Origin of the sequence: Paenibacillus sp. TCA20 (assembly GCF_000732325.1) — a bacterium.
Taxonomy (GTDB): Bacteria; Bacillota; Bacilli; order Paenibacillales; family Paenibacillaceae; genus Paenibacillus; species Paenibacillus urinalis.
The window spans coordinates 1-57,671 of record NZ_BBIW01000019.1 but is presented as its reverse complement, the minus strand read 5'-3'; the positions used below and the strand labels follow the sequence as shown (position 1 = coordinate 57,671).

Annotated in this window: 56 protein-coding genes, 1 pseudogene and 1 riboswitch (1 of these 58 running past the window's edge); of the genes and pseudogenes, 54 read left to right on the top strand and 3 right to left on the bottom strand. The window is 46.5% G+C overall.

Features of this window, described 5'->3' with window-relative positions; all coding sequences use genetic code 11:
* The 4 genes from TCA2_RS24210 to rsmI all read left to right on the top strand — a co-directional run.
* On the top strand, nucleotides 1–731 hold the 3' portion of the coding sequence (locus TCA2_RS24210; protein WP_047914176.1) for a stage 0 sporulation family protein. It extends 70 nt beyond the left edge of the window; the window shows 731 of its 801 coding nt (coding positions 71–801); the start codon falls outside the window, past its left edge; its stop codon occupies nucleotides 729–731.
* 28 nt (nucleotides 732–759) lie between these two features.
* On the top strand, nucleotides 760–1,128 hold the full coding sequence (gene yabA / locus TCA2_RS24205; protein WP_047914186.1) for a DNA replication initiation control protein YabA: 369 nt from the start codon (nucleotides 760–762) through the stop codon (nucleotides 1,126–1,128).
* A 120-nt stretch (nucleotides 1,129–1,248) separates the two neighbouring features.
* Entirely contained in the window at nucleotides 1,249–1,998 is a 750-nt protein-coding gene (locus tag TCA2_RS24200; RefSeq protein WP_047914175.1) for a tRNA1(Val) (adenine(37)-N6)-methyltransferase, read from the top strand.
* 60 nt (nucleotides 1,999–2,058) lie between these two features.
* Nucleotides 2,059–2,949, top strand: coding sequence for a 16S rRNA (cytidine(1402)-2'-O)-methyltransferase (gene rsmI, locus TCA2_RS24195; protein ID WP_047914174.1), 891 nt, complete (start codon nucleotides 2,059–2,061; stop codon nucleotides 2,947–2,949).
* A 202-nt stretch (nucleotides 2,950–3,151) separates the two neighbouring features.
* Here the strand turns inward: rsmI and TCA2_RS24190 are convergent, their stop codons facing one another.
* Entirely contained in the window at nucleotides 3,152–3,406 is a 255-nt protein-coding gene (locus TCA2_RS24190; protein ID WP_047914173.1) for an AbrB/MazE/SpoVT family DNA-binding domain-containing protein, read from the bottom strand.
* A gap of 359 nt (nucleotides 3,407–3,765) precedes the next feature.
* Here TCA2_RS24190 and TCA2_RS24185 point away from each other — a divergent pair, with 359 nt between their 5' ends.
* From TCA2_RS24185 to TCA2_RS24125, 13 genes are all read left to right on the top strand, one after another.
* Nucleotides 3,766–5,046: an HD domain-containing protein gene (locus TCA2_RS24185; RefSeq protein ID WP_047914172.1), complete on the top strand. Its 1,281-nt coding sequence runs from the start codon at nucleotides 3,766–3,768 to the stop codon at nucleotides 5,044–5,046.
* A gap of 38 nt (nucleotides 5,047–5,084) precedes the next feature.
* Complete coding sequence (locus TCA2_RS24180) at nucleotides 5,085–5,855, top strand: TatD family hydrolase (protein ID WP_193746115.1); 771 nt, start codon at nucleotides 5,085–5,087, stop codon at nucleotides 5,853–5,855.
* A gap of 227 nt (nucleotides 5,856–6,082) precedes the next feature.
* Nucleotides 6,083–6,329: riboswitch (cyclic di-AMP (ydaO/yuaA leader) on the top strand.
* Nucleotides 6,330–6,606: 277 nt separating this feature from the next.
* Entirely contained in the window at nucleotides 6,607–7,833 is a 1,227-nt protein-coding gene (locus tag TCA2_RS24175) for a 3D domain-containing protein (RefSeq protein ID WP_047914171.1), read from the top strand.
* A gap of 166 nt (nucleotides 7,834–7,999) precedes the next feature.
* The gene (gene rnmV, locus TCA2_RS24170) at nucleotides 8,000–8,545 is read left to right on the top strand and encodes a ribonuclease M5 (protein WP_047914170.1); all 546 of its coding nucleotides are present in this window, start codon (nucleotides 8,000–8,002) and stop codon (nucleotides 8,543–8,545) included.
* A gap of 4 nt (nucleotides 8,546–8,549) precedes the next feature.
* On the top strand, nucleotides 8,550–9,437 hold the full coding sequence (gene rsmA, locus TCA2_RS24165; protein ID WP_047914184.1) for a 16S rRNA (adenine(1518)-N(6)/adenine(1519)-N(6))-dimethyltransferase RsmA: 888 nt from the start codon (nucleotides 8,550–8,552) through the stop codon (nucleotides 9,435–9,437).
* Nucleotides 9,438–9,542: 105 nt separating this feature from the next.
* A complete protein-coding gene (gene yabG, locus TCA2_RS24160; protein WP_047914169.1) occupies nucleotides 9,543–10,448 on the top strand; it encodes a sporulation peptidase YabG in 906 nt (301 codons plus the stop codon).
* A 259-nt stretch (nucleotides 10,449–10,707) separates the two neighbouring features.
* Nucleotides 10,708–10,986 (top strand): biofilm formation stimulator Veg, encoded by a 279-nt coding sequence (gene veg, locus TCA2_RS24155; RefSeq protein ID WP_047914168.1) that lies wholly within the window; start codon nucleotides 10,708–10,710, stop codon nucleotides 10,984–10,986.
* Between the two features lie 230 nt (nucleotides 10,987–11,216).
* Nucleotides 11,217–11,399: a small, acid-soluble spore protein, alpha/beta type gene (locus TCA2_RS24150; protein WP_047914167.1), complete on the top strand. Its 183-nt coding sequence runs from the start codon at nucleotides 11,217–11,219 to the stop codon at nucleotides 11,397–11,399.
* A 140-nt stretch (nucleotides 11,400–11,539) separates the two neighbouring features.
* Nucleotides 11,540–12,394: a 4-(cytidine 5'-diphospho)-2-C-methyl-D-erythritol kinase gene (gene ispE / locus TCA2_RS24145; protein WP_047914166.1), complete on the top strand. Its 855-nt coding sequence runs from the start codon at nucleotides 11,540–11,542 to the stop codon at nucleotides 12,392–12,394.
* 116 nt (nucleotides 12,395–12,510) lie between these two features.
* Nucleotides 12,511–13,344, top strand: coding sequence for a pur operon repressor (gene purR, locus TCA2_RS24140; protein WP_047914165.1), 834 nt, complete (start codon nucleotides 12,511–12,513; stop codon nucleotides 13,342–13,344).
* Nucleotides 13,345–13,533: 189 nt separating this feature from the next.
* Nucleotides 13,534–13,818 carry a septation regulator SpoVG gene (gene spoVG / locus TCA2_RS24135; protein ID WP_047914164.1) on the top strand — a complete coding sequence of 95 codons (285 nt, stop codon included), beginning with the start codon at nucleotides 13,534–13,536 and terminating at the stop codon, nucleotides 13,816–13,818.
* A gap of 261 nt (nucleotides 13,819–14,079) precedes the next feature.
* Nucleotides 14,080–15,480 (top strand): bifunctional UDP-N-acetylglucosamine diphosphorylase/glucosamine-1-phosphate N-acetyltransferase GlmU, encoded by a 1,401-nt coding sequence (gene glmU, locus TCA2_RS24130; RefSeq protein ID WP_047914163.1) that lies wholly within the window; start codon nucleotides 14,080–14,082, stop codon nucleotides 15,478–15,480.
* 96 nt (nucleotides 15,481–15,576) lie between these two features.
* Entirely contained in the window at nucleotides 15,577–16,530 is a 954-nt protein-coding gene (locus tag TCA2_RS24125; RefSeq protein ID WP_047914162.1) for a ribose-phosphate diphosphokinase, read from the top strand.
* Between the two features lie 83 nt (nucleotides 16,531–16,613).
* Here the strand turns inward: TCA2_RS24125 and TCA2_RS24120 are convergent, their stop codons facing one another.
* A complete protein-coding gene (locus TCA2_RS24120; protein ID WP_047914161.1) occupies nucleotides 16,614–16,814 on the bottom strand; it encodes a hypothetical protein in 201 nt (66 codons plus the stop codon).
* A 150-nt stretch (nucleotides 16,815–16,964) separates the two neighbouring features.
* Between TCA2_RS24120 and pth the strand changes: the two genes are divergently transcribed.
* From pth to TCA2_RS23935, 37 genes and pseudogenes are all read left to right on the top strand, one after another.
* On the top strand, nucleotides 16,965–17,525 hold the full coding sequence (pth, locus tag TCA2_RS24115; RefSeq protein ID WP_047914160.1) for an aminoacyl-tRNA hydrolase: 561 nt from the start codon (nucleotides 16,965–16,967) through the stop codon (nucleotides 17,523–17,525).
* A 164-nt stretch (nucleotides 17,526–17,689) separates the two neighbouring features.
* Nucleotides 17,690–17,920, top strand: a complete 231-nt coding sequence (locus TCA2_RS24110) for an anti-sigma-F factor Fin family protein (protein ID WP_047914159.1) — start codon at nucleotides 17,690–17,692, stop codon at nucleotides 17,918–17,920.
* Between the two features lie 252 nt (nucleotides 17,921–18,172).
* The gene (mfd, locus tag TCA2_RS24100; protein WP_047914157.1) at nucleotides 18,173–21,697 is read left to right on the top strand and encodes a transcription-repair coupling factor; all 3,525 of its coding nucleotides are present in this window, start codon (nucleotides 18,173–18,175) and stop codon (nucleotides 21,695–21,697) included.
* Nucleotides 21,684–22,856, top strand: a complete 1,173-nt coding sequence (locus TCA2_RS24095) for a peptidylprolyl isomerase (RefSeq protein WP_047914156.1) — start codon at nucleotides 21,684–21,686, stop codon at nucleotides 22,854–22,856. Before mfd ends, TCA2_RS24095 begins: the two co-directional genes overlap by 14 nt.
* Nucleotides 22,857–23,216: 360 nt before the next feature.
* Nucleotides 23,217–23,759: a stage V sporulation protein T gene (gene spoVT, locus TCA2_RS24090; RefSeq protein WP_047914155.1), complete on the top strand. Its 543-nt coding sequence runs from the start codon at nucleotides 23,217–23,219 to the stop codon at nucleotides 23,757–23,759.
* 139 nt (nucleotides 23,760–23,898) lie between these two features.
* A complete protein-coding gene (locus TCA2_RS24085) occupies nucleotides 23,899–25,554 on the top strand; it encodes a polysaccharide biosynthesis protein (RefSeq protein ID WP_047914154.1) in 1,656 nt (551 codons plus the stop codon).
* Nucleotides 25,555–25,638: 84 nt separating this feature from the next.
* A complete protein-coding gene (gene mazG, locus TCA2_RS24080) occupies nucleotides 25,639–27,138 on the top strand; it encodes a nucleoside triphosphate pyrophosphohydrolase (RefSeq protein ID WP_047914153.1) in 1,500 nt (499 codons plus the stop codon).
* A 298-nt stretch (nucleotides 27,139–27,436) separates the two neighbouring features.
* A complete protein-coding gene (locus tag TCA2_RS24075; RefSeq protein WP_047914152.1) occupies nucleotides 27,437–27,709 on the top strand; it encodes an HU family DNA-binding protein in 273 nt (90 codons plus the stop codon).
* Nucleotides 27,710–27,985, top strand: coding sequence for an RNA-binding S4 domain-containing protein (locus TCA2_RS24070; protein ID WP_047914151.1), 276 nt, complete (start codon nucleotides 27,710–27,712; stop codon nucleotides 27,983–27,985).
* Between the two features lie 127 nt (nucleotides 27,986–28,112).
* Nucleotides 28,113–28,397, top strand: a complete 285-nt coding sequence (yabP, locus tag TCA2_RS24065; RefSeq protein ID WP_047914150.1) for a sporulation protein YabP — start codon at nucleotides 28,113–28,115, stop codon at nucleotides 28,395–28,397.
* On the top strand, nucleotides 28,394–28,963 hold the full coding sequence (yabQ, locus tag TCA2_RS24060) for a spore cortex biosynthesis protein YabQ (RefSeq protein ID WP_047914149.1): 570 nt from the start codon (nucleotides 28,394–28,396) through the stop codon (nucleotides 28,961–28,963). Before yabP ends, yabQ begins: the two co-directional genes overlap by 4 nt.
* Before the next feature lie 33 nt (nucleotides 28,964–28,996).
* Nucleotides 28,997–29,341, top strand: coding sequence for a septum formation initiator family protein (locus tag TCA2_RS24055; protein ID WP_047914148.1), 345 nt, complete (start codon nucleotides 28,997–28,999; stop codon nucleotides 29,339–29,341).
* Nucleotides 29,342–29,529: 188 nt separating this feature from the next.
* On the top strand, nucleotides 29,530–30,060 hold the full coding sequence (locus tag TCA2_RS24050) for a S1 domain-containing RNA-binding protein (RefSeq protein WP_047914147.1): 531 nt from the start codon (nucleotides 29,530–29,532) through the stop codon (nucleotides 30,058–30,060).
* A gap of 364 nt (nucleotides 30,061–30,424) precedes the next feature.
* Complete coding sequence (gene spoIIE, locus TCA2_RS24045) at nucleotides 30,425–32,929, top strand: stage II sporulation protein E (protein ID WP_047914146.1); 2,505 nt, start codon at nucleotides 30,425–30,427, stop codon at nucleotides 32,927–32,929.
* A 105-nt stretch (nucleotides 32,930–33,034) separates the two neighbouring features.
* Nucleotides 33,035–33,781 carry a VWA domain-containing protein gene (locus TCA2_RS24040; protein ID WP_047914145.1) on the top strand — a complete coding sequence of 249 codons (747 nt, stop codon included), beginning with the start codon at nucleotides 33,035–33,037 and terminating at the stop codon, nucleotides 33,779–33,781.
* Complete coding sequence (locus TCA2_RS24035) at nucleotides 33,765–34,697, top strand: serine/threonine protein kinase (protein WP_337999940.1); 933 nt, start codon at nucleotides 33,765–33,767, stop codon at nucleotides 34,695–34,697. The genes TCA2_RS24040 and TCA2_RS24035 overlap by 17 nt, the downstream gene beginning before the upstream one ends.
* Before the next feature lie 50 nt (nucleotides 34,698–34,747).
* Nucleotides 34,748–36,170: pseudogene (gene tilS / locus TCA2_RS28105) on the top strand (tRNA lysidine(34) synthetase TilS).
* Nucleotides 36,171–36,235: 65 nt separating this feature from the next.
* Nucleotides 36,236–36,775, top strand: a complete 540-nt coding sequence (gene hpt, locus TCA2_RS24025) for a hypoxanthine phosphoribosyltransferase (RefSeq protein ID WP_047914143.1) — start codon at nucleotides 36,236–36,238, stop codon at nucleotides 36,773–36,775.
* A gap of 98 nt (nucleotides 36,776–36,873) precedes the next feature.
* Nucleotides 36,874–38,928 carry an ATP-dependent zinc metalloprotease FtsH gene (ftsH, locus tag TCA2_RS24020; RefSeq protein WP_047914142.1) on the top strand — a complete coding sequence of 685 codons (2,055 nt, stop codon included), beginning with the start codon at nucleotides 36,874–36,876 and terminating at the stop codon, nucleotides 38,926–38,928.
* Between the two features lie 301 nt (nucleotides 38,929–39,229).
* On the top strand, nucleotides 39,230–40,168 hold the full coding sequence (nadA, locus tag TCA2_RS24015; protein WP_047914141.1) for a quinolinate synthase NadA: 939 nt from the start codon (nucleotides 39,230–39,232) through the stop codon (nucleotides 40,166–40,168).
* A gap of 54 nt (nucleotides 40,169–40,222) precedes the next feature.
* A complete protein-coding gene (gene nadB, locus TCA2_RS24010; RefSeq protein ID WP_047914140.1) occupies nucleotides 40,223–41,836 on the top strand; it encodes an L-aspartate oxidase in 1,614 nt (537 codons plus the stop codon).
* Nucleotides 41,829–42,692 carry a carboxylating nicotinate-nucleotide diphosphorylase gene (nadC, locus tag TCA2_RS24005; protein ID WP_047914139.1) on the top strand — a complete coding sequence of 288 codons (864 nt, stop codon included), beginning with the start codon at nucleotides 41,829–41,831 and terminating at the stop codon, nucleotides 42,690–42,692. Before nadB ends, nadC begins: the two co-directional genes overlap by 8 nt.
* Nucleotides 42,693–42,698: 6 nt before the next feature.
* Complete coding sequence (locus TCA2_RS24000) at nucleotides 42,699–43,466, top strand: type III pantothenate kinase (RefSeq protein WP_047914138.1); 768 nt, start codon at nucleotides 42,699–42,701, stop codon at nucleotides 43,464–43,466.
* Nucleotides 43,467–43,752: 286 nt separating this feature from the next.
* On the top strand, nucleotides 43,753–44,637 hold the full coding sequence (gene hslO, locus TCA2_RS23995) for an Hsp33 family molecular chaperone HslO (protein ID WP_047914137.1): 885 nt from the start codon (nucleotides 43,753–43,755) through the stop codon (nucleotides 44,635–44,637).
* Between the two features lie 25 nt (nucleotides 44,638–44,662).
* Nucleotides 44,663–45,604: a peptidyl-prolyl cis-trans isomerase gene (locus TCA2_RS23990; RefSeq protein ID WP_047914136.1), complete on the top strand. Its 942-nt coding sequence runs from the start codon at nucleotides 44,663–44,665 to the stop codon at nucleotides 45,602–45,604.
* Between the two features lie 316 nt (nucleotides 45,605–45,920).
* Nucleotides 45,921–46,859, top strand: coding sequence for a cysteine synthase A (gene cysK / locus TCA2_RS23985; RefSeq protein WP_047914135.1), 939 nt, complete (start codon nucleotides 45,921–45,923; stop codon nucleotides 46,857–46,859).
* Nucleotides 46,860–47,099: 240 nt separating this feature from the next.
* Nucleotides 47,100–48,674, top strand: a complete 1,575-nt coding sequence (locus TCA2_RS23980) for an anthranilate synthase component I family protein (RefSeq protein WP_047914134.1) — start codon at nucleotides 47,100–47,102, stop codon at nucleotides 48,672–48,674.
* Nucleotides 48,675–48,801: 127 nt separating this feature from the next.
* Entirely contained in the window at nucleotides 48,802–49,377 is a 576-nt protein-coding gene (pabA, locus tag TCA2_RS23975; protein WP_047914133.1) for an aminodeoxychorismate/anthranilate synthase component II, read from the top strand.
* 1 nt (nucleotide 49,378) lies between these two features.
* Complete coding sequence (locus tag TCA2_RS23970; RefSeq protein WP_047914132.1) at nucleotides 49,379–50,284, top strand: aminotransferase class IV; 906 nt, start codon at nucleotides 49,379–49,381, stop codon at nucleotides 50,282–50,284.
* Entirely contained in the window at nucleotides 50,271–51,128 is an 858-nt protein-coding gene (folP, locus tag TCA2_RS23965; RefSeq protein ID WP_047914131.1) for a dihydropteroate synthase, read from the top strand. Before TCA2_RS23970 ends, folP begins: the two co-directional genes overlap by 14 nt.
* Nucleotides 51,128–51,496: a dihydroneopterin aldolase gene (gene folB / locus TCA2_RS23960; protein WP_047914130.1), complete on the top strand. Its 369-nt coding sequence runs from the start codon at nucleotides 51,128–51,130 to the stop codon at nucleotides 51,494–51,496. The genes folP and folB overlap by 1 nt, the downstream gene beginning before the upstream one ends.
* A 6-nt stretch (nucleotides 51,497–51,502) precedes the next feature.
* Nucleotides 51,503–52,048, top strand: coding sequence for a 2-amino-4-hydroxy-6-hydroxymethyldihydropteridine diphosphokinase (gene folK, locus TCA2_RS23955; protein WP_047914129.1), 546 nt, complete (start codon nucleotides 51,503–51,505; stop codon nucleotides 52,046–52,048).
* Nucleotides 52,009–52,200 carry a helix-turn-helix domain-containing protein gene (locus TCA2_RS26820; protein WP_337999941.1) on the top strand — a complete coding sequence of 64 codons (192 nt, stop codon included), beginning with the start codon at nucleotides 52,009–52,011 and terminating at the stop codon, nucleotides 52,198–52,200. The genes folK and TCA2_RS26820 overlap by 40 nt, the downstream gene beginning before the upstream one ends.
* A gap of 95 nt (nucleotides 52,201–52,295) precedes the next feature.
* The gene (gene dusB / locus TCA2_RS23950) at nucleotides 52,296–53,327 is read left to right on the top strand and encodes a tRNA dihydrouridine synthase DusB (RefSeq protein ID WP_047914128.1); all 1,032 of its coding nucleotides are present in this window, start codon (nucleotides 52,296–52,298) and stop codon (nucleotides 53,325–53,327) included.
* A gap of 224 nt (nucleotides 53,328–53,551) precedes the next feature.
* Nucleotides 53,552–54,028: a transcription elongation factor GreA gene (gene greA / locus TCA2_RS23945; RefSeq protein ID WP_047914127.1), complete on the top strand. Its 477-nt coding sequence runs from the start codon at nucleotides 53,552–53,554 to the stop codon at nucleotides 54,026–54,028.
* 113 nt (nucleotides 54,029–54,141) lie between these two features.
* The gene (gene lysS, locus TCA2_RS23940) at nucleotides 54,142–55,653 is read left to right on the top strand and encodes a lysine--tRNA ligase (protein WP_047914126.1); all 1,512 of its coding nucleotides are present in this window, start codon (nucleotides 54,142–54,144) and stop codon (nucleotides 55,651–55,653) included.
* A gap of 164 nt (nucleotides 55,654–55,817) precedes the next feature.
* Nucleotides 55,818–57,155 carry a TrkH family potassium uptake protein gene (locus TCA2_RS23935; RefSeq protein ID WP_047914125.1) on the top strand — a complete coding sequence of 446 codons (1,338 nt, stop codon included), beginning with the start codon at nucleotides 55,818–55,820 and terminating at the stop codon, nucleotides 57,153–57,155.
* Between the two features lie 150 nt (nucleotides 57,156–57,305).
* Here the strand turns inward: TCA2_RS23935 and TCA2_RS27760 are convergent.
* On the bottom strand, nucleotides 57,306–57,671 hold a 366-nt coding region (locus tag TCA2_RS27760), incomplete at its 5' end, for a hypothetical protein (RefSeq protein WP_238546504.1).

Sequence of the window (57,671 nt, the reverse complement as noted above, 5' to 3'; positions counted from 1 at the left end):
CTATTGAAAAAGATTCTAGCGTCATCGTAGAGACAGCGAGAGGGATTGAGTACGGCAAAGTCGTTATAGGAAAGAAAGTTGTTGGTGAATCTGACGTTGTATTACCTCTGAAGAAGGTAATTCGCATTGCAGGTGACTCGGACGCCAAAGTGGTGGAAGAGAACAAGCTTGCTGCAAAAGACGCATTTGGCACCTGTTTAAATAAAATCAAAGAGCACGGACTTAAGATGAAGCTTGTCGATGTGGAATTCACATTCGATCGAAATAAAATCATATTTTATTTTACGGCTGAAGGACGTGTCGATTTTAGAGAGTTAGTTAAAGATTTGGCCAGTATTTTTCGGACACGGATTGAGCTTCGCCAAATTGGCGTTCGTGATGAAGCGAAGATGCTGGGAGGGATCGGTCCATGTGGACGGATACTCTGCTGTTCATCTTGGCTGGGTGATTTCGAACCGGTATCCATTAAGATGGCCAAGGATCAGAGTCTGTCCCTGAATCCAACCAAAATATCCGGACTTTGCGGCAGACTTATGTGCTGCTTGAAATTTGAGCATGATAATTATGAGAGCGTCAAGGAAGAGCTGCCGGCTGTCGGTAAGCTTGTCGTAACCTCGTTAGGTGAAGGCAAGGTTGTTGGCATTCACGCAGGCAACCGCAAGGTACATGTTCAATTGTTTGAAATCAACAAAGTAAAAGAGCTTTCTATGGATGACGTCGTCATCAAGTAACCATTATGTTTGCTTTCGGGGTGGGATCTTGGAGAAAAAATCGATTTTTGCGCACATTCTTGAAATGGAAACACAAATGGGACAAATGCATAATGATCTTGGCGAGTTAAAAATGATTGTAAAGGAACTGCTCGAAGAGAATCAACGTTTGACGCTGGAAAATGAACAGTTGCGCAAGGTCCTAAAGCGGGAGTCCTCTTCGGAGACACCTGCACCAGCTCCCAAAAATCCTGTACAATTAGTACCCGCAGCCGAGACTACCGAAGAGGTGGTTGGAGAGGGTTACGATAATTTGGCAAGATTGTATTACGAAGGTTTCCATATTTGTAACGTTTATTATGGGCATTTACGTACAGAGGGCGATTGTTTGTTCTGTCTGTCATTTTTGAATAAGTAACGAGCCGTAGGGATACCCTACGGCTTTTCTATTAACAATACAAACATGAATCATTTCATAATACCTTTAGTTGCTTCAATCAAGGGTATATCCATTAATATAAATCAGGCAGGTATCAAAATGAGCATAAACAAGATTAAGCTACAGCCATCTGAACGATTGGATGATCTGTTAACTCATGATTTGCGTATTATTCAAAGCGACGAGGTATTCAGCTTCTCAATGGACGCTGTGTTGCTGGCCAGATTTGCAGGCCTTCCCAAGCGGGGAAAGGTCCTGGATCTCTGTACAGGGAATGGGGTCATTCCACTCCTCGTGTCCACAAGAACAAAAGCATCGATCGAAGGAATTGAGATTCAGCCTAGAATTGCCGATATGGCCAGACGAAGTGTCATGCTGAATGAGCTCGGAGACCAGATCATGATTCGGGAAGGGGACCTGAGAGCACTCTCTGGCATTACAGGTTATGGAGTCTATGATGCCATTACTGTTAATCCACCCTATATGCCGTTAAACGGCAGTGATATTACACTGAATGAGCATCAGGCGATCGCCAGGCATGAGATCCATTGTACTTTGGAGGAGGTGCTGAAGGCTTGTATGCATTTAGTACGTACAGGCGGAAAAGTATCCATGGTACACAAACCCCAGAGAATCGGTGAGATCATCACCTTAATGCGTAAATATCGGTTGGAGCCGAAACGAATTCGCATGGTTCATCCACGAATCGATAAAGAAGCGAATATGGTGCTCATTGAGGCTTTAAGAGATGGCAAACCGGATGTCAGAATGCTGCCGCCGCTGATCGTGTATAACGAAAATGGGGAATACTGCAAAGAAATTATGGATATTTACTATCCGAGTACATGACTAGCGCTGGATTGGATAGAAGCAGCATCCATGAAACGTGGAACTGGAGAGGAGTTAGCAATGAGTATTCAAGTACAGAAGAGCTTTGAACAAAAAGAAGGGACAGGTACATTGTATCTTGTAGGTACGCCCATCGGTAATTTGGAAGATATCACATATCGGGCGGTAAACACCTTGAAGTCATGTGATATCATTGCCGCGGAAGACACAAGACAAACCCGTAAGCTATTAACTCATTATGAGATTAGCCCTGAGCTGTTGTTTAGTTATCATGAGCATAACAAGGAAGCCAGTGGACCTGAATTAATTCGATATATAATAGAAGGAAAAAATTTAGCCCTCGTCAGCGATGCTGGTATGCCAGCCATTTCTGACCCTGGTTCAGACCTGGTCCGTCTTGCCATTCATGCAGACATTCCCGTGGTGACGGTGCCAGGAGCGAATGCTGCTCTGTCCGGACTAATTGCGTCTGGTCTTGGAACCGAGAGATTTACCTTTGTCGGATTTCTTCCCCGTGAGAAAAAGGACATTACGGCTATTCTGAAAAGTTTCGGCGCATCGCAGGGCACCCTGCTGTTTTATGAGTCGCCGCATCGGGTACAAAAAACGTTGACCGTCATGCAGGAGTTATGGGGTAACCGCAGAGCAGTGCTCGCCAGAGAGCTGACCAAGCGTCACGAGGAATATGTGCGAGGGAATCTACAGGAGTGTATAGAGTGGCTTGAGGAGCATCCGCCCCTAGGTGAATATTGTTTGATTGTAGAGGGAAGAAGTCAGGACGAAGAGAAAGAGCTGCAGAACGAGTGGTGGCAGCATTTAAGTCTTACAGCGCATGTGGAGCACTATGAGAAGGAAGGCCTCTCTCGCAAGGATGCGATGAAGAGTACGGCTGCAGACCGCGAGCTATCCAAAAGGGATGTATATAATGCTTTATTAAAAGAGGGACGATAGACCTTATGCGGATTACAAAGAAAAAACACCTTCTTCGGCAGATTGGATCTGACGAGGAAGGTGTCTAAGGAGATATGAAAAAGGTTAGAAATAACAATTATATATTCACAAGAAAAGCGAGCATCTATATTAAAGGAATCGTAATGATTACTGATTGAAAGTATGCTTTTCTCTATCCAAAATTGATTATAACCTATTTTACTTAATTTGTCACAGGTGCCGGAATTTCAGAAATACATTCGTGACAAACAATTTTACCCTTGAAGTAAGTTACGTTCTCAGCGTTGCCGCAGAAAATACAAGCAGGCTCATATTTCTTAAGCATGATGCGCTCACCGTCTACGTAGATTTCAAGAGCATCTTTTTCACCAATACCGAGTGTACGGCGCAATTCGATAGGAATAACAACCCGGCCCAGTTCATCAACTTTTCTTACAATACCTGTAGATTTCATCATTTTATACTAACTCCTCTCGCCATCGCTTATTACTGTCATGATTCGACATTATTTTATCTTTTATGCTAATCATCATACCAACCATTCCCAAATCAGTCAACATTGAAAATGAAGAATTAAGTTAACATTGTATGAAGAAAGGGAATGAGTACTGGTATTAACGATGATTTTCTAGTATCTATCTATTATTATAACGCGTGTCGATTTGGAAATCAAAACTGCATCATCATTCGACAAACTTTGTCGTATAATGTCGAATATATGAAGTGATTTGTATGGAAAAAGTCGAAATCCGACTTTAGTTGCACACAATTGAATTTTGTTATAAGAAATTAGGTTGAAAAAGGAGCTGATTATCGATGGAACAAAAGCTTAGCGAAGAGAAAGTATTCAAAGACCCTGTTCATAACTATGTGCACGTTCAGGATCCGATCATATGGCAGCTTATCAATACCCCTGAATTTCAGCGTCTTCGCCGAATTCGACAATTGGGGACTACATATTTGACTTTTCATGGAGCAGAACACAGCCGTTTCTCTCATTCTTTAGGTGTGTATGAAATTACAAGGAAGATCATATCGCAGTTTGAACGGAATGAATATCCCGATTGGCCAAAAGAAGAGAAGCTTGTCGCTCTATGCGCAGCTCTGCTGCATGATGTTGGACATGGCCCATTTTCTCACTCCATTGAAGAGGCGTTTGATATGGATCATGAAGAATGGACCTGTAAAATCATACTGGGAGATACAGAAGTAGGGCGGATACTGGGTACCGTAGGTCCTGATTTTGCCCAAAAGGTCGCTTCGGTTATTGCCAAGACGTATGACAAGCCTATAGTTGTTAATCTGGTTTCTAGTCCACTTGATGCCGATCGAATGGATTACTTACTGCGAGATGCCTATTATACCGGAGTGAATTATGGAACTATTGACCTTGACCGCATACTTCGAATGCTGCGTCCTTACCAGGGGAGAGTTGTCGTTAAAGATTCAGGAATGCATGCCGTAGAGGATTATTTAATGTCGAGATATCAGATGTATTGGCAGGTGTATTTTCACCCGGTCACTCGAAGCTCCGAAATTGTCCTGCGTCAAATCTTTAGAAGAGCCAAGGAACTTGTAGCAGAAGGGTACATATTTGACTTCATGCTCAGACCTCTCCTTCATCTGATTAAGGGGGATGTGTCGGTCACAGACTACCTTCGTATCGATGAATCCACGATTCAAGCTGCCTTTAATGAATGGACCTACGAGAAGGATCCGATTCTGAGTGAGCTTTGTACCCGGTTCCTGGACCGTAAGCTCTATAAGTATGTGGAAGTGGATTATATTGAGCAGAAGGATATCAAGCGGATTGAAGATGCATTTCTCAAGGCAGGCTTGAATCCAGCCTATGACCTTGAAATTGATTTTCCTACCGATCTGCCGTATGATGTGTTCCGACCTGATATTGCGGAGAGCAAGAGACAGATCATTATTCTAGACAAGCAGGAAAGACAAAGAGATATATCCGAAGTATCCGAGATTGTTCGCTCCATTAGCGGCATGCAAAAAGGGAATTATCATTTATACTTCCCACAGGAGAAGCTGATGAATGCACTGCCCAAGCTTCCACCGGAAATTGCCGGCATGTTCAAATAATGTGAGACAAGATACAGCTTTGAAAGGAGTAAGAATATATGATGTTATTCGACACACATACCCATTTGGATGCACCTGAGTTCGACGCTGACCGCGAGGAAGTGATTCAGCGCGCTGTCGAAAAGGGGGTTACCCGAATGATTAATATAGGATTTAATCGGGAAACGATTCCTACTACGATGAAACTTGCTGAAACCTATGATTTTATCTATGCGGCAGTAGGCTGGCACCCTGTCGATGCCATCACGATGAAGGATGGAGATTTAGAATGGATTGCATCATTATGTAAACATGAGAAGGTTGTTGCAATCGGTGAAATTGGCTTGGATTATCATTGGGATACTTCTCCCAAAGAGGTTCAGCATGAGGTGCTGCGCAAACAAATCGGACTGGCTAGAGAGATCGCTATGCCGATTGTGATTCATAACCGGGATGCACATGAAGATATTATTCGAATTCTGCGTGAAGAGAAGGCGCATGAAGTGGGCGGAGTGATGCATTCCTTCTCAGGCAGCTGGGAAACTGCAAAAATGGCGCTGGATATGGGCTTTCATATCTCCTTCGGAGGGCCGATTACGTTCAAGAACGCGAAGCAGCCCAAAGAGGTGCTTGCAAAGGTACCGCTAGACCGGCTCTTGATCGAAACGGATGCTCCATACTTGACTCCACATCCATTCCGCGGCAAGAGAAATGAGTCAGCTCATGTGGCCTTGGTAGCAGAAATGGCAGCCGAGCTGAAGGGTATTTCTGTGGAAGAATTGACAGAGATTACGACCGCAAATGCACTGGAACGATTTGACATTCGTTAAAAGACAGAGGAAAATAGACGAAAAAGTGAGTAAAACGGAGCGATTAAACTTTTTGTAAGACTTTTTCGCTGATTATTACAAATTTTTAACCAATTATTTAGAAAAACATAGTTGAATACTGCTTTACAACATGTATCGAAACAGGATATCATCGTTTCAGTGAATTGTTGATTGTTGGTAAAGTCAATTTTACATTCAGTTGATTTACCACTTTGAATTCACTTCATGAGTCATTCTCGCTGAATCTTTTGTAATTTAACAAAGAACGGGGGAACCGATATAGTGGTCTGCTGCTAGTCAGAAGATGGAATTAAGAGAGTTGTCTCTCTTGCTCTGACCACTGTATTTGATTTCAACACTTGAGTCTTGGGGTGAACGTAAAGGACAGCTGCCATGAGCAGCCTGGATCTGAGCGGGGGCGACTCTTACGCCCGAACCCGACAGCTAACTCCGTAAGCGTATTGAAGAGGCAAAACTCGTGCATGATGTTTCCGATATTCTCATTTGAACTTATCGGAGCCACGAAAGAGTTCCTCTTAAACTCTTTTTTGGCTTCTTTGTTTTAGGAGAATAAAAGTTACATTGTCGTCATACTGTTGGTTAACAGGAGGTGACATCATGCTGCGAAGAGTGGCACATGATGCAGAATCGGACGGGAGTTTCTCCGGTTTTGTAGACAAATCGGTATAGTCGCGTCAAATACAATCATGCAATACTCTTGACGGCGGGACTATGAAGGAGGACGGAGGAAGTGGGAAATTTCCAACTAGAGGAGACCCATGAGTCACCATCATCCAGCAAGTCTTTCGCGTTGCGATGGAAGCATGAGAATCTGCGTCAGATCACACTAGTCGCAATCTTCTCAATCGCACTGTTAGTCATGATCTCACTCATTGTGTATGGTCAGGGAGGCAAAGAAATCTCAATTGTCGTGGACGGCAAGGTTCAAGCCTTGGAAACACGTGAAGGAATGCTTAGTGAAGTGCTGGATGAGCATTCAATCGCAGTCAGTCCACATGACGAAGTATCGATGTCTTTGAGTGATGAGATTGAAGATGGGGATCGAGTAACAATTAACCGGGCCGTAGCGATTAACGTGACGGCAGATGGTGAGACAGAGCAAGTTTACACGACACAGGATACAGTTAAAGAAGCACTCGCTGCTCATAGCATCGAAGTATTAGAAGATGATAAAGTATATCCCGCTGCTGACACTGCGGTGAAGGCGGATCTTAATATTCGAGTAGTCCGGGTAACCAAGCAAACAGCGACACAAGAAGCTTCGGTTCCGTTCAAGGTAATCAAGACGGCTGACCCAAGCTTGTACAAGGGTGATAACCGGGTCATTCAGAGCGGTAAGGAAGGCGTGATCGTCCAGACGATCGAGAAGACCTTCCAGGATGGCGAATTGGTGTCTAAGAAAATGACGGGCAAGAAGGTTCAAACAAACCGTGTCGACAAGGTCATTGCCGTTGGAACGAAGAAGAAGCCTGAGCCAGTTCAGGAAACGGTGGTTGCCGCTGTAAGTACAACCGAAGCTGCAGCTACTTCTAAAGCTTCAAATGCATCCTCTTCGAAATCGTCAGCAAATCTGGCTGATAAAGTGAAGAAGGTATCTGCTTCAACTGACAGTGATTCTGTCACGAAGGATGGAGTTACATTCAAGGCCAAAAAAGTGCTGAGCAATGTATCTATGACAGCTTATTCCTCAGAGCAAGAAGGCATTGGTACGAAGACGGCTTCCGGCACACGTGTACAGGAAGGACGTACCATCGCAGTTGACCCCGATGTGATCCCTCTTGGATGGTGGGTATACATTGAAGGTGTAGGATTCCGTCGTGCTGAAGATACAGGCGGCGCAATCAAAGGGAACAAAATTGATGTGTATTATGACAGCTTGGAGCAGGCTCTCAATTTTGGCCGCAAAAAAGGTAAAACCGTATACGTTATCGGTCCGGTGAAGCCGGAACTGAATTAAAATATATTTTACAATGCGTCCCTGATGTTATAGTATTAACATCAAGATTAGGTGATGCTATATAAGGTAAACGAAAGTTTAGACAGCAAGTCTATCGTTTGCCTCTTACATGCAGAAGAGGAGTTTTTCCTCTTCTCTTTTTGTTTAGAAAGGAAGTCATGTGGTCATGATTAAAGAAATCATTGTCGTTGAAGGCAGAGATGATACCGTAGCCATCAAGCGTGCAGTGAATGCAGATACAATTGAGACCGGCGGTTCTGCTATAAATGCCCGTATACTTAAGAAGATCGAGCTTGCTCAGCAAAGAAGAGGTGTTATCGTCTTTACAGACCCTGATCATGCAGGTGAGCGAATTCGCAAAATCATATCAAACAAGATTCCTGGCGTGAAGCATGCCTTCATTAAGGAGCAGGATGCGACCCGCAAAGGTGATATCGGTGTGGAGAATGCATCTCCAGACTCCATTCGGGCAGCACTGTCCAAGGTGCATACAACCTATGATGGCGCTAAGCCGCTCATAGACTGGCAAGATCTGATTGAAGCCGGACTCATCGTCCATAAGGACGCCGCAAATCGGCGTATGATGCTGGGCAACATTCTGGGCATAGGATATTGTAATGGCAAGCAGCTGCATAAGCGGCTGACGATGTTTCAGATAAGTCGTGAGGAATTTGTACGAGCACTAGAGCAAATAGAACGTGAGGGATCATGAGAACGTGAAAAATATAGATGAGATTGCAACGCCAAGACGAACGAAAGAGATCATAGCGAAACACGGTTTTTCTTTCAAAAAAAGCCTGGGACAAAATTTTCTGATCGATCAAAATATACTCCATAAAATTGTGGATGCTGCTGATCTGGATGAACATAAAGGTGCACTTGAGATCGGACCGGGAATCGGTGCTCTAACAGAGAAGCTTGCACAGCGTGCAGGGACGGTAACTGCTGTCGAAATAGACCAACGCTTGATACCGATCCTCACCGAAGTGCTGGAACCTTACTCTAATATATATGTACATCATGGAGACGTTCTTAAAACAGATCTTCCTGAATTATTTGCAAAAAATTTCGCGGGCATGGATAAGGTCAGCGTCGTTGCTAATTTGCCTTACTATGTAACGACACCGATCTTGATGAGACTGCTGGAGGAGAAGCTCCCGCTCGACAGCATCGTTGTCATGATTCAGAAGGAAGTTGCAGAACGAATGGCTGCTTCTCCAGGAACGAAGGATTATGGGACGCTAAGCATCGCGGTGCAATATTACAGCGAGCCTGAACTGGTATGTATCGTTCCTCATACGGTTTTTATCCCGCAGCCTAATGTTGAATCTGCCGTTATTAAGTTAAAGGTAAGAGAGAAGCCTCCGGTTGAAGTGAAGGATGAGAAGTTTTTCTTCGAGGTGATTCATGCTTCATTTGCACAAAGACGGAAGACCATCGCAAATAATTTGAAGAGCCGCTTCTTTACCAAAGAAAATAGAGATCAGCTGGAGCCTCTGCTGGAGGCGGCTGAGATTGAACCTACAAGACGCGGAGAGACACTCAGTATTAAAGAGTACGCCCGTCTAAGTGATGTCTTGCTGGAAGCAGGAATCAAGGGTTAAGACTCTAAATAGCCCTACAAGCGGTCCTCCCTTCGCCAAATACGAAAAAGAGATGAACCAAAGCCCTGCCTCGCCCATAACATAGGGTTAGAGGTGATAACGTTGATGAATATAGGAGACTTGGTCGTTCGGAAATCGTATGGGGGAGATGTCACGTTCCGAGTGGACTGCCTCGAGAAGGATAAGGCAGTCATTAAAGGAACCGAATTTAGGCTCCTTGCGGATTCTCCGCTGAATGATTTGATCAGAGTGCCGTATGAGCCTGAGACGAACAAGACGCGGCTGGCACATATTAAAGCAAACGAATCTTACTCGCTATTGCAGAAGCACCGTCTGGAGCAAGCACAGCGTAACCAGGCGGGGTTAGTTGATGAGTGGAGCAAGAACACACAGACAGAGTCTCCTTCTTTTTTTGAAATGCCTGGCAAGGTGCTCCATCTGGATGGAGACCCTAATTATCTTAAGAAAAGCATGGCATTGTATGAAAGACTGCGTGTACCCGCAGAAGGCCATTATGTACATGAAGCTTCCATGGCAGATACACTATATCGGCTCCTGCCGCGCTCACGCCCTGATATTGTCGTCATCACGGGGCATGATGGAGTACTAAAGGGCAGACAGCCCTATGATCTGTATAACATCAATCATTATAAGAACTCATCTAACTTCATTGCAGCCGTTCAGGTAGCCAGACAATATGAATGGCATTTGGATGCGCTGACGATCGTTGCAGGTGCGTGTCAGTCCCATTTTGAAGCACTGATCCGTGCAGGTGCGAATTTTGCCAGCAGCCCCAGCCGGGTATTAATACATGCGCTTGATCCTGTATATGTGGCAGCGAAGGCGGCGTTCACCTCCGTGAAGGATACGATTAACATTAATGATATTATCCATCACACCATTAGCGGCAGTGACGGTGTCGGCGGGCTTGAGTCCAGAGGAAGCTATCGGATAGGCTTACCTCCGCTTCAGGATTTGTCCACTCTTAAGGTCACACCAGCAGCGATCTGAAGCTTACAGAATAAGTATTTAATTCACAGGGACTCCTTATTTCTAAGGGGTCTTTTTCTGCTTCGTATAACAAGGGAGAATTGAGCTGATGATCAGTGAATTGGGAATTTTTTCGATCCAAAAATAGCTGTACTTAATTAAAGCAATAACGTTGCTAAAATATTCGTTGACAACACATTTTTGATGCTGATATAATTGATGATTTGACAAACTCTGAAACACCTTGTATAATGGACAAGGAAAGAGGTGGTCGTTAGCCATGGCTAAAAATTCGCTATTGGATATCAAACGCAGTCTCGACGCTCATGTTGGCCAGAAGATTCTACTTCGTGCAAACGGTGGACGCCGTAAGACAATTGAGCGTACTGGTGTATTGGAAGAAACGTACCCTTCTGTTTTTATTGTGAAGCTAGATCAAGAACAGCAAACGTTTAAACGGGTGTCTTACAGTTACGCCGATATATTGACTGAAGCAGTACAGGTTTCAGTATATGATCCTGAGCAAGTCATCAGCGAAATATCGTACAACGAAGTGTAAGCTTGATTTCTCAAGGCGGCTCTCGTCCATTATGGACGGGGCCGTTTTTTTTATTGCATATTTTTTATTGCATAAGTGAGAGGATTAGCTGCCAGCACCGTCTTATTAAGTGTGAGGGGTTAGTACGGCTTAAGGAGGGCGTTAAACGAGTGCGCATATAATAACCCGCCTAGACACATACTAACGACCGAAACATGAAATTATGAGTCCTTTAATAAGGAGGAAGCCTTATGAGCCGCAGAAGACGCAGTGTAATGTCAGAAGAGCTCAAGTATGAGCTGGCCAAGGACCTGGGCTTTTATGATACTGTTCAGCAAGAAGGCTGGGGCGGGATCAAAGCCAAGGATGCAGGCAATATGGTGAAGAGGGCTATACAGCTTGCAGAGCAGGCAGCACGAAAGGGTCAAGGATAATTAGGAAGGTCCCCTGGATACAGCAGGGGGCTTTTTATATATAGCCACATTTATGAAGGGAACAATATGACTTGACAGTCTGCTTTTGATATAATATGTTAAGTTGTCTTGAGGGAATAGCTGAGGGTGGGTGAGTCGCCTTGAAAATTTATGAAAAAGCTCCTGCGAAAATTAATTTGATGTTGGATGTATTACATAAAAGAAGCGATGGTTATCATGAAGTAGAAATGATTATGACCATGGTTGATCTTGCGGATCGGATTGAAATGTCTGAAATCAAGCGGGACACGATTATGATCTCGAGTCAGGCGGGGTATATCCCCCTGGATGAGAAGAACCTGGCCTTCCAGGCTGCCAAGCTGGTGAAGGACAGATATGACGTTAAAAAAGGCGTGTACATTCATCTCGATAAGAAGATACCCGTAGCAGCGGGTCTTGCAGGCGGCAGCAGTGACGCTGCGGCCACCCTGCGGGGCTTGAACAAGTTGTGGGGTCTCAATATATCCGATGAAGAGCTGAGGCTCCTGGGTGCAGAATTAGGCTCGGATGTGCCTTTTTGTATTACGGGAGGAACGGCACTAGCTACTGGAAGAGGAGAGCAGCTTCATCAGCTTCCGAATCCGCCGCAATGCTGGGTCGTGCTGGCGAAGCCGCCGATTAACGTTTCTACTGCAGAGGTATATGGTCGTGTACGCAGCGATCAGATTCAGAGGCATCCATCCGCCAAAAGAATGGAAGATGCCATTCGCAATCAGTCTTTTGCAGGGGTTTGTAAGGAACTGGGTAATGCATTAGAGGATGTAACTTTGAAGCTGCATCCAGAGGTAGGCCAATTGAAGGAAGCAATGATGAAGCTTGGAGCCGATGGTGTTCTCATGTCGGGAAGTGGACCTACGGTATTCGGCCTCGTTTCAAAAGAATCGAAGGTGCCGAGAATCTATAATGGCCTTCGAGGATTCTGTAAAGAAGTTTATGCAGTAAGATTACTGACATAAGCTTCATTTTTTCCATTTATAGTATAAAAACGAATTGATTGTTGTACAAATACGTACAAAAATGATATATTGAATTGTAAACATTCGGATTTGGAGATAGATCGTGAGGAATCGACGTGAAGAAATTAAAACGAAGCGCTCGTTTAGTAGAAATGACACAATATTTGCTTTCGAGACCACATACACTGATTCCCTTAACGACTTTTGCAGAGCGTTATGGTGCGGCGAAATCTTCGATTAGTGAAGATCTTGCCATTATCAAGGAAGTATTTGAGGATGAAGGAATGGGAGACCTGCAGACACTCGCTGGCGCAGCGGGTGGGGTGAAGTTTATGCCCAAGATGTCCTATGAACGTTCGTTATCCTTCATACAGAATTTATGTGAATTACTCGAACAGCCTGATCGGATTTTACCTGGTGGATATTTATATATGTCTGATCTGCTGGGTCAACCGGCTACAACGAACGAGATCGGCAAGATTATGGCTACCGCATTTGCAGGCCGAGAAATTGATGCCGTGATGACGGTAGAGACCAAAGGCATTCCGCTTGCTTATGCTGTAGGCTCACAGCTCAATCTTCCTGTAGTCCTAGTTAGACGAGATCATCAAGTGACAGAAGGCTCAGCTGTGAGTATCAATTATGTATCCGGCTCTCATAAGAGCCTGCATACGATGTCCCTGTCCAGAAGGGCTCTTCCAGAGAAGTCTCGCGTGCTCATCGTCGATGATTTTATGAAGGCCGGAGGAACGGTGCAAGGGATGATCGATTTGCTGAGGGAGTTTAATGCTGAAGTGGCCGGGGTCGGCGTGCTTGTTGAGTCGGGGGAAGTGGATTCAGAAGAGCGTCTGCTTCATGATTATGTTTCACTGGCCACACTGACAGCAGTGGATCCCAAGACGAAGCAAATCTCAGTTGCACCAGGCAATTATTTTAACCGAAGCGAGTGACATCGACTTCCCTGATACAGAGGGATTTCTATCGATCTTTCGCAAGTTTTGTCGAATAGCTCTCGAATTGCACCAAAACTCAAAAAATTCCTTAAATTAGGACATTTTTATGGAAATAAAAAGAAGGAGTTTCTGTATGTTGTGTGGAATTATACACCAAGTTCCGATGGAAAAAGGTGGTGAACACACATGCAGATTACAGATGTCAGACTCCGCCGTGTCAACTCTGAGGGGAGAATGAAGGCTATAGCTTCGATTACGATCGATAATGAGTTCGTCGTTCATGACATTCGCGTTATTGATGGTAACAACGGAATGTTTGTTGCTATGCCAAGTAAACGGACTCCCGATGGAGAATTCCGTGACATCGCCCATCCGATTTCTTCCGGTACACGCGAGAAGATTCAAGCGGCTGTTTTAGCTGAATACGAACGTGCTGCAACTGAGGAAGAGGTTATCGAAGAAGGCGCTTAAGAACATTATTGGGGTTCGAAAGAAAAGAGGGTCATTTTATGGCTCTCTTTTCTTTTTTTCAAGAATGAAGTATATTCATTAATGAGCAATATTGGAGCACGGACTCGTTACCTCCCATAATATGGATTATGGGGTACTTGCTTGTGCCCAATTTAATGTTGACTAGACCGTTATTCCTTTCAAAGTGAACGAGGAATGGAATCCTTTTCGTTCTGTAACAGCAGAATGGATAACATTACAATTTCAGCGCAGGAGGTCGGGATGTTGAAGAAAATGGCTATTGTACTTGCCGCAGGGCAGGGCAAACGAATGAAGTCCAAATTGTATAAGGTGTTGCATCCTGTATGCGGCAAACCGATGGTCGGCCACGTTCTGGACACCGTAAAACGTGCAGGCGTTACTCGTAACGTTGTCGTGGTTGGACATGGAGCAGAAGCTGTACAATCTTACTTGGGAGCTTCCGCAGAATACGTATTACAAGAGCAGCAGCTTGGCACGGGACATGCCGTTAAACAGGCTAAGGATTTGCTAGGTTCTGAGGAAGGAACTACGATTGTCATTTGCGGCGACACTCCGCTCGTTACAAGTGAAACACTCGAAGGCTTGATGCAGCTGCATGAAAGCCGCGGTGCTGCAGCTACCGTTCTGACCGCTCATATGGACAACCCGGCTGGTTATGGCCGTGTCATTCGGGGCGAGGATGGATCTGTAACGAAGATCGTTGAGCAGAAGGACTGCAACGATGCAGAGAATGCAGTTCAAGAGATAAATACAGGCACCTATTGCTTTGACAATGCCAAATTGTTTGAAGCTCTGGATAAAGTTACGAACAACAATGCACAGCAAGAATATTACCTGACTGACGTTGTTGGTATTTTCCGTGAAGCGGGCGAAACGGTTGAAGCCTTCATGACCTATGATGCAGCAGAATCGATTGGTGTAAACGATCGTGTTGCTCTATCCGAGGCGGAAGGATTTATGCGCGAACGTCTTGCACGCAAGCATATGCTGAACGGGGTAACCATTATTGATCCTTCTTCCACCTATATCGGTGCGGATGTTGAGATCGGCGCAGACACTGTCTTGTACCCTGGAACGATGCTCAAAGGCAACACCAAGATTGGAGAGCAATCGGTCATCGGTCCGAATACAGATATTGAGAACAGTGTCATTGGCGATAACGTTACCGTTAAACAGTCCGTATTAGTCGATGCCGAAGTGGGTAATGAAACATCAGTAGGGCCTTTCGCGTATCTGCGTCCGGGGGCCAAGCTTGGAGAACAAGTGAAGGTCGGCGATTTTGTCGAGATCAAAAATGCGACCATTGACAATGGCTCGAAGGTTTCTCACTTGAGCTATGTTGGCGACGCAAAAGTCGGTAAGAATGTGAATATCGGCTGCGGCGCGATAACTGTGAACTACGATGGATATAATAAAGCTGTCACTGAAATTGAAGATGATGCCTTCGTGGGCAGTAATGTGAATTTGATTGCTCCTGTCAAAGTAGGTAAAGGCGCCTATGTTGTTGCGGGTTCGACCATTACGCATGCTGTTCCGGAGAATGACCTTGCTATTGCAAGATCGCGTCAAGAGAATAAACCTGGCTATGCAGAGAAGATTCGTGGACGTGCGAAAGCCAAGAAGAATAACGCTAATTCCTAATTTTTGCTGTATTTCGTGATGAAGCAGCGCCGACGTTTAGACACAAGCAGATCTAAAAATAGATTCCAATGAACCAGCACGGAGGTTTTTTATTTTATGACTTATTTTGATTCCAAATTAAAAATATTTACTTGTAACTCGAACCCGAAGCTTGCACACCAAATTGCTGATTACATTGGTATTCCTATGGGCGAATCCCATACTACGAGTTTTAGCGACGGTGAAATTCAAGTGAAGCTGTCTGAAAGTGTACGTGGTAGTCATGTTTACATTGTTCAGTCGACTTGTGCCCCAGTAAACGACAACCTGATGGAGATGCTGGTCATGATTGATGCATTGAAACGTGCATCTGCCAAAACGATCAATGTCGTTATTCCTTACTATGGATATGCAAGACAAGATCGGAAGGCACGCTCAAGAGATCCGATTACGGCTAAGCTTGTAGCTAACCTGATTGAAAAAGCGGGAGCGACACGCGTCATCGGGATGGACCTGCATGCTATGCAGATTCAGGGCTTCTTCGATATTCCGGTAGACCACATGCTGGCGGTTCCGATCTTGGCACAGTATTTCCGTTCCAAGCAAATTGAGAATCCAGTTGTTGTGTCTCCGGACCATGGCGGCGTTGTACGCGCACGCAAGCTGGCGGACTTCCTGAATGCTCCACTTGCGATTATTGACAAACGCAGACCAGAGCCTAACGTTAGTGAAGTGATGAATATTATCGGTAATATTGAAGGCAAGACAGCGATCTTGATCGATGACATTATCGATACTGCGGGTACAATTGTGCTTGGTGCCAATGCACTTATGGAAGGCGGAGCCAAAGAAGTGTACGCTTGCTGTACGCATCCTGTATTGTCAGGCCCTGCGATGGAGCGTTTGGAGAATTCACCGCTGAAGGAAGTTATTGTAACGGATACGATTCCGATTACACATCCGAATCCAACGAAGAAACTGAATGTTCTATCCGTCGCTCCATTGCTTGGCGAAGCCATCATTCGGGTTCACGAGGAATTGTCGATTAGTAAATTGTTTGAAATCGAATAAAGATCTGCATGAAATAAGAAAAAGGGGTTACGTTGTCGTCTAGGACGACAATGTAACCCCTGTCGGCGTATCCCGGTTATTATTTAATATCCGGGCCTTGAAATGAACTGATGATAAGATCGGTTAAACAGAGCACCGTTAATTTCAACAAAGGGCTCATCGTAAGTGGTAATGCATCCGATCTCGACATGGTTGCCGTGGTCATACACTTGCACCGGTATGGCCTGTTCCAAATGGTGTTGAAATTGGTACGGCTGCGTTAAACGTTCAATATCATGGCGCATGACCGGTTCATCCTTTCTTGCTGTTATGCTGATCGAATCTAAACAATTGTTTTTATTGTAAAGTGAAACTTCGTGTAAGTCCAATTGGTTGTTCAAGATTAGTGCGCTGGTTGGGAAGCAATATGAAATATGAAGGAGGCAGCCTCTCATATGAAATGGATAGTGGGACTTGGCAATCCCGGTTCCGAATATGCCAAGACGAGGCATAACATAGGATTCATGGCACTCGACGCTCTGGCAGAGCGCCATGGTATTACTATTAATCAGAGCAAGTGCAAAGCTCTTATCGGAGAAGGAATGATACAAGGGGAGAAGGCAGTGCTGATTAAGCCAATGACGTATATGAATCTCTCTGGCGAATCCATTAGAGCGTATATGGATTATTATAAGGTTGCCCTTGAAGATCTTATTGTAGTCTATGATGATATGGACACTGAAGTAGGCAAGATCCGCCTCCGATACCAAGGCAGTGCAGGCGGCCATAACGGAATTAAATCGATTATTCAGCATACCGGGACACAGCAGTTCAATCGTGTGCGTATGGGTATTTCGAGACCGGAGCCAGGCTACGCGATTGTAGATTATGTTCTGTCTAAGTTCGCGAAGAAGGAGCAGGAAGCGGTTGAATCTATGATTGAAGCAACCTGTGACGCCCTCGAGTATGCGATGAAGGATACTTTTGAGCGGACGATGGCGAAATTTAATGGATAAGGATGAATTAACCAAATAGCAAGATGTGAATTTGGTTAATTCAGCCGGGCGGATGTAAGTCGAATAGACATTGTAAATTTGATTACTTGTTTCATCCAAGCTTTATAAACTCGTGATTTCTGGAAAGAATAGAAGATATCATTTCTTTTCAGGAGGATAAGAGTATGCCAATTCATTATGTCTGCAGGCATTGTGGAACTTCGATTGGACAGATTGATTCATCCGAAGTAACGGAAGCAAGGCTGGGTCTTCATTTCTTGACCCCTGCGGAACGAAGGGATATAATAGCCTATAATTCAAAAGGCGAAATGATGGTTAACATCACTTGCGATTACTGTAATGAGGCGATCCTGGTGAATCCAGAGCTTTGTCTGTTAACAAGCCCGCTGCAATAGCGGTGAATAGGGAATCAAGAAGCATAGAACAGTGCTTTAAGGATGGGAATTATACATCCAGCCTTGCGGCCTTGGCAGCGTTTGCTGAGGCGTTTTTTTTCAGTTATCTGGCTGCAGCCCGCCCACTTTTGCTGGTCAGGTCCGTCAAAAAAGATTATGATGAAATCAGATTCATTATCCATATGTTTACAGTTATAAAGAGAATGACAGGTTATATTAAAAGTAAAGTAAGTTATAAGAGAGGTGCCCCTTTTGCTACAAGCACTTATTGAAGCTTTTACTAAAGATTCCGATTTTGAATCGATAACTTCCGGTATTCGGTCAGGAATGAAGGAGCAGCTCATCTCCGGATTGTCGGGTTCAGCTCGCCAGGTTATGATGGCTGCTATGCATAAACAGCTGGATCGACCGATGCTCGTGGTGACTCATAATATGTTTGCGGCACAGAAAGTGGCAGAAGACTTACAGGAAGCGCTTTCTGCCGATCAAGTGCTGCTATATCCGGCCAATGAATTGATTGCTGCAGAAGCAGCAATTTCCAGTCCTGAAACACTTGCTCAGCGCATTGAAGTATTACTGAAGTGTGCAGCCGGTTTTCGGGGCATTGTTGTGATTCCACTCTCTGGCGCAAGACGCTACCTTCCTGCTCCGCAGGTGATAGCAAGTGCAGAGATTACTCTTAAGCAGAGCGGAACGATTGAGCTGGAGCAATTTCTCAAACGTATGGTTGAGCTCGGATATGAACGCGTTGAGCGCGTTGAATCTCAAGGTGAGATGAGTGTACGCGGAGGAATCATTGATTTCTTCCCACTCACGGCCGAGCTGGCTTATCGTATTGAGCTGTTTGATGATGAAATTGACTCGATACGGACATTTGATCCCGCAGACCAGCGGTCAATAGACCGAGTAGAGCAAGTGAGGATAACACCGTGTAAGGAACTGATTGCAAGCCAGGAGAGAATGGAACAGGCTGCGGATCGAACAGTGATTCTGCTCGAAGAGCAGCTCGATAAAACAACGGACCGCCAAGCGAAGCTGCGTCTGCGCGAGGAGATCCATCGTGAAATCGAGCTGCTGCGCGAGCATGTCTATTTTCCTGAAATCTATAAATATGTAACAGAGCTGTATCCAGAGAAGCAGACCATCTATAACTACATGCCTGAGGATACCATTCTTATCATGGATGAGCCGGCAAGACTCTTGGAGACAGGGAAACAGCTCGAACGTGATGAATCGGAGTGGAGTGTTCATTTGCTGCAAAACGGCAAAACGCTGCCGCAGCTTACGCTCTCTCTTGACCATGATCAGGTGCTGTACCATCGGCCGTTCCAGACCTTATTCGTATCCATCTTCCTTCGTCAGGTACCGCACACACAGCCGCAGAACATCCTAAATATGGTCAGCCGCAGTATGCAGGATTTCCATGGCCAAATGAATGTGCTTAAGGCAGAGATGGAGCGCTGGCAAAAAGCAGGTGTCAACGTCGTTATGATGGCCAGCGGCGAGGAACGGCTCGATCGAATGCGTAAAGTGCTGCAGGACTATGACATCCATGAGCCAAACATGGTCATTGGGAATCTGCAAAGCGGATTTGAAATGCCTTCTATTCAGCTGGCTGTTATTACTGAGGGAGAGATGTTCTCTCAAAAACAGCGCAAAGTACGGAAGCCGATGCGCAATGTGGACAATGCAGAGCGGATCAAGAGCTACAGTGAGCTCAAGGTTGGAGATTACGTCGTACATCAAAATCATGGAATCGGTAAATATATGGGGATCGGCACACTTGAAGTAGGCGGTATCCATAAAGATTACATGCATATTTTATATGCAGGCGGCGACAAGCTGTCTGTTCCAATCGAGCAGATCGATCTCATTCAGAAGTATGTCGGTTCAGAAGAGAAGGAGCCGAAGATCTATAAGCTGGGCGGGAATGAATGGACCCGTGTTAAAAATAAAGTCCGCAGCTCTGTCCAGGATATAGCCGATGACCTGATTAAGCTCTATGCAGAGCGGCAATCCTCTCCTGGGTATGCCTTTGATAAGGATACCGCAGAGCAGCAGGAATTTGAGGACATGTTCCCATATGACGAAACGCGGGATCAGGTTCGTGCTATAGAGGAAATCAAGAAGGATATGGAGCAGGGTCGTCCAATGGACAGACTTCTGTGTGGAGATGTAGGTTACGGTAAAACAGAGGTCGCCATTCGTGCTGCATTCAAGGCGGCGATTGAAGGCAAACAGGTTGCTGTTCTTGTACCGACGACCATTCTGGCTCAGCAGCATTACGAGACATTCCGTGAACGCTTCTCCGGGTATCCGTTTAATGTCAGTGTTCTTAGCCGTTTCCGTACACGCAAAGAGCAGAACGAGACGGCCAAAGGCATCAAGCAAGGAACGATTGATATCGTCATTGGTACACATCGTTTACTCTCTCAGGATCTTGTGTTTAAGGATCTCGGGTTGCTGATTGTGGATGAAGAGCAGCGATTCGGTGTAACGCATAAAGAGAAGCTGAAGAAGCTAAAGACCAATGTCGATGTGCTTACACTCACAGCTACGCCGATTCCGAGAACGCTGCATATGTCCATGCTGGGGGTAAGAGATTTGTCGGTTATCGAAACACCACCGGAGAATCGCTTTCCCGTACAAACGTATGTTGTTGAGCATAGTCAGACGCTTGTTCGTGAAGCGATTGAGCGGGAACTGGCGCGAGGCGGTCAAGTGTACTACTTGTACAACCGAGTCCAAGGTATACAGGAGATGGCAGCAGAGATTTCCGCACTTGTCCCTGAGGCAAGAGTGGGGGTTGGTCACGGCCAAATGTCCGAAACTGAACTAGAAAAAACGATTCTTGATTTCCTGGATGGTGAATTTGATGTGCTGGTCAGCACCAGTATCATCGAGACCGGGGTTGACATACCAAACGTGAATACACTGATCGTGCATGATGCGGATAAAATGGGCTTGTCCCAGCTGTATCAGCTGCGCGGCAGGGTAGGGCGTTCGAATCGGATTGCGTATGCCTATTTCACGTACCAAAGAGACAAAGTGCTTACTGAAGTAGCGGAGAAAAGACTGCAATCCATCAAGGAATTTACAGAGCTTGGCTCTGGATTCAAAATTGCGATGCGCGATCTGTCTATCCGCGGGGCCGGGAATTTGCTCGGTGCAGAGCAGCATGGCTTCATCGCCTCTGTCGGGTTTGATCTGTACTCTCAGATGCTGTCAGAAGAGATCAATCGACGCAAAGTAACAATGCTCGGAGAAGAAGCACCGCAGGAGCAGAGCTGGAGCACGTCCATTGACATTAGTATTGATGCGTATCTGCCTTCTGATTATATCTATGATAGTATTCAGAAGATCGAGATTTATAAGAAGGTTGCTGTGCTCGCTGCATTTGATGATGCAATGGAGCTTGAGGATGAGCTGGTTGATCGGTTTGGAGATCTGCCGGAAGCTGTTACGAATCTGCTGTCTGTGGCCAGACTCAAAATATACGGCAAGAAATACGGGATCGAGACCATTGTGCAGCGCGGGGACCAAATCTCTGTGAAGTTCTATGAAGGACGCGAAAAAGCAGTGGATGGCGCTAAGCTTGCAAGGATTGGCAATCAATTCGAAAGACGTGTACAATTTGAACAAGGACAGAGCATGATCGTCCATATTAAAGGCAAGGGTCTGAGTGATCAAGAAATGCTCCAAACATTAGAGAAGTTTCTTGCAGCCATGAAGGATGCATTCAAATCAAAGGGGGAACTACAGGATGTTGCAAAATAACAGAAAAACCTGGAAGACGATCGCGGTGACCGCTGTCGGCGCTCTATCGATATCTCTTCTGGCAGCATGCGGAAGCAATGATGCGGGAGGAGGCAGCACCAGCTTTAATAATTCAATTGAAGGCGACACGAGCAGTGTGGTTGTAAAATATAAAGGCGGCGAAATCACGGAGAAGGAATTCAATGCAGAGCTCAAGATTATGGAATTCATGAATCCAACGATTGCAGCCTACCTGCAGATGGATGAAATGCGCGAGATGTTTGTGAAACAGCAGGTAGCGTATGAATATTTGAGTAAAGACGTGTCTCAAGAAGCAGGGGAAAAAGGCCTTGAAGAGGCAGAAGCCCAGATCACTCAAATGAAGACTCAGGTTGGCGGAGACGAAGCCTGGAGTCAGATGCTTAAGGATTACGAAGTGACAGAGGACGAGCTTAAGAATTACATGACACGTGTCTTGAGCCTGATTGAGTACAAGTCACAGGATGTAACTGACGAGCAGGTGAAGACAGAGTATGAAGCTAGTAAAGATCAATTTATTACAGCAAGTGTTCGTCATGTGCTGATCAGCAACACAGATCCTGAGTCAGGGGAAGCTCGCCCGGAAGGGGAAGCTCTTAAACTTGCGAAGGAAGTCAAAGCCAAGCTGGACAAAGGTGAAGATTTTGCTGCCGTCGCCAAAGAGTATTCTGAAGACCCGGGATCGGCAGAAAACGGTGGATTGTATGAGGACACACCGGTTACGAATTGGGTAGAAGCTTTCAAGGAAGCGGCAAAAACCCAAGAGGAGGGTGTCATTGGTGAGCCGGTCGAAACGGATTACGGCTACCATATTATTAAGGTCGAGAAACGTACAGAGCCGACCTTTGAAGAGTTAACAGAAGCGCAAACGAAGCTGCTCAAGAGCTCTGTCGTGAACGTGGAAGTTCAGGAATTTATGACGAATGAAGTGGATGGAGTCATTGAAGGCGAGATCAAACTGCCTGCGAATCCGGCTGCTGAACAAGGTACCGAAGGTACAGAGGGTACGGAAGGCACCGAAGGAACTGAGGGAACTGATGCTGGAACCGAAGGTTCTGAAGAAGGATCGACAGGTGACGAGGGCGCAGCCGATTCGGGAACAGAAGGCGAGAGTACAGAATCGAATACCGATGGTAAATAAGAACAAGGCTGAGGCGCGGGAAACCGCGCCTTTTCTTTTTGGATGAGAGCGGATTCTGCACTTAGGAACTTATTGTATATTTCATGTATAAGGAACTGGGAACAGAAGAATACTATGGTCTAGATAGATTGAACTAAAGTTTTGCATCGTCATTATTTTGATCAGAGGTGGATCTGGTGGCAGGACTAACCCTGAAATCACTGCAGGGGGCCCAGCACATTAGGGCCGGTCTGTTACCTGTGATGAACATATTTTTCTTTAGTTCACTCTATATAGAAATCACACTTAACTACCCTGGACCCTCCTCATAAAAGGAACAGTAGTTGAAAAATCTTCTCGAGAAAGTGGGGCAACATGTAAATGAAAGCTACTGGTATCGTCCGCCGTATTGATGATCTTGGTCGTGTGGTTATTCCGAAAGAGATTCGCCGTACTTTGCGAATTCGCGAGGGAGACCCGCTCGAGATTTTTGTGGACCGTGACGGCGAGGTCATTCTGAAGAAGTACTCTCCCATTGGAGAGCTTGGCGATTTTGCGAAGGAGTATGCAGAATCACTGTATGAAAGTACCGGCCATGTAACGTTAATCTCAGATCGGGATACGATTATTACTGTGGCAGGCGGATCAAAGAAGGAATATTTGGATAAGCAGATTGGTCATATGGTAGAAACGTCAATGGATAACCGCAAGACATTGCTTGAGAACAGCAACGGATCTTATGAATTAGCTAAAGATCATATCGAACCTTTATCATCCTATGTTGTAGCACCGATCATATCGGGAGGAGACCCGATTGGTGCAGTCATTATGTACAGCAAGGACGAATCCACTAAAATGTCTCAGCTCGAGACCAAAATGGCTGAAACCGCTGCCGCATTCCTTGGGAAACAAATGGAGCAGTAGCGTGCAGAAGAACTCCCGCCTTCCAACAGGCAGGAGTTCTTTGCTTTTTTTAAAGCTTGTTTTGGGATTTATGCAAAAAGCTCGTATAATAGAGATCATGTACTTCACCTTTATTTTATAACAAAGCAGGTATACATAGATGAACTCATCCAATTCGGGTAAAAAGCTGCTTCAAGGTGCTTTTGTTCTAAGCAGCGCTGCGATCTTATCCAAACTGATTGGGACACTGCAGAAGATCCCGCTGCAAAATATTGCCGGAGACGGCGTATTCGGTATATACAATACGGTCTATCCTTTTTATATCATGCTCGTTACACTGGCGACCGCCGGCTTTCCTATTGCGGTATCCAAGCTTGTGGCAGAGGCAGAAGCAAGAGGTGACGAAGAAGAGGGCCGTAAAGTACTGAAGGCGACCACCATACTGCTTGCCATCGTAGGAGGATGTCTCTGTGTCCTTACTTATTGGAGTGCACCGCTGATTGGTCGTCTGATCGATAACAGTGAGGTTATTTCATCGGTACGGGCAGCCTCTCTCTCCTTGCTATTCGTGCCGGTGATGGCAGGGCTGAGAGGCTACTTTCAAGGTCTTCAGAACATGGTACCGACTGCGGTGTCTCAGGTTACCGAGCAAACGATACGTGTGACTGTTATGTTAATTGTATTATTTCTGCTCATGGGATATGGCGCCAGTGCAGAGAATATTGCCGCTGGGGCTATGCTGGGTTCCGCAGCAGGGGGCGCGGCAGGTCTAGTCGTGATGTGGATATTTTGGCTGATACGATCTCGGTCAAGGGGATTTCGACAAAGTCAGAGCAGTCCTCGAATAGGGACACAGCCTTTGGCTCCGGAGGGAAAATCCACGGGTGCGCTGCTCCGGACAGTACTGAGATATGCCATCCCGGTTGCTCTCGGCTCGGTTGCTGTGCCTTTAATTAATATGGTAGATACCTTTACCGTCCCTCGGCTGTTAAAGCAGGAAGGACTAAATGATCTGGAAGCGATGCAGACATTCGGCATTTATAATCGGGGATTGCCGCTGGTCCAGCTTGTGACTATGCTGGCTACATCTTTATCGGTATTATTCGTGCCTGCTCTGGCAGAGGCCAAGATCAGACAGGACCAAGCGGGAATTCAAAGACACAGCAGTCTGGCATTGAAGTGGTTCTGGCTGATTGGACTTGCCGCTTCGATTGGCATTATGGTGCTGGCAGAGCCGATTAACCGCATGCTGTATATGAACGCAGAAGGGACGATCACGCTCCGTATACTCGCGTTATCTGCTGCAGGGAGCACCGTCAGCGTCATCGCTGCTGCCTTACTGCAGGGGCTCGGCAGCGCCAAAGCGCCTGCGCTTATCATGCTGGCAGCAGCAGCGATTAAGACGCTGCTGAACCTCATACTCGTGCCGCCGCTCGGAATCAGCGGAGCGGCCATCTCGTCTGCGGCAGCCTTTGCCGCTGCAGCCGCCATGAACGCGCTGCTGCTGGCAAGGCTCTTGCAGCTGCGTGTGTCCCCCAGCGCCGCGTTACTCAAGCCGGCGCTGGTGACCGCCGCGATGGCTGTCTTCGCGGCGATGGTCTCCGCAGGCGCTGCTGTGCTGTGCACAAGCGTCGCGGGGCTTAGCGCGGATGGGAGAATCACCGCGCTCGTCCAGAGCCTGCTGGGTGTTGCAGCAGGCGTGCTTGTCTTCGTGCTGGGAGCCATCCGCACGAAGCTGATTACGGCAGCAGAGATTGCCGTGCTGCCGAAGGGAGCGAAGCTCACACAGCTGCTGCAGAAGCTGAAGCTGCTGTGAGCCGCCTGCATCCTGATGACTGCATGCAGGCTGTCGGGCTGTGTTATAGTTAATACGACTTAAACTATTTTGGAGGTAATGCTTATGAGCGGAGCGATCACGGTTGTTGGTCTCGGTTCGGGAGGAGAAGACCAGCTGACGCTTGGAATACTGAAGAGGTTGAAGCAAGCGCCGCATGTCTATGCACGGACACTCGATCATCCGGTGTTTAATGATCTGTCAGATCTACAATTAACGATTACTTCTTTCGATAATATATATGAAGCCAAGAGTTCTTTCCCCGAGGTCTATGATGCGATTACGGAGGAGCTGATCCAGCTGGCAGCCGGAGCGGCCGCAGGGGAAGAGATCGTGTACGCTGTACCCGGACACCCCATGGTAGCGGAAGCTACAGTTCGCCTCCTGAAGGAGCGTTGTCCAGAGCGGGGAATAGAGCTGACGGTACTCGGCGGGGAGAGCTTCCTGGATGAAGCCTTCACTAGGCTCGGCTTTGATCCGATTGAAGGCTTTCAGCTGCTTGATGCCGGTGTCATTGACGCAAGCCTGTTTCATCCTCAGCTCCATACGGTGATAGGACAGGTGTATGATATGTTTACCGCTTCCGATGTGAAGCTGAGCCTGATGGAGGTCTATCCTGACGATACTCTGGTCTATGCCTGCCATGCGCTCGGGGTGGAGGGTCAGGAGCAAATTCATGAAGTTCCGCTATATGAGCTGGATCGGGTAGAAGGGTACGGCAATCTATCCTTGATCTATGTACCGAGAAGAGACGATGAGCAGCTGCGCAGACGTACCTTCAGCCGTTTGCACGAAATTGTGGCCATTCTCCGCAGCCCGGAAGGCTGTCCATGGGACCGCGAGCAGACGCATGCTTCGATCCGCAAGAATCTGATTGAGGAGACCTATGAAGTGCTGGAAACCATCGATGATGATGACCCAGACCACATGAAGGAGGAGCTTGGAGATTTGCTGCTCCAAATTATGCTTCACTCCCAAATGGAGGAGGAGCTGGGCTCATTTAACGTATATGACGTGATTGAAACGCTGAATGATAAGCTGATCTTCCGTCATCCGCACGTCTTTGGCGATAACCAAGCAGAGGATGCAGGCGAGGCGCTCGCGAACTGGGAAGCGATGAAGCTTGAGGAGAAGAAGCGCAAAGGGCAAGAGAGCGAAGATACATCGGCCCTGGCGGGGATCCCAAGAGATCTGCCTGCTGTGATGAAATCGTACAAGCTTCAGAAGAAAGCGGCCAAAGTCGGGTTTGACTGGGACGACGTAAGCGGCGTCATCGCCAAAGTCGAGGAGGAGCTGGCTGAGCTGAAGGAATCGATTGCCGAAGGGCAGTCTCCACAGGAGCAAATGCTGGAGCTCGGTGACATTTTGTTTGCGTCCGTCAATATCGCAAGGTTCATTGATGCTGATCCGGAGGAGGCGCTGTCTGCCGTAAACCGCAAGTTTAGCCGCAGATTCCGCTACATTGAGCAGCGGCTGGCCGAGCAGGGACGTACGGTCCATGACAGCAGCTTGGATGAGATGGAAGGATACTGGCAGGAAGCGAAGCAAGTACTAAAGGATTTTTGATGGAACCTGCTTCATCGCTCCAAGGTCATGTTGAGAAATGGATTCAGCGAATAAGGAATTGGAATAGCATTCCTATTTCGCGAGAGGCGGCCTTGTTTGACAATGGCCCCTAAAATATCGTATTCTTGATCAAACCATGGGACAAATACCGGGGATGTCACAAAAAAAGATCCGTCACAGAAGGATTTTTCCGGTATAAGCAAGAATAGAAAAATAGTAAAGTTACGTGACAGGACAGCGTTAGTGCGCTACGGCTTTAGTTACGTATCATTTTCTTTAATTTGGGAGGCTTTTAATCATGAACAAAACAGATCTAATTAACAACATCTCTGAAAAGAGCGGATTAACTAAAAAAGACGTAGAGTCTGTACTTAACAATTTCTTGGGTGAAATTACGGATGCACTTGCAAGCGGCGATAAAGTTCAATTGATCGGTTTCGGTACTTTTGAAACTCGCAAACGTTCCGGACGTACGGGACGCAACCCGCAAACAGGAACAGCGATCGAAATCCCTGCTTCTAATGTTCCAGCTTTTAAAGCGGGCAATAAACTTAAAGAAGCCGTAAAGTAAATGCGTGTTGATAAATTTCTTAAAGTGTCCAGGCTAATTAAGCGCCGTACCGTGGCGAAGGATGTCTCTGAGCAGGGGAGAGTGCTGATCAATGGACGCGAGGCGAAGCCCAGCACAAGTGTTAAGGTGGGTGACGAGATCACGGTCCAATTCGGGCAGAAGCTCGTTACGGTTCGCGTTGAGCGATTAGCCGAGAGTACACGTAAGGAAGAGGCATCCAGCTTGTTCTCTGTGGTGAAGGAAGAAGCCATCGCTAAGGATAATGGAATTTTTTAAATGCCGTCAACATCATGGAAGAGCACTCTATCCCTTGGTCGGATAGAGTGTTTTTTTCTATTCATGGTATGTTCTAATCTCTGTATCTCGCCCATAAGCTAGGTGTAAGAAGGGAGGGGTACATGCCATGATGGAACAAACGAAGCTGAAACAGCACAGCATGTCGATTCAGAATCGGAAGCTGCTCGATATTACGGGTGTCATGAATGTAGAGAGCTTTGATAGTGAGGAATTTCTGCTCAAGACAGAGCTCGGACATCTGACGATTCGGGGCAACAATTTACATATTAAGAACCTCAGCTTGGAGGAAGGATTGCTCTCAATTGAAGGGTACGTCAGCTCCCTTGTATATCTAGATCCCGGTTCTAATGTTAAATCTGGTAAGGGGCTTCTTGGCAAGCTGTTTCGATGAATCCTGAGCTTCAGTGGCTTACGCTGGGATGGATGCTCCTCTCCGGAGGGATTATGGGAATTGTGTATGACAGTTACCGGGTGCTGTCAGGCCAGTTAAGATTTCCGCGGTGGAGCATTCATATCCTTGATTTGATGTACTGGCTGATTGCAGCCTTATTTATATTTCGAACACTCTATTCCGTTAACCATGGAGACTTGAGGTTTTATGTCTTTTTAGGTCTGTTCATAGGGGTTTGGATCTATTTTTTGGTTTTAAGTGTTACGATCCAAAAATTTGTGGTAATGTTAATTGGAATTGTAAAACGTTTGGCATATGTGGTTTACCGGATATTAAATGTACTGATCGTTCTTCCGATCAAAGGGATACTAAGAATCCTGCGCATTTTATTCGGATTTATCATGGCTGCGTTTATTTTTATCATCAAGATGCTGTACCAGTTGTTCAGACCAATATTGAAGCTGCTCTATTGGCCGCTTAGGCCACTGCTCAGCAGATGGAAGACGCCGATGTGGCTGCAAAGTGTATGGGTTCGGATTAAAGAGTGGTGGACCTATTGGTTCTAGACCACCCTGATTAGGATGAAGGAGGTTCCACGGATGAGTAAACCGTCTGGACGTCATGCTCGAAGTACATCTCAAGGAAATACACAAAAACTAAAAACGACGGGGGCGCGTAGGCGAATCATGCTGTGGCTTACCTTTATGATTTGCTTTACAGGGTGGGCAGGATACACGTTTTATAGTCAGTCTGTTCAAATGGCGGACAAGAGTGCCAAGCTTGAGCAGGCAACGAAGGTCAATGCTGAGGCTCAGAAGGAGAAGACGGAACTGTCCAACGAAGTGGAGCGGCTGCAGGATCCAGAATATATTGGGCAGCTGGCACGGAAGAAATACGGGATGTTTCTACCGGGCGAGACACCCATTTATCCAGTAGACGAATAGGACAGGCAGGTACTCTGTAATCAGACAATATTACTGGTATTTGATGCATATATAACCGTAAAATAGGCTCTAAAGCAGGCGTCCGCTCAGTTGACCTTGCTTTGTGGCATAAGGTATAATTGACATACCGCAACAGATTAGATTCAAAAATCGGGTTGTATAATTTTAAGGGAGGATCATTTTATTCTATGGCAATTGAAGTGGGCACCAAGTTAGAGGGCAAAGTGACAGGCATCACGCATTTTGGAGCATTTGTGGATCTGTCAGGAGGTGTCACGGGTCTCGTTCACATCTCGGAAATCGCCGATAATTACGTTAAGGATGTCAATGATCACCTGAAGATCAATGACGCCGTAACCGTTAAGGTTATTAACGTTGATAAAGACGGCAAAATTGGACTTTCCATTAAGCAGGCGGTAGATCGTCCTGCAGGTGAAGTACAACAACAAGCTCGTCCGCCAAGAGCACCAAGACCGGAACGCACAGGTGGAGACAGAGAACGATTTGGCGGCGGCGGCAGCGGTAGTGGCGGCGGTAGCTATAACAATCGTGAACGGGGAGGGCGTCCTTACAAACCTTCTTCCGGCAAGCCTTCGTTTGGCAAGCCTTCATTCGAGGATAAAATGTCACGCTTCCTAAAAGACAGTGAAGAGCGAATTTCGTCGCTGAAGAAGAACACGGAAGGCAAACGTGGAGGCCGCGGCGCGAAACGTATGTAAGTTATCAACCTGATCTTACGCATAGATTGTAACGTATGGAAGAACCACAGACTTTTAGAGTCTGTGGTTTTTTTGTCGCTTGTGAAGAATCGTCCGACAGGTTTCAAGCGAATTCCGGTATTCTCTTTTCATATCGCTAGCAAATTTAGGCGGAAGGGTACATGCAGAATAGAGTAACTTGATTCGAGTGGGAACGGACGAACCTAGACAGGCGCTTCATTCGCCTGCGTTTCTCTGAACTTTCGCACACTCCCTGTTTTTGTCGGAAATTTCTTTTGGCACGGTCTGTGTTTCTGACAAACTTTCACAGAACAAGCTGACTATAATGGGTACCATCAAATCAAACGATTGGGGTGCCAAATTAATGGACAAGTGGAATGTAATACCTTTCCCTGGACTGAGAACAGGCAAAGGAGGCAAAGCCATTCGTAAAGAAGCGGGCACGAGAATTAAATCCTGGGCGGGATCGCTGAAGGCCGTACAGTTCATTGCGGAGAAGAAATGGATGATTCTGCTGACGGTAATGGGTTTTTTGCTCGGAAAGGCTATGATATTGGACGAGCTGTCTCCCTTTGCCATAGCCTACTTCGCCGTCATTATGTTCCTGAGAAGAGATTTTTTGCTCCCGGTAGGGATCGCTATTTTGGCCGGAGGGTTTTTCGCACCCTATCCCACACTATTTACGATCGCCGCCGAGGTCAGCATTTTCTATCTGCTCTATCGAGGTCTCTCGTCTTTTGGCAAAACCGAGCTGTCTTACGCACCAGTGATGGTATTCACTTCAGCCTTTATGGTCAATTTGTTTACCGTCCTGATCGGACCCTCATTCACATGGTACGCGGTCCTAATGATGACCATCGATGCCGTACTCAGCTTCGTGCTCACTCTTGTGTTTATTCAAGCCATTCCCGTGTTCACCTATCGCAAGAAGAATGTAAACCTCCGCAGCGAGGAGATCCTGTGTCTTATCATTCTACTGGCATCCGTTATGACAGGGGCTGTCGGTTTTACGGTATATAATCTATCCGCAGAGAATGTACTGTCACGATATCTTATTCTGGTTTTTGCCCTAGTAGGGGGTGCACCGCTTGGCGCATCGGTTGGGGTAATCACGGGACTGATCTTAAGTCTGGCCAATATGTCAGCGATCTATCAGATGAGCTTGCTTGCTTTCTCCGGTATGCTGGCGGGGATGCTGAAGGAAGGGAAGAAGATGGCTGTCTCTCTAGGGATGCTGCTTGGCTCCTCCATTCTAGCCATTTATCTGGGTGGAACAGGAGATGTGATCACATCAACCTATGAGAGCTGTGCCGCGATATTGCTCTTTTTGCTGACACCGAAGAGTATATTAAATGTCATATCAAAATACGTACCTGGTACGCAGGATCATAGTCATAATCAGCATGAGTATGCGAAGCGGATCCGAGATCTGACAGCAGAACGTGTAACAAGATTCTCGCAGGTATTTAAGCAGCTATCGAAGAGCTTTGATCAGATGTCGGAGGCACCTGAGATCAAGCAGGGACAACAGGACATGGAGCATTTCATGAATGCGGTGGCTGACGGGACTTGTGCTGCCTGCTTCAAGCAGTCTCAGTGCTGGGACGGGAAGTTCTATCAGACATATAAGTATATGACGGAGATGATGTCGGCCATTGAAGAGAATCCAGACTTTGAAGCTAAGGATATTCCTGCTTCCTGGACGAAATCCTGTGCCAAGACGGAGGCTGTCTTAGACGTGATGAAGCGTCAGTACGGGCTATACCAAGATAATATGCAATGGAAGCGGCAAATATACGACAGCCGTGTGCTGGTTGCCGAGCAATTGTCCGGCGTGTCTCAGGTAATGGAGGACCTGGCACGTGAGATTCAGCGGGAAACGACGATTATGCATAAGCAGGAGGATCAGATTCGTTCTGCTTTGGAGCAGCTCGGTTTATCCATTCACAGCATCGACATCATTAACCTGGACGCAGGTCATGTCGAGATTGAGATCGTACATGCTTATACGAAAGGATTTGATGAATGCCGCAAAATTATTGCACCACTGCTGTCCGATATTTTAGATGAACACATTGCTGTAGTAGAGGAGGTTATGACTTTACCAAAACAGGGATTGGCGACGGTTACCTTCGGTTCGGCAAAAACCTATGAAGTTACCACAGGTGTAGCGGGAGCGGCCAAGGGAGGAGGACTCTTGTCTGGTGACAGCTACAGCACAGTCGAGCTTGGGAACGGTACCTTTGCTGTTGCGCTAAGCGATGGGATGGGCAATGGAGAACGAGCAAGAATGGAGAGCAGCACAGCCCTTAACATTTTGGAGCAGCTGCTTCAATCGGGAATGGATGCCAAGCTGGCGATTAAGTCTGTCAATTCTATTCTGATGCTGCGATCTCCAGAAGAGATTTATGCCACAGTGGATATGGCACTGATTGATCAATATTCTGCCCAGTCCACTTTCTTGAAGATTGGGTCGACACCAAGCTTTATCAAGAGGGGAGATGAGGTTATCCCTGTGTCTGCAAGCAATCTGCCGATAGGGATTATTAAAGATATTGAGGTTGATCTTGTCAGTATCCAGCTGAATCCGGGGGATATCGTCATTATGATGACCGATGGCATCTATGATGCACCCGGCTATGCGGTGAATAAAGAAATGTGGATGAAGCGGATGATCCAGGAGCTGGATAGCGAAGATCCACAGGAAATTGCCGATATTCTGCTAGAGAGAGTCATTCGTTATCAGCAAAATAAAATTCATGATGACATGACGGTTGTAGTCGGCAAAGTAGATCACTTCAGACCTGAATGGGCAACCCTGCGTATTCCGGGAATGGATCGAATGGAGCGGCCGAGAACAGTCAGCTGATCAGGCTCTATTATATAGAAGAAAAGAAAAAAAACCCCCCGTTTGAATCAAATCAACACTGGAAATAATAGGAATGATCCAGTTGATTTGAAAGGGGAATGAAGGATGAAGCAGATTTTGCTGATTACAGATGGATGTTCGAATGTTGGATCAAGTCCGGTTCTTGCAGCGGCGCATGCCTTGGAGGAGGGCATTACCGTCAATGTGGTCGGAGTAGTGGATTACGGGACCATTGGAGAGCTGGGAAGTCAGGAGATCGATGAGATCGCGAAGGCCGGCGGGGGGATCAGCCGTATCGTTGGTACGCCTCATTTGGCCAAGACGATGCAGATGATGACACGCAAAACGGTGGTTCAGACAATTGAGCTGGCGGTTAATAAAGAGCTGAAGCAAATTTTAGGCAAGGGGACATTAACGGAGCTGCCACCGCAACAGCGTGCGGAGGTTGTGAAGGTAATGGACAACTTGAGTGAAACGACTCCCTTGCAGGTCGCGCTCTTAATTGATGCTAGTGCGAGCATGAAGCCCAAGCTTCCTGCTGTTGAGGAAGGAATCCGTGATTTAATGCTGAGCCTTCAAGCGCGTGAAGGCATTAGTCAGATTTCTGTATTTCATTTTCCGGGAAAGCATGGGGGCGAGGATGCCGTCAATGATATCCCTTGGACGAACGATGTTCATGCCCTACGCTCGATGTTTAACAGACTCCAGATGAGGGGAGCAACCCCGACAGGACCCGCAATATTAAAGGTGATGGATTATTACCGTTATGGTACACTAAACGAACACGAGCTTATATCTTATGATCAAGGGACTAAAGAAGGGATGCTGGGTGACTATGCCGCTGGATCCTGATTTTTCTCCTGGAACGGTGGTAACCGGCAAATGGAAACAGGGCAAGTATGTTATCCTGAGAACGCTGGGTAAGGGAGCAAACGGGATCGTTTATTTGGTTCAGCGTGAACCGGGTGGAGGCCGGTATGCGTTGAAGATGGGCTTTAATGGAGTAGACTTGCAGTCAGAAGTTAATGTCCTGACATCGCTCGAAGGTCAGTATTCACAAGCTGGACATAAGTCGGCTTCCTATCTTAAGGAAGTGGATGATTACCGGATTGATGGTATCGATATTCCTTTCTATGTGATGAAATATGTTCGAGGAGAACCTATCCATCATTTTATTCAGAAGCATGGCTCGGACTGGATTACGATTACGGGACTCAGGCTGCTGAAGAAGCTGGCCGAGCTGCATCGCCTGGGTTATATCTTCTGTGATCTAAAGCCGCAAAATGTACTCGTCACCCGGTATGGGGAAGTTGAGCTCATTGATTACGGCGGAGTAAGTCCAGTTGGACGCAGTGTCAAGCAGTTTACAGAATGGTATGATAGAGGATACTGGAACGCGGGAAGCCGTGTGGCGGATCCTGAATATGATGTATTTTCCTTTGCACTTCTGCTCATTCATCTCTTGGAGGGAGATGAGTTACAGCAGCTTGCCGGAGAAGGTCTCCCCCAATTGCGGGGAATGGGTCCACTGTCTGCACTCATTCAGCGCAGCGAGAGGCTCTCTCCATATAAAAGCTGGCTTGCACCAGCGGTTCAAGGGAAATTTGAAAATGCAGAGATCGCATTTCTGCATTGGAAGAAGCATGTGTATGGACCGGTTAAACGGCAAAGAGAGTCCAGATCTGAGCCCGCTCCTAGATGGTTAATTCCATCGTTTGCATTATCTGCTCTAATCATGGCCGGAGCGATTATGTTCCTGCTCCGCTGATGGTTTAGAGGTACATAGGCTAACCTTGATTGATAGAAAGAAGGAGCAGCATGGAAGGACGCAACAAGCTGAGCAAGACGGCACTTCAGGTGCTAGAAACGGCAGAGGCTTTTGGTTTATGGCAGCCGGGTTACCGGATCGTGGTCGCAGTATCCGGAGGGGCGGATTCTGTGGCTCTTTTACATATCCTGAACCAAATCTCGCAATACCACACACCGCTTACTCTGATCTGTGCTCATGTTCATCATGGTTTTCGGAGAGAGTCTGATCAGGAAGCAGAGATGGTGCGGGAATTTGCCGAGTCTCTAATGATTCCGTTCGAGATGACAAGGGTAAATATACCGCAGTATGTCGAAGACAGCGGAAGGAATGCTCAGGATGCTTCACGTGAGAAGCGATATGAATTTCTTCATCAGATCGCTGCCCAATATAATGCGGATAGTATTGCTCTGGCGCATCATGCCGATGATCAGGCGGAGACAGTACTGCTTCATTTACTAAGAGGGAGCGGTCCTTCGGGACTCACCGGAATAAAATTAAACGTTTTGAAAAAACGTGGAACTTATTCGACCTTGTCTACGTATTAACAAGACGGACTTGGCTCATCATTGTGAACAATATGATCTGCCCTATGTTATTGACAGCAGCAATATGAGTACGAAGTACAGAAGAAATGCGATTAGACTGGATGTACTTCCTTTTTTGGGGCAATATAATGGTCAGTTTACAGAGTCACTGAATCGCTTGGCTGAGGTCATGAGTGTTGAAGATGATTATATGGATACCATCTCCCGGCAGACGTATTCCGAAATGGTTCAAAATTCAGAGGGCAGCCTGTCTTTTAAAGTGACTGATTTTAAGGAGCTACATGTCGCTTTACAACGGAGGTTGATTAAATTAATATTAAATTATCTGCCTTCGAACGATGATTTTGTTGATTTTTCGAGGATTGAAACCATTCGCAGAGGTGCGGTTCAGCATGAGCCCACAACGTGGAGCCACGATATTGGCCAAGGAATTGTTTGCATTCGGGAATATGATAATATCATTTTTTCTACCCAGAGGTCTTCTGTATCAGAGCATTATAATTACCAGTTGGATTTCTTGGATGGAGACGCTCAATTGGATCTTACTGAGATTGGCACAAGACTTCATTTATCCTGTCTGGACAATGGGTTCAGGCCGGTTTCTGCTAGTGAAGCGCTGTTTGATGCGAATACATTCATATGGCCGCTTACGATTCGTTCGCGATTGCCTGGAGATACCATGAAAGTGATGGGATTAAACGGAAGCAAAAAGGTTAAAGATATTTTTATAGATGCCAAAATTCCGCCGTCCCTGCGTTCTCGTATTCCCGTAATATGCGATGGTGCCGGAAACATCATCTGGATTCCGGGCGTACGTCGCTCGATTCATTTCCCGGTAAGTGAAGATTCTACGTCCATCATTCGAATGCTGGTGGAGGAACTTTAGTGGGCCCGAGTGACAGTAATGGTGCAGGTAAGACTTTCATAGTATAACTTAGGAGGTTCGCGACGTTGCAGAACGATATTCAAGAAGTATTGATTAGTGAAGAAGAGCTTCAGAGCAAGATTAAGGAATTGGGAGAAATCCTGAGCAAGGAATATGCAGATCGCAATCCTTTAGTTATTTGTGTACTTAAAGGCGCGTTTATATTTATGGCTGATTTGGTGAAGAACATTACTGTTCCAGTTGAAATGGACTTTATGGCTGTTTCAAGCTATGGAGCTTCGACCAAGTCGTCAGGCGTTGTCAAAATCATTAAAGATCTCGACGCGAGCGTTGAGAACCGAGACGTCCTCATTGTGGAGGACATCATTGACAGCGGTCTTACACTGACTCACTTAATTGATCTTCTGCAGCGCAGAGGAGCCAAGTCAACGACAGTGGTAACCTTGTTTGACAAACCTTCAGGCCGAAAAGTCAATCTGGAGGCTGACTACACAGGCTTTGTGCTGCCTGATGCATTTGTAGTCGGATACGGTTTGGATTATGCAGAGAAATACCGGAACCTCCCCTACATCGGGATTTTGAAACCGGAAATTTACACTAGCTGATATCCCAGCCATTAAGTAAGGATAACGTTCCTCCCTTTGTTGAGAAGGGCAGAATGGCTATGTTAAAATAACTTAAGTGTCTTGAGAGGAGGTAGGGGATGAATCGGTTCATCCGGAATTCTGGCTTTTATTTAATTTTATTTTTAGTAGTGGTCGGTATCTACCAGGTAATTAATGGTGGAAATGAAGCGGCTGATACCCCTAAATACAATCAGTTTCGGCAGGAGTTATCCGCTAACAACGTAAAGAATCTGAGCCTCCAATTTGACGGTTACACATATCGTGTAACAGGTCAATATAATGAAGTAGCTGAAGGGGAACCAGAAAATTTCATTACGTATATCCCTTACACTGAGACTGCTGTACAGGAAATCGTTGAGGCCAGCGAGACCAATGGCTTTGAACTTGAGCAACAACCGATGAAGGGTGACAGCATTTGGCTGACACTGCTAACATCGTTTATCCCTCTTATTTTGATGTTTGTCCTGTTCTTCTTCCTGTTCAATCAGGCACAGGGCGGCGGCGGCAAAGTGATGAACTTTGGCAAGAGCCGTGCACGTCTGTATAACGAAGAGAAGAAGAAGGTTACTTTTGAGGATGTCGCAGGAGCTGATGAAGAGAAGCAGGAGCTTGTCGAAGTCGTAGAGTTCTTGAAGGATCCTCGTAAATTTGCGGCAGTTGGCGCAAGAATACCAAAAGGGGTTCTGCTTAACGGTCCTCCGGGAACAGGTAAAACGCTTCTTGCTCGTGCAGTTGCAGGAGAAGCAGGCGTACCGTTCTTCAGTATTTCGGGTTCTGACTTCGTCGAAATGTTCGTCGGTGTCGGTGCATCCCGTGTACGTGACTTGTTTGAGAATGCGAAGAAGAATGCACCATGTATCATCTTCATTGACGAGATCGATGCGGTAGGTCGTCAGCGCGGTGCCGGACTCGGCGGCGGTCATGACGAGCGTGAGCAAACGCTCAACCAGTTGCTCGTTGAAATGGACGGCTTTGGTGCAAATGAAGGTATTATCATTATTGCTGCGACGAACCGTCAAGATATTCTTGACCCAGCCCTTCTCCGCCCAGGACGTTTTGACCGTCAAATTACGGTAGACCGTCCGGACGTTAAAGGCCGTGAAGCAGTTCTGAAAGTACATGCGCGCAACAAACCACTTACGAAAGACGTTAAGATGGACGTTATTGCGAAGCGTACGACCGGGTTTACCGGTGCAGACCTGGAGAACCTGCTGAATGAAGCAGCACTTCTGGCTGCAAGACGTAATCGTAAAGACATTTCCATGCGTGAGATGGATGAAGCGATTGACCGTGTCATTGTTGGTACAGAGAAGAAGAGTCGTGTAGTCAGCGATCGCGAGAAGCGCATTGTCGCTTATCACGAAGCGGGCCATACGATTGTCGGATATTTCTTGGAGCATGCCGATATGGTTCATAAAGTAACGATCGTCCCACGTGGACGTGCAGGCGGATATGTTATCATGATGCCTAAAGAAGATCGTATGCTTGCTACGAAGCCAGAGCTGCTTGACCGGATTACTGGTTTGCTCGGCGGACGTGCTGCAGAGGAAATCTTTATCGGTGAAATCGGAACCGGTGCATACAGTGACTTCCAACAAGCGACAGGCATTGTACGCAGCATGGTTATGGAGTATGGTATGAGTGAGAAGCTCGGACCGCTTCAATTTGGTAACTCTCAAGGACAAGTCTTCTTGGGACGCGATTTTGGACACGAGCCTAACTATAGTGATGCGATTGCCCATGAAATCGACCAAGAGATGAGACGCATGATCACAGAATGCTATGAGCAAGCTAAAGAATTGCTTAACAAGTATTCCAAGGAAGTGCATCTGATTGCTGAAACTCTTCTTGAGAGAGAAACGCTTGATCTTGAAGACATTAAGCAGTTGATTGAGAAAGGTGCCATTACTGACAAGGGTTCTGACTCATCCGGAGGCTCTTCCGAGAGCGGCGAGCCTGTCATCGATAATGTTGGTGATGTGCGTGTCCGCATTCAAGGTAAAGAGAACAACGGATCTCAGCCTGGTGATATTTCCAATGATGGTCCGAGTCAGACAGAGCCTGACACAACATCATCTAACCCAGAGTCTGGGGATACAAATTCACCGGATCACAACAAACCAACGACGTAATGAATGAGTCATAAAAGAGATTAAACCGGAGAACGCACGAGCGTTCTCCGGTTTTTTTGATTTAACATGGACATTGACCCGTAATTTGCGACAATTTTGTGAATTGACACATAGAGGAACCTTCTGTAAATTAGGTGTAAACCTGAATCAGCTTCATTGCCTCAGAAATTCAAGTGAGAATGAAATTGATCCACCGATGGTATTCGTATGTCGTACTTTGTGAATCGAATAACAAGCGATGGCATCACAAAGGTGAAAGCGGTTTTTTATCTATTGCTTATATAAGGGAGAGGGTCTTCAAGTGGAAGCATTAGCATTAGAGCGTAAGGCAGAAATGAATCGTGAACTGAAGGAACGTATTAAGGTGTTGAAGAAAGAGCGCAATGCAATTATTTTGGCACACTATTATCAGCGTGATGAAATTCAGGAGGTAGCTGACTTTCGGGGTGATTCATTCCTGCTTGCTCAGAAGGCAGCACAGACTGATGCCGATGTTATTGTGTTCTGCGGTGTTCACTTCATGGGAGAGAGCGCGAAGATTCTGGCACCGGACAAGAAAGTCATTATTCCGGATGAAAGAGCCGGCTGTCCCATGGCTGACATGGTAAATGTGGATGGATTGCGCAAGCTGAAAGCACAGCATCCGAATGCGAAGGTGGTTACATATATAAACTCCTCGGCCGAGATTAAGGCAGAGACAGATATATGCTGTACTTCTTCCAATGCGGTTAAAGTCATTCAATCCTTGGATGCAGAAGAAATTATATGGGTTCCTGATAAAAATCTGGGCCATTATGTACAGCAGCATACAGACAAGAAGATGATCATCTGGGAAGGCTATTGCAACACTCACGACATGCTGACTGTAAAGGATGTCGTTGAAATGCGTGCCAAATATCCGAATGCGGAGTTTGTTGTTCATCCAGAATGCCGTCCAGAAGTCGTTGAGATGGGTGATTTTGTGGGAAGTACGACAGCTATTTTGGAATATTGCAGAGATTCAGAATGCAAAGAATTTATTGTAGGTACGGAAGACGGAACAGGGTATCAGCTTCGAGTGGATAGTCCGGATAAGGAATTCCACTTTGCAACGAAGTTCTTGGTCTGCCCGAATATGAAGGTGAACAATCTCAAGAAGCTGGCGAAGGCACTTGAAACCATGAAGCCTGAGATTTATGTGCCGCAGGATGTGGCCGATCGGGCTCGTTTGTCCCTTGAGCGTATGTTGCAGGTGAAATAATTCACTATGTTTTCAGCAGTCTACTTTTTATAAAGAGACAGGAGATAGCAAACGATGATTCCTTCTTACTTGGTTAATTTCGATTTGAATGAACTGCCTCGTATGGAAACCGATATTCTGATTATTGGCTCAGGCATTGCCGGACTTTACACAGCGATTGAAGCGAGCAGAGATCATCAGGTTCTTATGATTACGAAGAAAACACTCCTTGAGAGCAATACAAGGTATGCACAAGGAGGCATTGCAGCCGTTACGTCTGAGGATGACTCACCGGCCTATCATATGCAGGATACATTAACTGCAGGAGCGGGATTATGTCGCAGCGAAGCAGTGGAGGTACTCGTCAGTGAAGGGCCGGACCGGGTACAGGAGCTTATTCAGCTGGGTACGGCGTTTGATATTGAGAACGGCGCGCTTGCTTTGACACAGGAGGGCGCTCACAGTCATCGCCGGATATTACATGCCAATGGGGATGCGACAGGGTATGAAATTGTAAGGGCTCTGGCTAAAGAAGCAGCAGATCATCCGTCGATTAACGTATGGGATGAGCATTTTGTAATCGATCTAATTACAGAAGCTGGAGAGTGTATCGGCGCGCTTGTCCAGGCTGCAAATGGTCAGCGTACGTTCGTGCGAGCAGATGCCGTTGTTCTCTGTTCCGGTGGAGCAGGTCAGCTGTATCGTTATACAACGAACCCTGAGGTGGCTACGGCAGACGGTGTAGCTATGGCCTACCGGGCAGGAGCTGAGATTCGGGATATGGAGTTCATCCAGTTCCATCCGACATCATTATGTTATCCCGAGGCGCCTAGATTTTTGATCTCAGAGGCTGTACGAGGAGAAGGGGCTGTGCTGCGGAATATCCATGGGGATCGGTTCATGGAGCGCTATCATCCTCAGCTGGAGCTTGCACCAAGAGATGTCGTTGCTCGTGCCATCGTCAGCGAGATGGAAGACACTCATGCAACGCATGTCTATCTGGATATTACACATGAGACGCCAGAACTCATTAAGCGCCGTTTTCCAACGATCTATGAGACTTGTATGAGCTATGGTCTTGATATGACAGCAGACTGGATTCCTGTAGCACCAGCGGCTCATTATATGATGGGCGGTGTAAAGACCGACCTGCACGGAGAGAGCAGCATCCCTCGACTATTCGCATGCGGCGAAGTATCCTCAACCGGGGTGCATGGAGCTAACCGACTGGCGAGTAACTCCTTGTCTGAGGCGATCGTATTTGGCAAACGTATTGTGGATCGAATTAGACAGCTGCCTGACACCAAGCACCATACCTCTGTACTTCGCGTTCAGCGTGAGCTTACCGCGGGTGCTTCGGAATCTGTACATGTACGGAGGCTGGCTCTGCAGAAGGTAATGGTTAGACGAGTAGGGCTGCGCCGAACCGAATCGGGATTGTTAAAGGGTAAAATCCTGCTGGAGCAGGAACGCTCTATTTTTAATACAAAGCTTGATAAGCAGGAAGAATACGAATTCGCAAATTTGCTGACTTGTGCACTGCTGGTTACAGAGGGGGCCTTATACCGCCAGGAAAGCCGTGGAGCCCATTATCGTGAGGATTATCCCGTAAGAAATGATCATCGTTGGCAGATGCATACGGTTCAGCAGCGAGATCGGGACATTGTGGAGGAAGTAAGTCATGCTTAATGGATATAATGAAGTATTGAAGGAATCAATTAAAGGGTGGCTGCAGGAGGATGTGGGTGCAGGTGACGTCACTTCCATGATGACCATCCCGGCAGGACATAAGTCCAAGGCTGTCATTCACGCCAAGGATGAAGGGATCGTTGCCGGAATTACAGTCGCTGAGCTTGTATTTCAAATTGTAGATCCTGAGCTCACGTTTAAGGCTTGCGTCCAGGATGGCGATGCAGTGACGAAGGGAACGATCCTAGCAGAAGTGGAAGGAAGCACGCACCGTCTTCTGACGGGAGAACGGCTGGCTCTGAATTTGCTGCAGAGAATGTCCGGTATTGCGACAAGAACTCGTACCTATGTGAATGCCCTGGATGGACTCAGCACAAGGCTGGTCGATACGCGGAAAACAACACCGGGTCATCGTCTGCTTGAGAAATATGCAGTCCGGGTTGGCGGCGGTCATAATCACCGGTTTGGACTGTACGATGCGGTTATGATCAAAGATAATCACATCAAGGGAGCAGGCGGGATCATAGAGGCCGTCCAACGTGCAAGAGCAGCGATCCCCCATACCATGACGATTGAGGTCGAAGTCGAGTCGCTTGAACAGCTGGACGAAGCCTTGGAAGCAGGTGCTGACATCATTATGCTGGACAATATGGACCTCATGATGATGCGTGAAGCAACTCAGCGTATCCACAGCCGGTCACCTCATGTTAAAATAGAGGCTTCGGGCAATGTTTCGCTTGCTACGATTCGTGGTATTGCTGAGACGGGAGTGGATATTATTTCAGTCGGCAGACTAACCTACTCTTTTGAAAGCCTGGATATCAGTTTAGATCTGAATGAAAAGAAAGGAGGATAATCCTCTTTGATTCTTGTCGTAGATGTAGGAAACAGCAATATTGTACTCGGTATTTACAAGAAGAAGGAGCTTCTTCACCATTTTCGCATAAGTACCTCCAGGCAGTCGACTGTAGATGAGTATGGAGTCATGATCCATAACTTGTTTCAGATGTCAGGCATCTCTGCTTCCGATATAGAAGGCGTGATTATCTCTTCTGTTGTCCCGCCGCTCGTGAATGTGCTGGAGGAGATGTGCATCAAATATGTAGGCAAAAAACCGCTGCTGGTAGGGCCGGGTATTAAGACAGGGCTTAATCTCCGTTATGAGAACCCGCGCGAGGTTGGTGCAGATCGTATCGTAAATGCCGTAGCGGCTATCGATCGTTATCAATGTCCGCTGGTTGTTGTCGATTTCGGTACAGCCACTACCTTTGATTGTATTGATGCAGAAGGTAATTACTTGGGAGGAGCCATCGTTCCAGGCATTGGAATCTCTACAGAGGCCCTGTATCAGCGTGCATCCAAGCTGCCTCGGATTGAACTGGAGAAGCCCAAGAAAGTGATTGGGCGCAACACTGTTCATGCGATGCAGGCCGGAATTATATTCGGCTATGCCGGTCAGGTGGATGGAATCGTTGAGCGGATCAAGGACGAGATGAAGGCTGAGCCCAAAGTCATTGCAACAGGAGGGCTGGCAGAGCTGATCGCAAGTGAGACCAGAACGATTGAAGAGGTATCTCCCATGCTCACTCTGGAAGGGCTTCGAATTATATATGAAAGAAACAAGGGATGATTATACCTGTTCTCTATAAAAAGATAATGGAAGAGGCAAGAGCTTAGCTGCCTTTATTCCATTATCTTTTTCGATTACAATAAAGAAATAACGAAGCATGATTATATTGACATCATTGCATGATAAACATACAGGGCAGCCAAGTACTGGCTGCCTGTCTTGTGAGACAATGGTCATTGTCTAATCAAGATTATAGAAGCTATAAGTATGCAGCTTTTAGGATTATGCATAATTGGAGTCATTCTTTTTAGGATATATCTAATATTAAGGAGGCATTTATACAGCTATGGACAACAACAAGAAAGACTATCTGGTACGTGGAACCGCATTGGGAGGACGCGTACGCGCCTTTGCGGTCAGCACAACCCAACTGGTTGACGAGCTTCGCAGAAGACATGATACTTTTCCAGTCGTAACGGCAGCCCTAGGGCGCACAGTAACTGCTGCGGCAATGATGGGTGCCATGCTTAAGGGTGAAGAAAAGCTAACCGTACAAGTTAAGGGTGACGGCCCTGTCGGGCAGATCGTTGCCGATGCCAATGCGAAGGGAGAAGTTCGCGGCTACGTAAATGAACCCCATATTCACTTGCCAAGCAACAGTATGGGCAAACTCGATGTGGCTGGAGCGGTCGGCACTACAGGCTACATTCATGTAATCAAGGACCTTGGACTGAAGGAGCCTTACCGCGGCAGTATTCCGATTGTTTCCGGCGAGCTTGCTGAAGACTTTACGTATTATTTTGCAACTTCAGAGCAGACACCGTCTGCCGTGGGTCTTGGTGTACTTGTGGATACCGATAACTCGGTCATCGTTGCGGGCGGTTTTATTATCCAGCTGCTGCCGGGGTTAAACGATGACGAGATTACAGAGATTGAGAACTCCCTTGGTTCGCTGCCTCCTGTAACCACTCTGCTTGAGCAAGGTTTAGAAGTAGAGGACATGCTGCGCCGGATCTTGCCGGATGTGGAAATTCGGGATCAGATGGATATTGAGTTCAAATGCCAGTGTTCTCGTGAGCGTGTTGAGCAGACACTGATTTCCTTGGGAGAGGAAGAGCTGACAAACTTGATTGAGGAAGGCAAGGCAGAGGTTGTATGTCACTTCTGTAATGAAGCTTATCAATTTGAGAAAGAGGACCTGGAAGCAATACTTGAGCAAGCCAAAAGCTAATCCGTTATGGGGTAGATGAGATGGGATGAGGAAACAGGAAAAAGGACTGTGGGTAACCGTTGTTGTCCTGACCGCTTCCGTTGTAATGATGGGTACTTTCATCCTTCAGGGAATGAACACGGCTTCTGATGAAGCCGATTCCCAGATGCAGGATCAGGAGGAGACTGTAGCCCGGATTGCCGGACAGGATGTATCAGAGGAAGAATGGGTGAACTTGCTCAAGGCAAGATACGGGAAGAACATGCTTAATGAGATGCTGAATCGCCGTGCGGTTTTGGAAGAAGCCAAAGAGAAGGGATTAACGATAACTGAGGCAGAGGTAGAAGCTGAACTGGAAGAGACGATGGAAGGCTACACTTCTGAGGAAGCTTACTATAAGGAGATGCTCACTCAATTCGGTCTTAGCATAGATGACTTAAAGGCAGAAGCTACCTATCACATCCTACTCGAAAAAATCGCAACTGCTGGGATCGAAGTCAGCGAAGCAGAAGTTGAGCAGTACTATGAAGAGCATCTGGACAGCTATACCCCAAGCAGACAGCTCGACCTCTCCATGATTCAGGTGAATGATGCAGAGACCGCGGAGCAGGTTATATCACGGCTGGAGCAGGGGGAGAGCTTTGAAGCGCTGGCCCAGGAGCTGTCGACCGATGAATATAGCAAGGATACAAACGGTAGGCTTGGACTGATTGATGAGGATGATCCTTTTCAGCCTGAGGCCATGATGGGGGTTGCTAAGGAACTGGATATCGGGGAGGCAGCTGGTCCTATTCTCATAGATGACGCTTATATTATTATCCGTCTGAACGATATAAACGAAGAGAACACGTTGACCCGTGAGCAGGCAATGGAGGAGATTCGCCGAATGCTTGCTCTTAATGAAGCGGGTCCGCTCTCTGAGGTGGAGAAGTCGCTTCGGGATAAACACGGAGCAGAGATTATCGTAGAACTGGATAAGGCATCATAGTCCGAGTTTAATAAGAATGATGATCTGGTTATAAAATACTTTGACAACCGGCTAAAGACCCAAGTCAAAGTATTTTTTTTGAGCAATATTGACAAGTGCAGCTAAGGTTGATAAGATTAACTTTGAAATACCTACTGATTTACTCGGAATATAAATAATTTTTATCAATCTTCTATGAATTCTTTATAAATTCGGATTCATGGCACGCTATTCCAGACTAACCTGGTCAACAGTGTGGCTGCCCGAATTAATAATCTAACAACCAAGAAGCAGCAGCATTCTTCATATTTCATCTATCTCAAGGAGGTCAATTATCATGGCTAAAGTTGTTAACAACGTTACTGAACTGATCGGAGACACACCCCTTGTGCGTCTAAATCGCGTCGTGCCTGAGGGAAGCGCAGAAATTTATGTTAAGCTCGAATACCAGAACCCAGGTGCGAGTGTTAAAGACCGTATCGCAATCAGCATGGTAGAAGAGGCTGAGAAGCAAGGGCGAATTAAACCAGGTGACGCTATTGTTGAAGCAACAAGCGGTAACACAGGTATTGGCCTCGCAATGGTGGCAGCGGCAAAGGGCTATCGTGTAATTATTGTTATGCCTGAAACGATGAGCTTGGAGCGCCGCAACCTGCTTCGCGCATATGGCGCAGAGCTTGTGCTGACACCAGGGTCGGAAGGAATGAACGGTGCTGTTAAGAAGGCAGAGGAGATCGTTCAAGAGAATCCGAACTACTTCATGGCAGAACAGTTTAAGAACCAAGCGAACGTGAAGATTCACCGTGAAACGACTGGACCTGAGATCGTGGAAGCCATCGGTTCCATCGGCGGAACACTGGATGCATTCGTTGCAGGAATCGGTACTGGCGGAACGATTACAGGTGCGGGTGAAGTGCTGAAGCAAGAGTACCCGGACATCAAGATCGTAGCTGTTGAGCCCGCAGCCTCCCCGATCCTTGCTGGAGGAACGCCTGGACCTCACAAAATTCAAGGAATTGGTGCAAACTTCATTCCTGAAATTCTGAATCGGGACATCTATGATGAAATCGTTCATATCGAGAACGATGATGCCTTTGAAACGGCACGCCAAGTAGCTAAAGAAGAGGGTATTCTTGCGGGGATCTCCTCTGGTGCAGCCATTCGTGCAGCTCTTCAAGTAGCTAAGCAGCTTGGAGCTGGCAAACGTGTAGTTGCCATCGTACCTAGTAATGGTGAGCGTTACTTGAGCACACCGCTGTACAACTTCGAAGGCTAATCGCAAGCTGAACTTCGAATCATACAACTTTCCCCACTTCCTAGGTTATGCTAAGAAGTGAGGCAGACTGTAGACAAACTGTTTCACTCAGTTTGCCTGCAGTCTTTTTTTATTTCCGTCTTCACTTCACCATGGATGCTCTGAAATTGAAGATGGATGCAATGCGGCTCTTTTCAAAAAGCAGCACGCTCTAGTATACTTACAAACAATAGATCAGGCGGCTGGAGGATATAGATTTACATGAATAAAGTATTAACGACATATGATCACTGGCAGGCCTGGAGCAAGGGCGATTGGACTGTGCTTCCTTATGTTATCAGCAAGCCTTTTCCTGGGGACGATAGAGTGGGCTCATGGAAGCCCGCTTGGGAACAGGCTTCTCCATACGCTTTTGTATTAGAGAGCGGCAAAGACGGCAGGTACACTTATCTAGGCCTTGATCCTGTATCTGTTATTACAGGCAAAGGGAATAGAGCGCAGATCGAGGATTTAAGATTTGGAACAGGTAAAGAGCTTACGACAAGAACGCTGGAAGGAGCTCCTCTCCCAATACTTGAAGAGTGGCTGAGTCCTTATACTGCTCCGCGTGTAGAAGGGATGCCCCCTTTCTCTGGCGGTATTGTCGGCTACTTGAGCTATGACATAGCTCGCTCGCTTGAGAAGCTGCCTGTAATAGCGAAAGACGATCCTGAGCTCCCTGATTATATGTGGATGCGGTTTGATGAAGTGTGGATGATAGATCATGAACGCAAGATGCTCTTCAGTGCCGTTTATGTACTTAAACAGGTGGAGCTTTCTCTTGAAGAGCAATTTCAACAAGCTGAACTCCGTGCTGAACGAATGATGGTAAGAGCTGAGCAGATCATTGAAGCGGCAGGCGGCTTGAAATACAGGCTTGAGCTGGAGCACCGGCTTGATCGGATTAAGCTGGCGGCAGAGCAGGGAGATGCTTCTATTGACGTTACGACAGACTGGGAATCCTCCTTTGCCCAGGCGGCATTTGAGCAGGCGGTCCGCAAAGTCCAGGATTATATCAGCCAAGGCGATGTATTTCAGGTGAATTTGTCTCTACGCCAGCAGAAGGAGCTTCACACCTCTCCGGAGGATGTATATGAGTGGCTCCGCGTGCTCAACCCATCTCCGTATATGGGGTATGTGCGTACTCCGGAATTCGAGCTGGTGAGTGGTTCTCCGGAGCTCTTGGTCAAGCTTGATCACGGACAAGTGGTAGCAAGGCCGATTGCAGGTACAAGACGAAGAGGAACCACACCGGAAGAAGATAAGCAAATGGCAAGTGAGCTGCTGCATACGGAGAAGGAACGGGCCGAGCATATCATGCTTGTTGACTTAGAAAGAAACGATATCGGACGTGTTGCGCAGTACGGTACGGTCCGGGTCCCTGAATTAATGACGATTGAGTATTACTCCCATGTCATGCATCTTGTATCTCAAGTCGAAGGAACGATTGCGGATGGTAAAAATGCCTTCGATGTCATCGCTGCTGCATTTCCAGGAGGGACGATTACCGGTGCTCCGAAGGTTCGTACAATGGAGATCATAGAGGAGCTGGAGCCTGTCAGACGAGGGCCCTATACCGGTTCGATCGGCTGGATTGGATACGATGGAGATATGGAGCTGAACATCGTAATCAGGACCTTGACGGTAAGAGATGGAATAGGTTACATTCAGGCCGGGGCTGGAATTGTTATTGATTCTGATCCTTATCGGGAGTACCGGGAATCGAAGAACAAAGCACGCGCCGTGATGAAAGCTGTACAATACAGTGAAGAAGCTGGATCTATGCATACGAGTTAAAAGCATAGGTGCAAACAGTCACACCTATAGGAACATACACACTAATGTGATGTACCGTTTCTAACGTGAGTCGCATTTGCTCTACAAGTGCTTAGTTGAGAAGAGATTAGAGGAGGTTACTTAGATTATGATTCTAGTTATTGATAATTACGATTCTTTTACGTATAACCTCGTACAGTATTTAGGTGAGCTAGGTGAGGAAATTGAGGTTCGTCGTAATGACGAGATAGACCTGGAAGGAATTGAGGCGCTTGCGCCTGATCATATATTGATCTCGCCCGGACCCTGCACGCCGAATGAGGCGGGAATCAGTTTGGAAGTGCTGACACACTTTAAAGGAAAAATTCCGATCTTTGGCGTATGTCTCGGTCATCAGGCGATTGGTCAAGCGTTTGGCGGGAACGTCATTAGAGCAGAGAGACTCATGCATGGCAAAACGTCTCCAATTCTTCATGGTGGACAATCGGTATTTGAAGGCCTGCCGGTACCATTCACGGCAACGAGATATCACTCCCTCCTGGTGGAGCGTGAGAGCCTGCCAGACTGCTTGGAGATCACAGCAGAGACAGAAGAGGGCGAGATCATGGGTCTAAGACATAAAGAGTATCCCATTGAAGGTGTCCAGTTCCATCCTGAATCCATCGTTACGGATTATGGGCATCAGATGCTGCGTAATTTCCTGAAGATAAAGAAGCAGGCTTAAGATGAAATATACAATGGTGAACGGTCAGTTGACCGAATTGAAACAAGCCGCGATCCCTGTAATGGATCACGGCTTCTTGTATGGCATCGGCTTGTTCGAGACCTTTCGTACGTATCAAGGCAAGCCCTCTATCTTGAGGCGGCATATGGAACGAATGGCTGCAGGCTGTGCTGAGCTGGGCATACCTTTTGCAGCAGATTCAGAAGAGCTTGAGCGATGGATTGTTAGACTGCTGGCTGCGAATGGGCTGGAGGAAGCTTATATTCGGTATACAGTATCTGCAGGAGAGGAGCTGCTCGGACTCCCAGCTGGCAATTATTCTGAGCCGAATCATATTGTATTTGCCAAACCCTTGCCTGCCATGTCTGATGAATGGTATGAGAAGGGCAAGGCGCTTCAGCTGCTGCGAACGAGACGAAATACCCCAGAGGGGCTTGTTCGATTTAAATCGCTGCATTACATGAATAATATTCTAGCGAAGCGGGAGCTTATGCAGTATGCACAGGCTGTTCAGCGGCAAGCTGAGGGATTAATGCTGACACCGGAGGGATATTTGGCCGAAGGCATGGTCAGCAATCTCTTTTTTGTGAAGGATGGGATGGTGTTCACGCCAGAATTATCGACAGGCATCCTGCCGGGTATAACAAGAGAAGTTGTGCTTGAAGTGTGTAAAGAACAGCAGATCCCAGCTGCTGAGGGCCTATATACCTGGGAGGCGCTGAGGGATGCAGACGAAATTTTTATGACCAGCTCTATTCAGGAATTAGTTCCAATCACTACAATTCTGGACGTGCCGACAGGCGAGGACTCTGCGGTGGAGATATCACAAGGACGAATGGGTCCGATTACGAGAGAGCTGTTACATCTATATCGAATAAAGGCAGGTCGGAGAGATGCTACAACCTAGAATTTATAAGCGTACTTATCAAAAGGGTGAAATGACGCTTACCCTTGGTGAAAGAACACTCATTATGGGCATAGTTAATGTAACGCCGGATTCCTTCTCCGATGGCGGTCAGTTCTACGACGTAGAACGAGCGGTAACCCATGCACTGGAGTTGTATGGGCAGGGAGCAGACATGATAGACATCGGCGGTGAATCTACACGTCCGGGTCATACGGTGATCAGCGATGAGGAGGAAATTACGCGGGTTGTGCCTGTAATTAAGGCGATCTCAGAGCGTGCACCTCACATTCCCATTTCCATTGATACATACAAGTCAGAGGTGGCACGGGCTGCATTAGAAGCAGGCGCACATATCATTAATGATATTTGGGGCTGCAAGGCGGATCCGCATATGGCGGAGCTGGCTAAGGAAAAGGCATGTCCTATCATTTTAATGCATAACCGGGACAACACGGATTACAGTGATTTTGTAAGTGACGCCCTACGAGATGTGCAGGAGAGCATTGATTTGGCGTTGGCAGCCGGAGTAGATAAGAACCATATCATTTTGGATCCTGGAATTGGTTTTGCCAAATCGTACGAACAAAATCTGCTCATGATGGCGTCCCTTGGCGACCTGGCGAACCTAGGTTATCCGGTATTGCTTGCAACCTCACGCAAAAGATTTATCCGCAATACCTTGAACCTCCCTGTAGACGATCTGGTGGAGGGAACAGCTGCGACAGTTGCCTTCGGTATTGCCCAAGGCTCGCAAATGGTGCGTGTGCATGATGTAGCCAAGATCAAACGGACGGTCGATATGTGTGACGCTATGCTGTATCAAACGTTGAAGGAGATGAAGTAATGGATAAAATGAAGCTGCACCGGATGGAGTATTTCGGATATCATGGAGTTTTTGAAGAAGAGCGTAAGCTGGGTCAGCGCTTCTATATTGATCTTGAGCTGGATCTTGATCTGCAGGAGGCAGGAAGCACGGATGATCTGAACAAAACGATCAACTATGCGGAGATCCATGCACAGGTGAAGGATATTGTTGAGAATCAGTCGTTCCAATTAATTGAAGCTTTAGGCGAAAATATTGCATCTTCGCTCCTTGCGACTTATACTAATGTCAATGCGCTTATTGTCAAAGTAACGAAGCCGCATCCTCCATTTGACATTCATTTTGGAGGAGTCACTATAGAACTTCATCGCACTAGGAAAGTGGGATAACGATTCATGAACGCACACCAGACCTCTGATCCGTCAGAGGCTTATATTGCTTTAGGGGCTAATTTGGGCGATCGGGAAGCTACTCTGCTGTCTGCCATTCAGCTGCTGCATGAGCAGGATCATGTGAAGGTGCTCAGATGCTCCGATCTATACGAGACAGAACCTGTCGGGTACGTGGACCAGCCTTCCTTTATTAATATGGCGATTGCTGTAGAGACCTCACTGTCACCGGACGAGCTGCTTGTCCTCATGCTGGATATTGAGCACCGTCTTGGGAGAGTCCGGGATATCAGATGGGGACCGAGAACTGTGGATCTTGATCTGTTGTGGTATGAAGGCACAGAGATGAATACGGAGCAGCTCGTACTGCCGCATCCAAGGATGGCGGAGCGTGCTTTTGTGCTGGTACCTTTGTCAGATGTAGTGAGCACGAAGTCAGGTCCTATATATACTTTTGTACAAACAGCTCTTGAGAGTCTGGATGAAAGGGATGGAATACAACGGTGGAAAACATGCACCTGGCCAGACGCATCCGCGCTTTCCGAAAGTTAAAAGGCTTTACACAGCAAACTTTAGCAGAACAATCAGGGATTTCTCTCGCGATGCTGGGGATGTTCGAACGGGGCACCCGGAAGCCAACGGATGAACAGCTTGCAGTCATTGCTGAAGCGCTCGAAATTACGATTGCGGAGCTTCAGAGGTAGCCATCCTTTTTTTGAATAAATTAACGTAATGGATGTTTCAAAATCAATAAATATAACCATTCTAGAACAATAGGAAGAAAGGGGGGGTTCGTTTCATGCTGAAAATAGCAGATATTGAAATGAAGAACCAGGTTGTGCTTGCGCCGATGGCTGGAGTAAGTAACCCGGCGTTTCGTTTGATTGCCAAAGAATTTGGCGCAGGGCTCGTATGTGCGGAGATGGTTAGTGACAAAGGAATACTGAACGGAAACAAGCGTACACGGGAAATGCTTTTTGTTGATGAACGGGAAAAGCCGCTTAGCCTGCAGATTTTTGGTGGAGACCGTGATTCGTTAGTCGGTGCAGCGAAGATTGTTGATCAAGAAACAAATGCTGACATTATCGACATCAATATGGGCTGTCCTGCTCCAAAAATCAACAAAAGTGATGCGGGAGCTAAATGGCTGCTCGATCCAAATAAGATCTATGAGATGGTATCTGCCGTTGTAGATGCTGTCGCGAAGCCGGTAACGGTTAAAATGCGGATCGGCTGGGATCATGATCATGTATATGCTGTGGAGAATGCGCGTGCTGTGGAGAGCGCGGGAGGCAAAGCCATTGCGCTGCACGGCAGAACGAGAGAGCAGTTGTATACCGGATATGCAGACTGGGACATTATAAAGGAAGTTAAGGAATCGGTATCCATTCCGATTATTGGCAACGGAGATATCTCCTCACCTGAAGAGGCCAAGCGCAGACTGGAGGAATCTGGCGTTGATGGCGTCATGATCGGCCGTGCTGCACTCGGGAACCCCTGGATGCTGTACCGGACGATTGAATATCTGGAGAAAGGCATTCTTCCTCCCGATCCTGATCCGGAGGAGAAGATCCGTATTGCTATTTTGCATATGGACCGCCTTATAGCGCTCAAAGGAGAACATGTGGCTGTCCGCGAGATGCGCAAGCATCTGTCCTGGTACCTGAAGGGGCTGAAAGGCTCTGCTCGCATTAAAGATGCGATTATGGAAGGGACAAAGCGTGACGAAATGGTATCCGTTTTGACGAATTTCCTCGAGCAGCTGCCTCAAAACGACGAGAATGAGAAGGCCATCGAGGCAGAAGTGGTCAATGCAGACTGTGCTTGTTAAACAATTCTTAATTTTTATGTTTGTTTCCAACAATCTCTAAGGGGCGACATTGACTTTTGAATACCGTTAACCTATAATTTTTTGGTATAAATTCGGCAAGAAGCTTTTTAATGAAACTTTACATCAAGAGAACAAGGTGTTCTGTTTTCTGAAGATTTGCATATTGTTTTTACAGGTAATTGAAATGGTTTTACATTATTCCCATGACAGGAGAATCGGTTGAGATGAGCGATAAAGAAGTCATTCTTACACAGGAAGGGCTCAAGAAGCTGGAAGATGAACTTGAGAACCTCAAATCCGTTAAGCGCCGCGAAGTTGCCGAACGGATCAAAGTAGCAATCGGATACGGCGACATTAGCGAGAACTCCGAGTACGAAGATGCCAAGAATGAACAAGCCTTCATCGAGGGCCGTGTTATTACTTTGGAGAAAATGCTTCGTAATGCACGTATTATCAACAGTGACGAAATCGACACAGATACGGTAGGTATTGGAGCAACCGTTTCGGTTGAAGATCTCGAATTCGGTGATGTTGTTGAATATACGATTGTCGGAACAGCGGAATCCAACCCGCTGCAGAATAAAATCTCGAATGAAAGTCCGGTGGGCAAGGCGATCCTTGGCAAGAAAAAAGGAACCGTTGTTGATGTTAACGTCCCAGCGGGCGTCATCCAGTATAAAATCGTGGATATCAAGAAGTAATACCATGTTTTCGGGATAAGGATTAGAAGCTTCCCTTGGGGAAGCTTTTTTTCAGTATCGGCGTGCGTTTCCTATAAACGCATACATATCATTTAAGGGAGTTGAGCAAGGCAATGACGGATGAAACAATGAACCCGGAAGTAGAATTGAGCGAGCTTCTTCAGATTAGACGTGCCAAATTGGACGAGCTTCGTGGACTGGGTATCGATCCATTTGGCAAGAAATATGTTCGCAACAGCGAAGCAGGAGCCATTCTGGGTCAATATAATGATCTTACAAAAGAAGAGCTGGATGAGAAAAACGTAGAAGTAACGGTGGCAGGCCGGATTATGGCCAAACGGACGATGGGTAAAGCGAGCTTTGCGCATATTCAGGACTTGAGCGGACGTATTCAAATCTATGTGCGTAAGGACACGGTTTCCGAGACGCAGTGGGATGCATTCACCATCCTTGATCTTGGCGATATTATTGGTGTCAAAGGCGTAGTCTTCAAGACCAAAACAGGTGAGACGTCAATTAAAGTTACAGAGCTTGATGTGCTCTCGAAGTCGCTATATCCGCTTCCAGACAAATATCAAGGTCTTAAAGATGTAGAGCTGCGCTATCGCCAGCGTTATGTAGACCTCATTATGAATCAGGATGTACAGCAAACGTTCATTACACGTTCAAGAATCATTCAATCCATGCGTCGTTACCTGGATTCTCTTGGATACTTGGAAGTGGAAACGCCGACCCTTCATGCCATCGCAGGCGGAGCGGCAGCGCGTCCGTTCATCACGCATCATAATGCCTTGGATATGGAGCTCTATATGCGTATCGCAATTGAGCTTCATTTGAAACGACTCATTGTGGGTGGTATGGAGAAAGTATACGAGATCGGCCGTGTTTATCGGAATGAAGGCGTGTCGACCCGTCACAACCCAGAGTTCACAATGATTGAGCTGTATGAAGCTTATGCTGATTATCAGGATATCATGGAGCTTACAGAGAACATGATCGCACATATTGCCCAAGAAGTACTGGGTACGCAAGTGATCAACTATCAAGGACATGAAGTAGACCTTACTCCAAAATGGCGCCGTGTATCCATGGTGGATGCCGTTAAGGAAGTGAAGGGAGTAGACTTCAGTGTGCAAATGACGAATGAAGAAGCGCATCAGCTGGCAAAAGAGCATAAGGTTCCGGTAGAGCCTCACATGACATTTGGCCATATTCTTAATGCCTTCTTTGAGGAGTTTGTTGAGGAAACGTTGATTCAGCCCACATTTGTATACGGACATCCTGTAGAGATCTCGCCACTTGCGAAGAAGAACGAAGAGGATCCGCGCTTTACGGATCGCTTCGAGCTGTTTATCGTAGCGCGTGAGCATGCGAATGCCTTCAGCGAGCTGAATGATCCGATTGATCAGCGTCAGCGCTTTGAAGCACAGCTTCTAGAGAAAGAACAGGGTAACGATGAAGCACACGAGATGGATGATGACTTTATCCGCGCACTGGAGTATGGTATGCCGCCTACAGGGGGACTGGGTATCGGTATTGACCGCCTTGTTATGCTGCTGGCGAATGCACCGTCTATACGGGACGTACTGCTCTTCCCGCATATGCGTCCGCGTGCATTGGATTAATCGAACGTAGCGTGAGCTGTAGTTACTGCTTGATCGCAGCAACGGAGAATTGTTATTTTAATGAAGTACAACAGTCAGAGGAACAACCGAGCGAATACAGCTTCAGTTGTTCCTCTTTTATTAAGTCATGAATGCATGCTGCAACAAGAAAGGCGAGATCCGTTTTGAAAAAGACAGGGATAACTAAAAAATTTGCTTCCCCGCCATTCATACTCGTTGCCGGGATTCTTGCGATCATAGCCGTAGGCACGGTTCTGTTAATGCTGCCTATCGCCAATGAGAACGGGCAAGTCCTCAATTTCGTGGATGCCCTATTTACAGCGACATCTGCGGCCTGTGTAACGGGTCTTATTGTTGTGGATGTGGGGTCCACCTTCACCTTATTCGGCGAGATCGTCATTATGGTGCTGATGCAGCTTGGCGGTTTGGGCTTTATGACCATTGCCACACTGATTGCCCTTCTATTCGGCCGCAGATTGTCTTTAAAAGACCGATTGCTTCTGAAAGAAGCGATTAATGCAGATACGATGGAAGGAGTCGTGCGTATTATACGCAAAGTGCTGATCTTCTCCTTCTCCATTGAAGGTATTGCTGCAATCATTTTCACGATTCGTTGGGCAGTAGAGATGCCGTTTGGCCAGGCCTTTTATTATGGTGTATTTCACTCGGTATCCTTGTTTAACAACGGTGGGTTTGATTTGTTCGGAAACAGCTTTATGAATTACACAGGAGATTGGCTCTTTAATGTGGTAGCCTCCGTACTTGTTATTTCTGGTGGTTTGGGTTTTGTTGTACTCAATGACTTGTTTGAGTTTCCTAAGAAGCGTTCACTGTCCTTACATTCAAAAATGGTGCTATCCGTTTCGGGATTTCTTATTGGTATAGGTGCACTTGTCCTATTTATATTCGAGTTTACTAATACAAAGACGTTGGGATCACTGGATTTTGCTCATAAAGTATATGCATCGTTCTTTCAATCGGTATCTACCCGCTCTTCGGGTACAAGTACAATAGACATGACGGAACTTCGTTCAGCTACACAGTTTTTCTTTATTCTGCTTATGTTTATCGGTGCTTCTCCAGGCTCGACGGGCGGCGGTATCAAGACCACAACCTTCTTCATTATGATGGGTGCCATTATAGCCATGGTTCGTGGTCAAAAAGATATCGTGTTCTTTAGACATCGCATAGCTCAGGACTTGGTAATGAGAGCAATGACGATCATTATTATCACACTCGGGATATACATGGTGGTTGTCCTGCTGCTGCTTACAACAGAGGATGCGCCATTCCTTTCTATTATGTTTGAAGCGGCATCGGCGGTTGGTACGGTGGGGCTGTCTGTAGGTCTTACGCCAGAGCTGACCGTATGGGGAAAATTGATTATAACCGTAACCATGTTTATAGGTCGGATCGGCCCGCTTACAATCGCATATGCAGTACGTCCTAAGAAAACAAAGAATCTGTATCGTCACCCAGAAGGGCGTATTATTATTGGATAGGAGGATGAGTCGCTGCTTGAGAAGCAGCGACTTTTCTTTTTTAGTAGTAAATTCTAAGACTGCTGAAAACCATGCAACCGTACTCGACAAGAACTATCGTTATCTGTAAAGATAAAACAGCTGCTAATATAAAAAATAGAGAAGTGAAAATTATTTTGAGAAAAGTGTTGCATAAGTTTTATATACATGGTATATTCTAATTCCGGCCAAGAAATAAGCCGTTTCAAACAAAGAACAAGGCAAGTAAGCTTCGATGAGAAGTTGAATAAAACTTTTAAAAAAAGCTTGCATTTCTAAACCGGACATGATATGATATAAAAGTTGCTGACGACGAGAGTTGAAACGCAACGAAGTTGATCTTTGAAAACTGAACAACGAGTGAGCAGAATTTTGCAACTGCAAAATTCTAAACGCAAGGTTATGGTACAAGTCGTCAGACTGTATGATAACCGAGCAAAATAAAGAGAACATTACGTTCTCGTCAGTTTTTCTAAATGAGCTTAATCGCTCTCTTTC

Coding starts and splice junctions, on each gene's coding strand:
- TCA2_RS24095 (WP_047914156.1), top strand. CDS start 21,684: ATGTTGCAAAATAACAGAAAAACCTGGAAGACGATCGCGGTGACCGCT.
- yabP (WP_047914150.1), top strand. CDS start 28,113: ATGATGGAACAAACGAAGCTGAAACAGCACAGCATGTCGATTCAGAAT.
- TCA2_RS24085 (WP_047914154.1), top strand. CDS start 23,899: ATGAACTCATCCAATTCGGGTAAAAAGCTGCTTCAAGGTGCTTTTGTT.
- TCA2_RS24050 (WP_047914147.1), top strand. CDS start 29,530: ATGGCAATTGAAGTGGGCACCAAGTTAGAGGGCAAAGTGACAGGCATC.
- folK (WP_047914129.1), top strand. CDS start 51,503: ATGAACGCACACCAGACCTCTGATCCGTCAGAGGCTTATATTGCTTTA.
- TCA2_RS24150 (WP_047914167.1), top strand. CDS start 11,217: ATGAGCCGCAGAAGACGCAGTGTAATGTCAGAAGAGCTCAAGTATGAG.
- TCA2_RS24110 (WP_047914159.1), top strand. CDS start 17,690: ATGCCAATTCATTATGTCTGCAGGCATTGTGGAACTTCGATTGGACAG.
- pabA (WP_047914133.1), top strand. CDS start 48,802: ATGATTCTAGTTATTGATAATTACGATTCTTTTACGTATAACCTCGTA.
- TCA2_RS24185 (WP_047914172.1), top strand. CDS start 3,766: ATGGAACAAAAGCTTAGCGAAGAGAAAGTATTCAAAGACCCTGTTCAT.
- spoIIE (WP_047914146.1), top strand. CDS start 30,425: ATGGACAAGTGGAATGTAATACCTTTCCCTGGACTGAGAACAGGCAAA.
- hslO (WP_047914137.1), top strand. CDS start 43,753: ATGGACAACAACAAGAAAGACTATCTGGTACGTGGAACCGCATTGGGA.
- TCA2_RS24055 (WP_047914148.1), top strand. CDS start 28,997: ATGAGTAAACCGTCTGGACGTCATGCTCGAAGTACATCTCAAGGAAAT.
- TCA2_RS24035 (WP_337999940.1), top strand. CDS start 33,765: ATGCCGCTGGATCCTGATTTTTCTCCTGGAACGGTGGTAACCGGCAAA.
- lysS (WP_047914126.1), top strand. CDS start 54,142: ATGACGGATGAAACAATGAACCCGGAAGTAGAATTGAGCGAGCTTCTT.
- yabG (WP_047914169.1), top strand. CDS start 9,543: ATGAATATAGGAGACTTGGTCGTTCGGAAATCGTATGGGGGAGATGTC.
- greA (WP_047914127.1), top strand. CDS start 53,552: ATGAGCGATAAAGAAGTCATTCTTACACAGGAAGGGCTCAAGAAGCTG.
- cysK (WP_047914135.1), top strand. CDS start 45,921: ATGGCTAAAGTTGTTAACAACGTTACTGAACTGATCGGAGACACACCC.
- TCA2_RS26820 (WP_337999941.1), top strand. CDS start 52,009: ATGCACCTGGCCAGACGCATCCGCGCTTTCCGAAAGTTAAAAGGCTTT.
- TCA2_RS24180 (WP_193746115.1), top strand. CDS start 5,085: ATGATGTTATTCGACACACATACCCATTTGGATGCACCTGAGTTCGAC.
- ftsH (WP_047914142.1), top strand. CDS start 36,874: ATGAATCGGTTCATCCGGAATTCTGGCTTTTATTTAATTTTATTTTTA.
- TCA2_RS23970 (WP_047914132.1), top strand. CDS start 49,379: ATGAAATATACAATGGTGAACGGTCAGTTGACCGAATTGAAACAAGCC.
- TCA2_RS24040 (WP_047914145.1), top strand. CDS start 33,035: ATGAAGCAGATTTTGCTGATTACAGATGGATGTTCGAATGTTGGATCA.
- TCA2_RS24075 (WP_047914152.1), top strand. CDS start 27,437: ATGAACAAAACAGATCTAATTAACAACATCTCTGAAAAGAGCGGATTA.
- folP (WP_047914131.1), top strand. CDS start 50,271: ATGCTACAACCTAGAATTTATAAGCGTACTTATCAAAAGGGTGAAATG.
- TCA2_RS23990 (WP_047914136.1), top strand. CDS start 44,663: ATGAGGAAACAGGAAAAAGGACTGTGGGTAACCGTTGTTGTCCTGACC.
- pth (WP_047914160.1), top strand. CDS start 16,965: ATGAAATGGATAGTGGGACTTGGCAATCCCGGTTCCGAATATGCCAAG.
- folB (WP_047914130.1), top strand. CDS start 51,128: ATGGATAAAATGAAGCTGCACCGGATGGAGTATTTCGGATATCATGGA.
- spoVT (WP_047914155.1), top strand. CDS start 23,217: ATGAAAGCTACTGGTATCGTCCGCCGTATTGATGATCTTGGTCGTGTG.
- mazG (WP_047914153.1), top strand. CDS start 25,639: ATGAGCGGAGCGATCACGGTTGTTGGTCTCGGTTCGGGAGGAGAAGAC.
- TCA2_RS24070 (WP_047914151.1), top strand. CDS start 27,710: ATGCGTGTTGATAAATTTCTTAAAGTGTCCAGGCTAATTAAGCGCCGT.
- nadC (WP_047914139.1), top strand. CDS start 41,829: ATGCTTAATGGATATAATGAAGTATTGAAGGAATCAATTAAAGGGTGG.
- spoVG (WP_047914164.1), top strand. CDS start 13,534: ATGCAGATTACAGATGTCAGACTCCGCCGTGTCAACTCTGAGGGGAGA.
- nadB (WP_047914140.1), top strand. CDS start 40,223: ATGATTCCTTCTTACTTGGTTAATTTCGATTTGAATGAACTGCCTCGT.
- TCA2_RS24200 (WP_047914175.1), top strand. CDS start 1,249: ATGAGCATAAACAAGATTAAGCTACAGCCATCTGAACGATTGGATGAT.
- TCA2_RS24190 (WP_047914173.1), bottom strand. CDS start 3,406: ATGATGAAATCTACAGGTATTGTAAGAAAAGTTGATGAACTGGGCCGG.
- rsmI (WP_047914174.1), top strand. CDS start 2,059: ATGAGTATTCAAGTACAGAAGAGCTTTGAACAAAAAGAAGGGACAGGT.
- TCA2_RS24125 (WP_047914162.1), top strand. CDS start 15,577: ATGACTTATTTTGATTCCAAATTAAAAATATTTACTTGTAACTCGAAC.
- TCA2_RS23980 (WP_047914134.1), top strand. CDS start 47,100: ATGAATAAAGTATTAACGACATATGATCACTGGCAGGCCTGGAGCAAG.
- glmU (WP_047914163.1), top strand. CDS start 14,080: ATGTTGAAGAAAATGGCTATTGTACTTGCCGCAGGGCAGGGCAAACGA.
- rnmV (WP_047914170.1), top strand. CDS start 8,000: ATGATTAAAGAAATCATTGTCGTTGAAGGCAGAGATGATACCGTAGCC.
- dusB (WP_047914128.1), top strand. CDS start 52,296: ATGCTGAAAATAGCAGATATTGAAATGAAGAACCAGGTTGTGCTTGCG.
- yabQ (WP_047914149.1), top strand. CDS start 28,394: ATGAATCCTGAGCTTCAGTGGCTTACGCTGGGATGGATGCTCCTCTCC.
- TCA2_RS24120 (WP_047914161.1), bottom strand. CDS start 16,814: ATGCGCCATGATATTGAACGTTTAACGCAGCCGTACCAATTTCAACAC.
- veg (WP_047914168.1), top strand. CDS start 10,708: ATGGCTAAAAATTCGCTATTGGATATCAAACGCAGTCTCGACGCTCAT.